This window comes from Nocardioides dubius (assembly GCF_039528155.1).
In the GTDB taxonomy this organism is placed as follows: Bacteria; Actinomycetota; Actinomycetes; order Propionibacteriales; family Nocardioidaceae; genus Nocardioides; species Nocardioides dubius.
On sequence record NZ_BAAALG010000012.1, the window covers coordinates 82781 to 138892 of the forward strand.

General features: G+C 69.9%; 52 protein-coding genes. 40 read left to right on the forward strand and 12 right to left on the reverse strand.

The window, feature by feature from the left end:
- Positions 1–47: 47 nt before the first annotated feature.
- The 3 genes from valS to ABD151_RS16605 are packed head-to-tail and all read right to left on the reverse strand — an operon-like array spanning position 48 to position 4287.
- Positions 48–2672 (reverse strand): valine--tRNA ligase, encoded by a 2625-nt coding sequence (valS, locus tag ABD151_RS16595; protein WP_343995902.1) that lies wholly within the window; start codon positions 2670–2672, stop codon positions 48–50.
- Positions 2673–2722: 50 nt separating this feature from the next.
- The gene (locus ABD151_RS16600; protein WP_343995903.1) at positions 2723–3820 is read right to left on the reverse strand and encodes an NAD(P)-dependent alcohol dehydrogenase; all 1098 of its coding nucleotides are present in this window, start codon (positions 3818–3820) and stop codon (positions 2723–2725) included.
- Entirely contained in the window at positions 3817–4287 is a 471-nt protein-coding gene (locus ABD151_RS16605) for a DUF4334 domain-containing protein (RefSeq protein ID WP_343995904.1), read from the reverse strand. The genes ABD151_RS16600 and ABD151_RS16605 overlap by 4 nt, the downstream gene beginning before the upstream one ends.
- A gap of 66 nt (positions 4288–4353) precedes the next feature.
- Here ABD151_RS16605 and ABD151_RS16610 point away from each other — a divergent pair, with 66 nt between their 5' ends.
- The 13 genes from ABD151_RS16610 (at position 4354) to rodA (ending at position 16674) form a co-directional block, all read left to right on the forward strand.
- On the forward strand, positions 4354–5760 hold the full coding sequence (locus ABD151_RS16610) for a bifunctional folylpolyglutamate synthase/dihydrofolate synthase (RefSeq protein ID WP_343995905.1): 1407 nt from the start codon (positions 4354–4356) through the stop codon (positions 5758–5760).
- Positions 5757–6158, forward strand: a complete 402-nt coding sequence (locus tag ABD151_RS16615; protein WP_343995906.1) for a DUF4233 domain-containing protein — start codon at positions 5757–5759, stop codon at positions 6156–6158. Before ABD151_RS16610 ends, ABD151_RS16615 begins: the two co-directional genes overlap by 4 nt.
- An 82-nt stretch (positions 6159–6240) precedes the next feature.
- Positions 6241–6735 (forward strand): hypothetical protein, encoded by a 495-nt coding sequence (locus ABD151_RS16620; protein WP_343995907.1) that lies wholly within the window; start codon positions 6241–6243, stop codon positions 6733–6735.
- Positions 6735–7052: a hypothetical protein gene (locus tag ABD151_RS16625; RefSeq protein WP_343995908.1), complete on the forward strand. Its 318-nt coding sequence runs from the start codon at positions 6735–6737 to the stop codon at positions 7050–7052. The genes ABD151_RS16620 and ABD151_RS16625 overlap by 1 nt, the downstream gene beginning before the upstream one ends.
- On the forward strand, positions 7049–8794 hold the full coding sequence (locus tag ABD151_RS16630; protein ID WP_343995909.1) for an alpha/beta hydrolase: 1746 nt from the start codon (positions 7049–7051) through the stop codon (positions 8792–8794). The genes ABD151_RS16625 and ABD151_RS16630 overlap by 4 nt, the downstream gene beginning before the upstream one ends.
- Positions 8791–9360, forward strand: coding sequence for a hypothetical protein (locus ABD151_RS16635; RefSeq protein WP_343995910.1), 570 nt, complete (start codon positions 8791–8793; stop codon positions 9358–9360). The genes ABD151_RS16630 and ABD151_RS16635 overlap by 4 nt, the downstream gene beginning before the upstream one ends.
- Before the next feature lie 55 nt (positions 9361–9415).
- Complete coding sequence (gene ndk, locus ABD151_RS16640; protein WP_343995911.1) at positions 9416–9823, forward strand: nucleoside-diphosphate kinase; 408 nt, start codon at positions 9416–9418, stop codon at positions 9821–9823.
- A 2-nt stretch (positions 9824–9825) separates the two neighbouring features.
- Positions 9826–10809, forward strand: a complete 984-nt coding sequence (locus tag ABD151_RS16645; RefSeq protein ID WP_343995912.1) for a putative periplasmic lipoprotein — start codon at positions 9826–9828, stop codon at positions 10807–10809.
- Positions 10810–10948: 139 nt separating this feature from the next.
- The gene (locus ABD151_RS16650) at positions 10949–11977 is read left to right on the forward strand and encodes a rod shape-determining protein (RefSeq protein WP_343995913.1); all 1029 of its coding nucleotides are present in this window, start codon (positions 10949–10951) and stop codon (positions 11975–11977) included.
- Positions 11977–12897, forward strand: coding sequence for a rod shape-determining protein MreC (mreC, locus tag ABD151_RS16655; protein WP_343995914.1), 921 nt, complete (start codon positions 11977–11979; stop codon positions 12895–12897). The genes ABD151_RS16650 and mreC overlap by 1 nt, the downstream gene beginning before the upstream one ends.
- Entirely contained in the window at positions 12894–13409 is a 516-nt protein-coding gene (gene mreD, locus ABD151_RS16660; RefSeq protein ID WP_343995915.1) for a rod shape-determining protein MreD, read from the forward strand. The genes mreC and mreD overlap by 4 nt, the downstream gene beginning before the upstream one ends.
- Positions 13403–15523: a penicillin-binding protein 2 gene (mrdA, locus tag ABD151_RS16665; RefSeq protein WP_343995916.1), complete on the forward strand. Its 2121-nt coding sequence runs from the start codon at positions 13403–13405 to the stop codon at positions 15521–15523. The genes mreD and mrdA overlap by 7 nt, the downstream gene beginning before the upstream one ends.
- Entirely contained in the window at positions 15520–16674 is a 1155-nt protein-coding gene (gene rodA / locus ABD151_RS16670) for a rod shape-determining protein RodA (protein ID WP_343995917.1), read from the forward strand. Before mrdA ends, rodA begins: the two co-directional genes overlap by 4 nt.
- A gap of 68 nt (positions 16675–16742) precedes the next feature.
- Here rodA and ABD151_RS16675 read toward each other — a convergent pair whose 3' ends face one another.
- Together ABD151_RS16675 and ABD151_RS16680 are read right to left on the reverse strand one after the other, a co-directional pair.
- Positions 16743–17810 carry an LLM class F420-dependent oxidoreductase gene (locus ABD151_RS16675; protein ID WP_343995918.1) on the reverse strand — a complete coding sequence of 356 codons (1068 nt, stop codon included), beginning with the start codon at positions 17808–17810 and terminating at the stop codon, positions 16743–16745.
- Positions 17811–17923: 113 nt separating this feature from the next.
- Positions 17924–19129: a LuxR C-terminal-related transcriptional regulator gene (locus ABD151_RS16680; RefSeq protein ID WP_343995919.1), complete on the reverse strand. Its 1206-nt coding sequence runs from the start codon at positions 19127–19129 to the stop codon at positions 17924–17926.
- A 237-nt stretch (positions 19130–19366) separates the two neighbouring features.
- Between ABD151_RS16680 and ABD151_RS16685 the strand changes: the two genes are divergently transcribed.
- The 22 genes from ABD151_RS16685 to ABD151_RS16790 all read left to right on the forward strand — a co-directional run bounded on the left by ABD151_RS16685 (position 19367) and on the right by ABD151_RS16790 (position 42797).
- Positions 19367–19804 (forward strand): hypothetical protein, encoded by a 438-nt coding sequence (locus ABD151_RS16685; RefSeq protein WP_343995920.1) that lies wholly within the window; start codon positions 19367–19369, stop codon positions 19802–19804.
- A complete protein-coding gene (locus ABD151_RS16690) occupies positions 19794–20183 on the forward strand; it encodes a hypothetical protein (protein WP_343995921.1) in 390 nt (129 codons plus the stop codon). Before ABD151_RS16685 ends, ABD151_RS16690 begins: the two co-directional genes overlap by 11 nt.
- A 99-nt stretch (positions 20184–20282) precedes the next feature.
- Positions 20283–21116 (forward strand): MlaE family ABC transporter permease, encoded by an 834-nt coding sequence (locus ABD151_RS16695; RefSeq protein ID WP_343995922.1) that lies wholly within the window; start codon positions 20283–20285, stop codon positions 21114–21116.
- A 108-nt stretch (positions 21117–21224) separates the two neighbouring features.
- Positions 21225–22016: an ABC transporter permease gene (locus ABD151_RS16700; RefSeq protein ID WP_343995923.1), complete on the forward strand. Its 792-nt coding sequence runs from the start codon at positions 21225–21227 to the stop codon at positions 22014–22016.
- 14 nt (positions 22017–22030) lie between these two features.
- Positions 22031–22885 carry an ABC transporter ATP-binding protein gene (locus ABD151_RS16705; RefSeq protein ID WP_343995925.1) on the forward strand — a complete coding sequence of 285 codons (855 nt, stop codon included), beginning with the start codon at positions 22031–22033 and terminating at the stop codon, positions 22883–22885.
- Between the two features lie 10 nt (positions 22886–22895).
- A complete protein-coding gene (locus tag ABD151_RS16710) occupies positions 22896–24128 on the forward strand; it encodes an MlaD family protein (RefSeq protein WP_343995926.1) in 1233 nt (410 codons plus the stop codon).
- Positions 24125–25537, forward strand: a complete 1413-nt coding sequence (locus ABD151_RS16715; RefSeq protein WP_343995927.1) for an MlaD family protein — start codon at positions 24125–24127, stop codon at positions 25535–25537. Before ABD151_RS16710 ends, ABD151_RS16715 begins: the two co-directional genes overlap by 4 nt.
- 1 nt (position 25538) lies before the next feature.
- Complete coding sequence (locus ABD151_RS16720) at positions 25539–26831, forward strand: MlaD family protein (protein WP_343995928.1); 1293 nt, start codon at positions 25539–25541, stop codon at positions 26829–26831.
- Complete coding sequence (locus ABD151_RS16725; protein WP_343995929.1) at positions 26828–28237, forward strand: MlaD family protein; 1410 nt, start codon at positions 26828–26830, stop codon at positions 28235–28237. Before ABD151_RS16720 ends, ABD151_RS16725 begins: the two co-directional genes overlap by 4 nt.
- Positions 28234–29499: an MlaD family protein gene (locus tag ABD151_RS16730; RefSeq protein ID WP_343995931.1), complete on the forward strand. Its 1266-nt coding sequence runs from the start codon at positions 28234–28236 to the stop codon at positions 29497–29499. Before ABD151_RS16725 ends, ABD151_RS16730 begins: the two co-directional genes overlap by 4 nt.
- Before the next feature lie 43 nt (positions 29500–29542).
- Entirely contained in the window at positions 29543–30850 is a 1308-nt protein-coding gene (locus tag ABD151_RS16735; protein ID WP_343995932.1) for an MlaD family protein, read from the forward strand.
- Positions 30851–30863: 13 nt separating this feature from the next.
- Positions 30864–33155: an RND transporter family protein gene (locus ABD151_RS16740; protein WP_343995933.1), complete on the forward strand. Its 2292-nt coding sequence runs from the start codon at positions 30864–30866 to the stop codon at positions 33153–33155.
- Positions 33143–34213: a peptidylprolyl isomerase gene (locus ABD151_RS16745; RefSeq protein WP_343995934.1), complete on the forward strand. Its 1071-nt coding sequence runs from the start codon at positions 33143–33145 to the stop codon at positions 34211–34213. Before ABD151_RS16740 ends, ABD151_RS16745 begins: the two co-directional genes overlap by 13 nt.
- Positions 34213–34446, forward strand: a complete 234-nt coding sequence (locus ABD151_RS16750; RefSeq protein ID WP_343995935.1) for a hypothetical protein — start codon at positions 34213–34215, stop codon at positions 34444–34446. Before ABD151_RS16745 ends, ABD151_RS16750 begins: the two co-directional genes overlap by 1 nt.
- 146 nt (positions 34447–34592) lie before the next feature.
- Positions 34593–36137, forward strand: a complete 1545-nt coding sequence (locus ABD151_RS16755; RefSeq protein WP_343995936.1) for an acyl-CoA synthetase — start codon at positions 34593–34595, stop codon at positions 36135–36137.
- Positions 36138–36179: 42 nt separating this feature from the next.
- Positions 36180–36584 carry an SCP2 sterol-binding domain-containing protein gene (locus ABD151_RS16760; protein ID WP_343995937.1) on the forward strand — a complete coding sequence of 135 codons (405 nt, stop codon included), beginning with the start codon at positions 36180–36182 and terminating at the stop codon, positions 36582–36584.
- 23 nt (positions 36585–36607) lie between these two features.
- Positions 36608–37663 carry an alcohol dehydrogenase catalytic domain-containing protein gene (locus ABD151_RS16765; protein WP_343995938.1) on the forward strand — a complete coding sequence of 352 codons (1056 nt, stop codon included), beginning with the start codon at positions 36608–36610 and terminating at the stop codon, positions 37661–37663.
- A gap of 5 nt (positions 37664–37668) precedes the next feature.
- Positions 37669–39180 (forward strand): aldehyde dehydrogenase family protein, encoded by a 1512-nt coding sequence (locus tag ABD151_RS16770; RefSeq protein ID WP_343995940.1) that lies wholly within the window; start codon positions 37669–37671, stop codon positions 39178–39180.
- Between the two features lie 16 nt (positions 39181–39196).
- The gene (locus ABD151_RS16775; RefSeq protein WP_343995941.1) at positions 39197–40510 is read left to right on the forward strand and encodes a cytochrome P450; all 1314 of its coding nucleotides are present in this window, start codon (positions 39197–39199) and stop codon (positions 40508–40510) included.
- Positions 40511–40542: 32 nt separating this feature from the next.
- Positions 40543–40737, forward strand: a complete 195-nt coding sequence (locus ABD151_RS16780) for a ferredoxin (RefSeq protein ID WP_343995942.1) — start codon at positions 40543–40545, stop codon at positions 40735–40737.
- A gap of 3 nt (positions 40738–40740) precedes the next feature.
- Complete coding sequence (locus tag ABD151_RS16785; RefSeq protein ID WP_343995944.1) at positions 40741–41973, forward strand: NAD(P)/FAD-dependent oxidoreductase; 1233 nt, start codon at positions 40741–40743, stop codon at positions 41971–41973.
- On the forward strand, positions 41970–42797 hold the full coding sequence (locus tag ABD151_RS16790) for an SDR family NAD(P)-dependent oxidoreductase (RefSeq protein ID WP_343995945.1): 828 nt from the start codon (positions 41970–41972) through the stop codon (positions 42795–42797). The genes ABD151_RS16785 and ABD151_RS16790 overlap by 4 nt, the downstream gene beginning before the upstream one ends.
- A gap of 64 nt (positions 42798–42861) precedes the next feature.
- Here ABD151_RS16790 and ABD151_RS16795 read toward each other — a convergent pair whose 3' ends face one another.
- Positions 42862–44580: a hydroxysqualene dehydroxylase gene (locus tag ABD151_RS16795; protein WP_343995946.1), complete on the reverse strand. Its 1719-nt coding sequence runs from the start codon at positions 44578–44580 to the stop codon at positions 42862–42864.
- Positions 44581–44729: 149 nt separating this feature from the next.
- On the reverse strand, positions 44730–46745 hold the full coding sequence (locus ABD151_RS16800) for an acyltransferase family protein (protein WP_343995947.1): 2016 nt from the start codon (positions 46743–46745) through the stop codon (positions 44730–44732).
- A 101-nt stretch (positions 46746–46846) separates the two neighbouring features.
- On the opposite strand from ABD151_RS16800, the gene ABD151_RS16805 reads away from it, so the two are divergent.
- Complete coding sequence (locus ABD151_RS16805; protein ID WP_343995948.1) at positions 46847–48871, forward strand: TIGR03960 family B12-binding radical SAM protein; 2025 nt, start codon at positions 46847–46849, stop codon at positions 48869–48871.
- 74 nt (positions 48872–48945) lie between these two features.
- On the opposite strand, the gene ABD151_RS16810 is transcribed toward ABD151_RS16805, so the two are convergent.
- Positions 48946–49164 (reverse strand): YlcI/YnfO family protein, encoded by a 219-nt coding sequence (locus ABD151_RS16810; protein ID WP_343995949.1) that lies wholly within the window; start codon positions 49162–49164, stop codon positions 48946–48948.
- 22 nt (positions 49165–49186) lie between these two features.
- Between ABD151_RS16810 and ABD151_RS16815 the strand changes: the two genes are divergently transcribed.
- Entirely contained in the window at positions 49187–49462 is a 276-nt protein-coding gene (locus tag ABD151_RS16815) for a hypothetical protein (RefSeq protein ID WP_343995950.1), read from the forward strand.
- Positions 49463–49628: 166 nt separating this feature from the next.
- Here ABD151_RS16815 and ABD151_RS16820 read toward each other — a convergent pair whose 3' ends face one another.
- The 4 genes from ABD151_RS16820 to ABD151_RS16835 are packed head-to-tail and all read right to left on the reverse strand — an operon-like array spanning position 49629 to position 52769.
- Positions 49629–49958: a GNAT family N-acetyltransferase gene (locus tag ABD151_RS16820; RefSeq protein WP_343995951.1), complete on the reverse strand. Its 330-nt coding sequence runs from the start codon at positions 49956–49958 to the stop codon at positions 49629–49631.
- Between the two features lie 39 nt (positions 49959–49997).
- Positions 49998–51212, reverse strand: coding sequence for a CynX/NimT family MFS transporter (locus tag ABD151_RS16825; protein ID WP_343995952.1), 1215 nt, complete (start codon positions 51210–51212; stop codon positions 49998–50000).
- 35 nt (positions 51213–51247) lie between these two features.
- The gene (locus tag ABD151_RS16830; protein WP_343995953.1) at positions 51248–52132 is read right to left on the reverse strand and encodes a hypothetical protein; all 885 of its coding nucleotides are present in this window, start codon (positions 52130–52132) and stop codon (positions 51248–51250) included.
- A gap of 1 nt (position 52133) precedes the next feature.
- Positions 52134–52769 carry a hypothetical protein gene (locus ABD151_RS16835; protein WP_343995954.1) on the reverse strand — a complete coding sequence of 212 codons (636 nt, stop codon included), beginning with the start codon at positions 52767–52769 and terminating at the stop codon, positions 52134–52136.
- Between the two features lie 139 nt (positions 52770–52908).
- On the opposite strand from ABD151_RS16835, the gene ABD151_RS16840 reads away from it, so the two are divergent.
- The 3 genes from ABD151_RS16840 to ABD151_RS16850 form a co-directional block, all read left to right on the forward strand.
- The gene (locus tag ABD151_RS16840) at positions 52909–54105 is read left to right on the forward strand and encodes a winged helix DNA-binding domain-containing protein (protein ID WP_343995955.1); all 1197 of its coding nucleotides are present in this window, start codon (positions 52909–52911) and stop codon (positions 54103–54105) included.
- Positions 54106–54131: 26 nt separating this feature from the next.
- Positions 54132–54851: a TIGR03936 family radical SAM-associated protein gene (locus tag ABD151_RS16845; RefSeq protein ID WP_343995956.1), complete on the forward strand. Its 720-nt coding sequence runs from the start codon at positions 54132–54134 to the stop codon at positions 54849–54851.
- 318 nt (positions 54852–55169) lie between these two features.
- On the forward strand, positions 55170–56112 hold a 943-nt coding region (locus tag ABD151_RS16850), incomplete at its 3' end, for a hypothetical protein (protein WP_425571941.1).

The window sequence follows — 56112 nt, forward strand, 5'->3', positions numbered from 1 at the left end:
GCCGCCCTGGTGGGCGGCGCCGCTTCGTCGTTCTCGAGCCTGCTGGCTCAGCTCTCCTCGGTGGGCACGAACTCCACCGTGACGCTGAGCTCTTCGGCGTCCTCGGCCGGGGTGAGCACGACCTCGCCGACGATCTTCCCGGCGTTGCGCAGGTCGGTCTCGGCCTGGCCGACCGCGGCGATCTGGGCCGGGCTGCCGACGAACTCGGCGCGGCTCAGCTCGGTCTTCATCGAGACCTTCGCCTGCGACTTGGCGCCGCGCACGCCGGCCAGGGCTGCGGCCACGGAGACCAGCATGGCCGGGTCGCTGGCGGCGGCCGAGCCCAGCTCGGTGGCCCGCGGCCACGGTGCCGTGTGGATCGAGCCCTCCTGCCACCACGACCACACCTCTTCGGTGACGTAGGGCAGGAACGGCGCCAGCAGGCGCAGCACGGTGTGCAGCGCGGTGGCGAGGGTGGCCCGGGCCGACTCGGTGGCCATCCCGCCCTCGGCGTCGTAGGCGCGCTCCTTGACCAGCTCCAGGTAGTCGTCGCAGAACTGCCAGAAGAAGCGCTCGGTGACCTCGAGCGCGGTGGTGTAGTCGTAGGCGTTGAACGCGTCGGTGGCCTCGGTGACCACCTGCGCCAGGCGACCCATCAGCGCGGTGTCGACGGGGTTGGCGATCAGCGCGGGGGAGACGGTGGTGGCACCGACGCTGCCGAGCACGAACTTGGAGGCGTTGAGCACCTTCATCGCCAGTCGGCGGCCGACCTTCATCTGGGTCTCGTCGAAGGGGGAGTCCAGGCCCGGGCGAGCCATCGCGGCGCGCCAGCGGACGGCGTCCGCCCCGAACTTGTCGAGGATCTCGGTCGGGACCACGACGTTGCCCTTGGACTTGCTCATCTTCTTGCGGTCGGGGTCGACCACGAAGCCGGAGATCAGCGCGTGGGTCCAGGGCACGACGCCGTTCTCGTGGTGCGCGCGGACCACGCGGGAGAAGAGCCAGGTCCGGATGATGTCGTGCGCCTGGGTGGCCAGGTCCATCGGGAAGACCCGCTCGAACAGGTCGTTGTCGCTCTCCCAGCCGCCGGCGATGTGCGGGGTCAGCGACGAGGTGGCCCAGGTGTCCATCACGTCCGGGTCGCCGATGAAGCCGCCGGGCTTGCCGCGCTGCGCCTCGGTGAAGCCCTCGGGGGCGTCGGTGGACGGGTCGATCGGCAGCTGCGCCTCGGTCGGCAGCAGCGGGGTGCCGTAGTCCGGCTCGCCCTCGGCGTCGAGGCGGTACCAGACCGGGAACGGGATGCCGAAGAAGCGCTGACGCGAGATCAGCCAGTCGCCGTTGAGGCCGCCGACCCAGTTGTCGTAGCGGTGCTTCATGTGCGCCGGCACCCAGGTGATCTGCTCGCCGTCGGCGACCAGGGCTGCGCGCAGGTCGGAGTCGCGGCCACCGTTGCGGATGTACCACTGCCGGGTGGCGACGATCTCGAGCGGCTTGTCGCCCTTCTCGAAGAAGTTCGTCATCCGGGTGGTGGCCTTGGGCTCGCCGTCGAGGTCGCCGCTCTCGCGGAGCTTGGCGACCATCGCCTCGCGGGCGCTGAAGGTGGTCTTGCCGGCCAGGTCGGCGTAGGCGCCCGCGGCCTGCTCGGCGCCCAGCCACTCCGGGGTCTCGCGCAGCAGACGGCCGTCGCGGCCGATCACGGTGCGCACCGGAAGCTGCAGCTCGCGCCACCACATCACGTCGGTGAGGTCGCCGAAGGTGCAGCACATCGCGATGCCGGCGCCCTTGTCGGGCTCGGCGGCGGGGTGCGCCAGCACCGGGATCTCGACGCCGAAGACCGGCGAGGTGACGGTGCTGCCGAACAGCTCGGCGTAGCGCTCGTCGTCGGGGTGGGCGATCAGCGCGACCACGGCCGGGATCAGCTCGGGGCGGGTGGTCTCGATGTGGATCGGGGTGCCGTCGGGCTTGTGGAAGGCGACCCGGTGGTAGGCGCCGGCGTACTCACGGGCCTCCAGCTCGGCCTGGGCCACCGCGCTCTGGAAGGTGACGTCCCACAGCGTGGGGGCCTCCTGCAGGTAGGCCTCGCCGCGCGCGAAGTTGCGCAGGAAGGCGCGCTGGCTGACGGTCTGCGCCTTCTCGCCGATGGTGGTGTAGTGCTCGGCCCAGTCGACGGAGAGGCCGACCGTGCGCCACAGCGACTCGAAGGCCTTCTCGTCCTCCTTCACCAACTCCTCGCAGAGCGCGACGAAGTTGGGACGGCTGATCGGGATCTGCTTCTTCGGGTCCGGCTTGGCCGGGGGCGTGAAGTCGGGGTCGTAGGGCAGCGACGGGTCGCAGCGCACGCCGTAGTAGTTCTGCACCCGGCGCTCGGTCGGCAGGCCGTTGTCGTCCCAGCCCATCGGGTAGAAGACGGTCTTGCCGGTCATCCGCTGGTAGCGGGCGATCACGTCGGTGTGGGTGTAGGAGAACACGTGACCCACGTGCAGCGAGCCGGAGACGGTGGGCGGCGGGGTGTCGATCGAGTAGACGTTCTCCCGCGGCTGGGTCCGGTCGAACCGGTAGGTCTGGTCGGCCTTCCACTGCTCGGCCCACTTGGTCTCCAGGCCCTCCAGAGCCGGCTTGTCCGGTACGACGACGGCGCGCGCGTCTGCGGGCGTCGTCGGGGACAGGTCGCTCTGGGCGGGGTTCTCAGTCATAGACCCGATTCTATTGGCGTCCTCGGGTGGTCAAGAAACCCGGTTCCTCGTTACCAGGTGAGGACCGGCTTGACGGCGGCGCCGGAGGCGGAGTCGGCGATCGCGGCACCGATCTCGGCGAACGGGTAGGTGCTGATCAGCCGGTCCACGTCGAAGCGGCCCGCCGCGGCGAGCGCGAGCAGCCGCGGCACCATCTCCTGGGGGTCGGAGTCGCCCTCCACCGAGCCGCGCAGCACCTTGCCGTTCATCATCACGTCGACGGCGTCGAGGGTGAGCTCGGGTGCGCCGAGCCCGAGCACCGCGAGCTCGCCGCGCGGCCGCAGCGCGGAGACGCCGTCGCGGATCACCGCGGCCACCCCGGTGGTGTCCAGGGCGTGGCTGGCGCCGCCGCCGGTCAGCTCCTTGACCTTCTCCACCACGGACGCCCCGTCCAGCTCGGCGGGGTTGACCACGGCGGCTCCGTAGCCGGCGGCGGCCTCCAGGCGGGAGTCCATCATGTCCACGGCGACCAGGGTGCCGACCCCGGCGCCGTGGGCCGCGGCCAGGGCGGCGAGCCCGACCGCACCGGCGCCGTAGACCACCAGCGCGTCGTCGCTGCCCGGCTGCAACACGTTGAGGACCGTCCCTGCTCCGGTCTGGAAGCCGCAGCCGAAGGGGCCGATCCGGCGCAGGTCGTGCGCCTTGTCGACGACCACCGCGTTGTCGGCGTAGGCGATCGCGTGCTGGGCGAAGCTGGACTGGCCGAAGAACGATCCGAAGAGGGGTGCGCCGTCGTGCTGGTAGGTGGTGGAGCCGTCCATCCGGGTGCCGAGGTAGTTCAGCAGCACGGTCGACTCGCAGTAGCCCACGCCCTGGCGGTGGCACTGGCCGCAGACGCGACAGGCCCGGAACGAGAGCACCACGTGGTCGCCCACGGAGATCCCCTCGACCTCGGCGCCCACCTGCTCGACGACGCCGGCACCCTCGTGCCCGAAGACCCGGGGGAACATCTCCGCGGGCAGGGTGTCGCGCACCGACAGGTCGGTATGGCACAGGCCGGTGGCGGCGATCTTGACCAGGATCTCGTCGGCACGCGGCTCGGTGAGCTCGACCTCGGTCAGCGCGAAGTCGGAGCCGGGCGCGGGGGAGAGGGCAACGGTGGTCTTCACTTCTCACGCTCCAGCCAGAAGTAGTACAGGTCGGTGATGCCGTAGGTGCTCTCCAGCTTGCCGTTCATGATCCCGACCAGGGTGTCCGCGTCGACCTGCTTGAAGTGGTCGAGGACCGGGACCTTGTCGTAGACCATGGTCGCGGTGACCTCGCCGCGGAACTCCACGTTCCACAGGCTCGCGGCGCCGCCGCCCGCGGCGCGCTCGTTCGCCTGCAGGGTGCCGTCCTCGCCACGGCAGACGATCGGGGTGACGTCGGTGGCGGAGTCGAACCACTTGCCGTGCCACCGGGCTCTGCTGAGCACCGTGGAGATCGGGTGGCCGGTCGCGAAGTCGCCGCCGGTCCAGTGGCCGAGGATCTCCGCCACGCCGACGGTGGGCAGGTCGGCCCACAGGGCGTCGAGGTCGTCGGTGCTCGGTGCGGGGGCGTCCCGGAGGCGCCGGAACCGATCGGTGAGCTGGGTCATGCCGGCAATCTATGACGATGACAGCGTTACTGTCATCGTATTCGGGCCAACTAGACTGACCGGGTCATGACTGAAAACTTCCCCCCGCTCTCCGAGCACGGTCGCGCCGCGGCCACCTTCGCCGAGGCCGAGGATGCGCTGCTCTCCCGTTGGCCCGAGACGCGCCTGGAGCCGTCGCTGGACCGGATCGCCGCTTTCGCCGAGCTGCTGGGCGACCCGCAGCGCAGCTACCGGGTGATCCACCTGACCGGCACCAACGGCAAGACCTCGACCTCGCGGATGATCGACTCCCTGCTGCGCGCCCAGGAGCTGCGCACCGGGCGCTTCACCAGCCCGCACGTGGAGAAGATGAGCGAGCGGATCAGCATCGACGGCGAGCCGCTCGACGACGAGGCCTTCGTCCGGGCGTTCAACGACGTCGCGCCGTACACGCACCTGGTCGACGCCGACCAGCCGCACCCGCTCTCCTTCTTCGAGACCATCGTCGGGATGGCGTTCGCGGCCTTCGCCGATGCGCCGGTCGACGTCGCGGTGATCGAGGTCGGCATGGGCGGCTCGTGGGACGCCACCAACATCGCGGACGGCGACGTCGCGGTGGTCCTCCCGGTCGGCCTCGACCACGCCCAGTACCTGGGCGACACCGTCGACGCGATCGCGACCGAGAAGGCCGGGATCATCAAGCCCGGCTCGCGTCTCGTCCTGGCCGAGCAGTCGCCGGAGGCGGCCGCGGTGCTGCTCGCCCGGGCCGCCGAGGTCGGCGCCACCGTGGCCCGCGAGGGCGTCGAGTTCGGCGTGGTCGGCCGCAGCCCCGCGGTCGGTGGCCAGACCGTCTCGCTGCAAGGACTGCACGGCCGCTACGACGACCTCTTCCTCCCGCTCTACGGCGCGCACCAGGCGCAGAACGCCGCCGTCGCGCTGGCCGCGGTCGAGGCCTTCGGCGGCGACGAGCCGCTGAGCGACGACCTGGTCCGCGAGGCGTTCGCCCGGGTCGACTCGCCGGGCCGGTTGGAGGTGGTCCGGCGCAGCCCGACCGTCGTCCTGGACGCCGCCCACAACCCGGCCGGTGCCGCGGCGACCGCCGCGAGCCTGGTCGAGTCCTTCGCCTTCTCCCCGCTGATCGGCGTGATCGGCGTGATGGGCGACAAGGACGTCGAAGGCGTGCTGGCCGCGTTCGAGCCGGAGATGACCCACCTGATCGCGACCCGGAACTCGACCCCGCGCTCGCTGCCCGCCGCCCAGCTGGGGGAGATGGCGCGCGAGATCTTCGGCGAGGACCGGGTCACCGTGGTGGAGTCGCTCGCCGACGCCATCGACCTGGCGGCCACCCTCGCCGAGGACGGTCAGGCCTACGGCGACTCGATCGGCTCCGGCGGCGTGCTGGTCACCGGCTCGGTGGTCACCGTCGGCGAGGCGCGGGAGATGTTGAAGGGCCGCGACGTGATGCGCACCGATCTGAAGGGCAACGACCGATGAGCACCGACCAGCCGACCGGCGTCGAGCTTCCCGCCGAGGCCAAGAAGTCCCCGCGCCGGGCGATGTGCGCGGCGATCCTCTCCCTCGAGGCGATCATGCTGGGCCTCAGCTCGGCGGTGATGATCACCCTCGCCGACGTCGAGCCCGCGGTGGCGCTGAGCATCGGGCTCGGGCTCGCGGTGGCCTGCTTCGTGGTCGCCGGCATGCTGCGCGCCGAGTGGGCCTACCACGCGGGAACCGCGATCCAGGTCGCGGCGATCCTGCTCGGCTTCGTGGTGCCGACGATGTTCTTCCTCGGTGCGCTGTTCGCCCTGCTGTGGGGCTCGGCCATCTTCCTGGGCCGCAAGATCGAGCGTGAGCGCGCCGAGGCCTGGGCGAAGTGGGCCGCCGAGCAGTGAGCTGACCGCCCGCTCGTGCGCCGGTCGTGCACAGGGCGGGCACCGGGGGTTTGCGCCCCATCCGCCGGGGTAGAGCCTGGTCATGGACTCTCGGACCCAGGTGCTCGACGACCCCTTCTGGTCGGTGGTCGCGGCCCGACACCCTGACCTCGACATCGTGCTGCTGCCCGCCGCGGCGGGCGATCCGGAGCCGGATCTGGCGACCCCGGTCTTCGACGCCACCGCCGAGCAGGTGGCCGAGATCGTCGAGCTGGTCGAGGGCTACCGCCCGGCGTTCGGGCTCGCCCCGGACCGGCATGCCGAGGTGGTGGCCGGGCCGACCCCCGACACCGTCGAGGTCCGCCTCAAGCACAGCGGCCCCGATCCCGCCGGGGCCGAGATCCTGGCCCTGATCCAGAGCGCGGCGGACCGGACCCGCCGCACCGAGGGCCCCGTCGTCCGGGTCTCGGCGACCTTCGACCTGGTCCGGGTGCAGGCCACCTGGGCGCAGGCCACCGAGGTGCTGGTGGTCCGGGTGACCTCCCCGGCGCTGCGGGTCGGCACCGACCTGGCAGCCCGCCTGCTGGGGAGGGCCTGATGCCCACCATCCCGGTCGAGGTCGGCGTCCGGGCCGGCGAGTGGGACCAGCAGAACGTCGACGTCACCTCGGCGGCGCAGGTCATCGCGGACGCCGACACGGCCGGCTTCAGCAGCCCGGTCACCGCCGCGGCGAGTGGCTTCGGCACGGCGTGGCGCGGCCACCTGACCACGCTGGCCACCGACGCCGAGGGGTTCGCCGACGGCCTGCGCGGCAGCATCCAGGCCTGGTTCGACTCCGACGTCACCGCCACCGACCAGCTGTTCTACGACCTCGACGCCCAGCAGCTGCACGCGGCCCTGGTGGAGCAGCGATGAGTGTGATCACGCTGCCGGCCGACCCGCGGACCATCCCGGCGCTGGTCTGCGACCCGGCCGCGATCGACGCCTTCGCCGCCGACCTGCTCACCGCCTCCACCCAGGTCGACGACCTCGGCACCTTCGTCGCCGGCACCGCGCCGATCGCGACCTGGAGCGGGGACGACGCCGTCGCCTACCACCAGCAGATCAAGCCGCTGGGGGAGCGGGCCGACGCGATGTCGCTGGCGCTGCGACAGGTCGCCCGGCGCTCGGCCAGCCATGCCGAGCGGATGCAGGAGCTGGTCACCGAGCGGGTCGACCTGGTCTCGCGCCGTGGGTCGCTGGTCGGACAGCTCAACGGCCTGCGGCTGAGCGCGCCGATGGTGCCGGCCGACCAGGTCGCCGACTTCCAGGCGGACTGTGACGCGCTGGCCACCCAGATCGGCGTCTTCGACGAGGACGTGGCCACCTGGGTCAGTGGCATCGCCACCGAGGAGAACGCGATGGTGGCCGCCTTCGACGGGATGCTGAGCTGGCAGCAGGTGAAGGCGCGCTACGAGGGGGTGCCCGATCCGGCCGACGCCGCGCTGGCCCGCAAGCCCGGCGCGGACGCCGGGCCGGACGTCGTCCGGGAGTGGTGGGAGAGCCTCTCGGAGAGCGAGCAGCAGGCGATCCTGGCGGCGTCGCCGGGCTCGGTCGGCAACCTGGACGGCATCCCCGCCTCGGTGCGCGACGAGGCGAACAGCACCGCGCTGGCACGCGACCTCGCGATGCTGGAGCTGCTGGAGTCGCGCGACCAGCTCACCGGGGCCGAGGAGGAGCACCTCACCAACGCCCGGGCCGCGCGCGACGCGCTGGAGCGGGTGGCCGACCGTGACGACCCGGTCACCGGTCAGCCGGTCACCAGCCAGCTCTACATCTACGACCCGACGGCCTTCGACGGCGATGGCCGCGTCGCGGTGGTGGCCGGCGACCTCGACACCGCGGACAACGTCGCGGTGATCACCCCCGGCCTCACCAACGACGGCACCAAGATCCCCGGCCAGACCTCGAGCGCGCTCAACCTCTACGAGGCGGCGCGTGCCGACGACCCGAGCCAGAGCACCGCGGTGGTGGCGTGGATGGGCTACGACGCCCCCGACGACGGCGACAGCCTGGGGGTCGGATTCGAGCACATGGCCGAGAACGGCGGGGAGCGGCTCGCGGACACCTTCGACGGGATCAACGCGATCCGTGACGACGACCCGCACCTGGTCGCCGTGGGCCACAGCTACGGCTCCACCACCACCGGCACCGCGGCGACCGATGAGGGCCTCGACGTCGGCGACATCGTGCTGCTGGGCAGTCCCGGGCCGGGCGACAGCGCCGGGCACGCCTCGGACCTCGGCGTCGGCGAGGAGCATGTCTGGGTGGGCAGCAACAGCCGCGACCCGGTGGCCGACCTGGGCGACAAGGGGTGGGTCAACAAGGGCAACGTGGAGCTGGGCCTCGGTCGCGATCCGGCCGAGGACGACTTCGGCGCGAACCGCTTCGAGGCCGAGGCGACCGACCGCGGCGACGGCCTCAACCCGCTCAACGACCACTCGAAGTACTTCGACCACGACAGCGAGTCGCTCGACAACCTCGCCCAGATCCTCAATGGTGACTACGACGACGTCGAGCAGGCCGAGCACAAGTACGACCCCTGGTACAGCGGTCCCGTCGATCCCGAGTGGGACCGAACCCCTGAAGTCGAGGACACCAGAGGAGACGAGTCGTGAGGCGAGCAGCCGGACTGGTGCTGGCGACGGTGGCGATGATGGGAGTGCTGGTGGCCTGCGGAGACGACGAAGGCGACGACGGCGGCACCGCCGCCCCGGACGCCGCCCGCACCCTGGAGGAGCAGCGCGAGGACGTGCGCAAGGTGGCCCTGCAGGTAGCCCCGGCGCTGGCCGACTCGGTGACCGGGTCGCTCACCTTCCTGCGCGGGAGCTGGGCCGGCTGCACCAGCGCGGACCAGTGGACCTACCGCGACTTCAAGTACCGGGTGGCCGGGCGGATCGACGCCACCGGGCTCTCCGTCGACTCGCTGACGGCGTTGACCACGGTGCTCACCGACGAGGGCTTCGAGGTGAGCGTCGCCGACGACTCCGACAAGCAGGGGGTGGACGGGGTGCGTGACGACCTCGCCACCGGGCTCAACCTCTATCCCGAGGACGGCTTCGTGCTGATCTCCTTCGCCGGGCAGTGCGTCGAGGTCCCCGAGGACGAGCGCGACGCCTGGGCGCAGCGTGGCGAGCCCGACAAGAACCTGGTGCCGCCCGCGGCCAGCTCACCGGCCGAGTGAGCCCGGGGCCGAGCCAGCGTGGGCGCCGATCGGGCGGGTCGGTAGGGTCGGGGCCATGACGCAGCGCACTTTGGTGATCCTCAAGCCCGACGCCGTTCGCCGGGGTCTGGTCGGCAACATCCTGGCCCGCTATGAGGCCAAGGGGCTCGCCATCGCGGCGCTGGAGCACCGCACCATCGACGGTGAGATGGCCGACCGGCACTACGCCGAGCACGTCGAGCGGGACTTCTACCCGCCGCTGCGCACCTTCGTGACCTCCGGTCCGCTGGTGGTCGCCGTGCTCGAGGGCGACGAGGCGATCGAGGTGGTCCGCGGCCTGAACGGCGCCACCGACGGCCGCAAGGCCGCCCCGGGCACGATCCGCGGCGACCTGTCGATGTCCAACCGCGAGAACCTGGTGCACGGCTCCGACTCGCCCGAGTCCGCCGAGCGCGAGATCGGGATCTGGTTCCCGAACCTCTGAGCATGAACCGGCGCCGGCTGGCCGCCCTGCTGGTCACCGTGGGGCTGGCCGGCTGCGCCGGCAGCGGCACGGGTGCCGATCCGATCGACCCGGCCGACCCGCCATCGGTGGCCGCCGGCCGCTGCGACGGCGTCACCCGGTCCGAGGTCAGGGGTCCCGAGCCCGGGTACGGGCCGCACACGATGCGCACCTACCCGGTGGCCGCAGCGGTCTGCGCCGGCTACTGGGTCGAGGGGATGGACGACTGGTTCATCCCGCAGTCGATCGAGCTGATCGGCTCGCGGGTCCTGGTCGGTGGCTACCAGCGCAGGAGCCCGCGGCTCGGCGACCACCCGTGCCAACTGCTGGAGCTCGACCCGAGGACCGGGCGCACGGTCGGCTTCCTGGCCCGCTGGGAGGCGCCGGTCTACAGCAGCGCGCCCACCTTCTGCCGCCACTCCGGCGGGATGGAGGCGAGCCCCGCCGGGCTCTGGCTGGTCGAGTCGAACCGGCTCTGGCTGCTCGACGCCGACCGGCTCTTCGACGGCGACCCGGTGCGCCGGGTCTGGACCCTGCCGCCGCAGGTGAAGGGCTCGACCCTGGTCGTGGACGGCGACCGGCTGGGCATCGGCCGGTTCCGGATCGACCGCTCGGCGCGGATGGCCTGGTTCTCGATCCCCGAGATCCTGGCGGCCGACGGCGCGGTGCCGGCGCCGGTGCGCTGGCGCGGCGTGCCGCGCCGGCTGCAGGGGATCGCCACCGGCCCGGGCGGGATCTGGTTCACCAGCACCGGCACCCACTGTGCCGAGCTGCACGCACCCGACGGTCGTCGGCTCGCCTTCGTGCCCGGCGCTGAGGACGTCGAGTTCGTGGGGCGCGACATCTGGACCGTCAGCGAGGCGGGCGCCCGGTACTTCCTGGACCCCGACGAGGAGACCGTTCCCGCCGTCCTGCGCCTGGACCGCGACGCCGTCCTGAACGGCCCGGAGCAGCACTGCTCCTGGTGAGGCGCGTCGCGTCGCCAGCCTGGGCGTGTCCTCCCCGATCCGGGGGGTTGGCGCTCCTAACCTCGGAGATGGCGACCTGTACCCCGGTGCAGCGCTGCGTGACCTTCCCCCACGACGTACGAGCAAGGGCAGTAATCCGATGGCGAACAGCATCATCGGTCGAGACATGGCCGTCGATCTCGGCACCGCAAACACGTTGGTCTACGTGCGCGGCAAGGGCGTGCTGGTGGACGAGCCCTCGGTCGTGGCGATGAACACCAGCACCGGCGAGATCCTGGCCGTCGGCCACGAGGCCAAGCGGATGCTCGGCCGGACCCCGGACAACATCACCGCGATCCGCCCGCTCAAGGACGGCGTGATCGCCGACTTCGACAGCTGCGAGGCGATGCTTCGCCACTTCATCCGCCAGGTCCACCGTCGTGGCTACCTCGCCAAGCCGCGCGTGGTGATCTGCGTGCCCAGCGGGATCACCCCGGTCGAGCAGCGCGCGGTCAAGGAGGCCGGCTACCAGGCCGGCGCCCGCCGGGTCTACATCGTCGAGGAGCCGATGGCGGCCGCCATCGGCGCCGGCCTGCCCGTGCACGAGGCGACCGGCAACATGGTCGTCGACGTCGGCGGCGGCACCACCGAGGTCGCGGTGATCTCGCTCGGCGGCATCGTCACCTCGCTCTCGATCCGCACCGCCGGCGACGACCTCGACCAGGCGATCATCGCGTGGATGAAGAAGGAGTACTCCCTGATGCTGGGGGAGCGCACCGCCGAGGAGATCAAGATGACCCTCGGCTCGGCCTTCCCGCTGCCCACCGAGCCCGAGGCCGAGGTCCGCGGGCGGGACATGGTCTCCGGCCTGCCGCGCACCGTCGTGGTCTCCAGCGCCGAGGTGCGCCAGGCGCTCGAGGAGCCGCTGCACAACATCGTCGACGCCGTGCGCACCACGCTCGACCAGACCCCGCCCGAGCTGGCCGGCGACATCATGGACCGTGGCATCGTGCTGACCGGTGGCGGCGCCCTGCTCCGTGGCCTGGACGAGCGGCTGCGCCACGAGACCGGGATGCCGGTGCACGTGGCCGACGAGCCGCTCAGCTCGGTGGCGCTCGGCGCCGGCCGCTGCGTCGAGGAGTTCGACGCCCTGCAGCAGGTGCTGGTCGCCGACCGACGGCGGTTCTGATGGCCGGTCCTTGGCGCGAGCGACGCTGGAAGCGCGAGGTCGCCGGCTCGGAGCAGGACCGCTCCGCCCGTGCCGTGCTGATCGCCCTGGTGCTGGCCAGCGTGACGCTGATCGTCCTCGACCACCAGGCCGATGGTCCCCTCGACGCCGCGCGCCGCGCGGTCGGCGAGGTCGTCGGCCCGGCCGAGTCGGTCGGCGACGCCGTCGTGGAGCCGTTCGCGGCGATCCCCGACTTCTTCCGCACCCGCTCCGACCTGCGTGACGACGTCCGTGAGCTGCAGGCCGAGAACGACCGGCTGCGCAGCGAGGCCAATACCGCCGACCTCGACCGCAACCGGCTCGCCGAGTACGACGGGCTGGCCAAGGCCGCCACCGACATCGGCTACTCGCTGCTGCCCGCCAAGGTGATCGGGGTGGGCCCGCGGCAGTCCTTCTCGCAGACGGTGACGATCGACGCCGGCAGCTCCTCGGGGCTGACCTCCGACCTGACCGTGGTCAACTCCCGCGGCCTGGTCGGGCGGGTGATCCGGGTGACCCGGACCACCGCCACCGTGCTGCTGGTCCTGGACACCGACTCGGTGGTCGGCGGCCGGCTCGCCTCCAGCATGGAGATCGGCTTCCTCAAGGGCCGCGGCGAGATCGGCGACGACGCCCTGCTCGACCTCGAGCTGATCGACGACACCGTGATCGCCACCAAGGGCGACGTGGTGACCACCTGGGGCAGCAAGGACGGCGCCCCCTACGTCGCCGGCGTCCCGATCGGCAAGGTGGTCTCGGTGATCAGCAGCCCCCGTGAGACCAGCCGGGTGGCGCGGATCGAGCCGTTCGTCGACTTCAGCTCGCTCGACCTGGTCGGCGTGGTGGTGCCGGGCGGCACCAGCAGCGACCGGGTGATCTTCGACGCGGAGGGGAGCCGATGAGCCTCGTTCGCGCCGGCGGTGCCGTCCTCGCCGTCATCGTCGCGGTGGTGCTGCAGGTGACCGTCTTCTCGCACCTGGCCTGGGACGGCGTCGTGCCCAACGTGGCGCTGCTGGTCGTGGTGGCCGCAGCCCTGGTGCGCGGGCCTCAGTTCGGTGCCCTGATCGGCTTCGCGGCCGGGGTGCTCATCGACCTCGCCCCGCCCGCCGACCACCTGGCCGGACGCTGGGCGCTCGCCCTGGTGCTGGTCGGCTTCGTGGCCGGCCTGGTGCGCCAGGACTCCCGGATCACCGTCCCGATGATGCTGGGCACGGTCGCTGCCGCCTCGTTCGTCGGCACCTCGATCTTCGCGATCACCGGCCTGCTCCTCGACGACGGCACCACCGGTGTGGTGGAGATGCTGCAGGTGATCGGGATCGGCATGGTCTTCGACGTCGCGCTGACCCTGCTGATCGTGCCGCCGACGATGGCGCTCTTCCGCCGCATCGAGCCGCCCCGGTACGTGGCATGGTGAGCGCGGGCGCGCAGCGCAGCCGGTTGCGACTGATCGTGATCCAGGCGCTGGTGGTGAGCCTCTTCGCGACCCTCCTGGTGCGGCTGTGGTACCTCCAGGTCGCCGGCGGCGAGGTCTACCAGGCCAAGGCGGAGTCACAGTCCATCCGCGAGGTGGTGCTGCAGCCGGACCGCGGCCTGATCGTCGACGCCCAGGGCCGCTCGCTGGTCGCGAACCGGAACATCTGGGTGGTCTCGATCGATCGCACCACGCTCGGCAAGCTCCCCGACGACCAGGACGAGCAGCTGCTCGCCAGCGTCGCCAAGGTGCTCAAGGTGAAGGTGGCCAAGCTCGAGGCGCGACTGCTCAACTGCGGCACCGACGGCGCGGTCGCCGGCACCTGCTGGAACGGCTCGCCCTATCAGCCGGTCCCGGTCGCCGAGGACGTCGACCAGAAGGTCGCGCTGCGGATCAAGGAGCAGCCCGAGGACTACCCGGGCGTCGTCGTCCAGCAGCAGTCGGTGCGCTCCTACCCCTCGCCGTACGGGATCAACGCCGCGCACCTGCTCGGCTACCTGAGCCCGATCACCGAGGACGAGATCGACCTGGCCACCGAGGAGGAGGACACCTCCGTCAACGGTGCCTCCCAGGTCGGTCGCGCCGGGATCGAGAAGCAGTACGACGCGTGGCTGCGCGGCATGCCCGGCTACCAGCGGGTGGAGGTGAACTCGGTCGGCGAGGTGATGCGCGAGAACGGCGTCGACGCGGGTCGTCCCGGCGACACCCTGGTCACCTCGATCGACGCCAAGGTGCAGTCGGTGGTCGAGGACCAGCTCGCCGAGACCATCGCCACCGCCCGCGCGACCCATGACACGGTGACCGGTCGCAACTACGTCGCCGACTCCGGCGCCGCGGTGGTGATGGAGGCCGACACCGGCCGGATCGTGGCGATGACCAGCGCGCCCACCTACGACCCCGGCGTCTGGGCCGGCGGGATCACCCAGAAGCAGCTGTCGCGGCTCTACTCGGAGAAGGCCGGCACCCCGCTGCTCTCCCGGGCCACCCAGGGGCAGTTCGCCCCCGGCTCGACCTGGAAGCCGATGATGACCGCAGGCGCGCTCACCAACGGCTACTCGCCGTCGACGCGGCTGGCCTGCTCCTCGTCGTTCCAGGTGGGCAACCGGGCGTTCAAGAACTACGAGTCGGGCGCCTACGGCTCGATCGGCTTCGACCGGGCCCTCGAGGTCTCCTGCAACACCTTCTTCTACCGGATCGGCTACGACTTCTGGCGCCGGCTGGGCAGCGACGTGGCCGACGTCAACGCCAAGGACCCGCTCGTCGCCGAGGCCAAGAAGTTCGGCTTCGGCAAGGAGACCGGGATCGACCTGCCCGGCGAGGCGTCGGGGCGGATCGCGGACCGCAAGTGGAAGCGCTCCTACTACGAGTCGCAGAAGGACTACTACTGCGGCATCAGCGAGAAGCCGCCGGCCGACGCCAGCGACTTCCTGCGTCGCTTCGCCCGCGAGTTCTGCATCGAGGGCTTCGCCTACCGGGCCGGTGACGCGGTGAACTTCGCGATCGGCCAGGGCGACACCATCGTCACTCCGCTCCAGCTGGCGCGGGCCTACGCCGCGTTCGCCAACGGCGGCACCCTGTGGGAGCCGCGGATCGGCAAGGCGATCGTGGACCCCGAGGGCAACGTGGTGAAGCGGATCAAGCCCAAGAAGCAGGGCAGCGTGAAGCTGCCGAAGTCGGTGCTCGACTACATCGACACCGCGCTGAGGGGCGTCACCACCCGGGGCACGATGTCGTGGCGGATGACCGGCTTCCCGCTCCAGGAGATCCCGATCCGCTCCAAGACCGGCTCGGCCGAGGTCTACGGCAAGCAGTCCACCTCGTGGGTGGCCTCCTACTCCGACGACTACGTCGTGGTGATGATGGTGACCCAGGGCGGCACCGGCTCCGGCACCGTGGGCCCGGCGATCCGCAAGATCTGGGAGGCGCTCTACGGCGTCACCGGCACCGAGGCCAAGCGCGGCAATGCCGCGATCCCCGGCGTGGTGGCCGGCGACGAGCTGCCGGTCTTCGCCCCGGACGGTGCGATCCTGCCGCCGAGCAAGGGAGCGAAGCGGTGAACCGCCGACACGGACTCGACTGGGTGCTGATGGGCGCCGTCGGACTGCTGGTGCTGATCGGCACCCTGCTGGTCTGGTCGGCGACCAGCAGCCGCGAGGCGCTGACCGGCGGCGACTCCACCGCCTACCTGGCCAAGCAGCTGGTGAACGTCGCGATCGGCGTCGTGCTGATGGTGATGGTGATGGCCACCGACCATCGCTGGCTGCGGATCATCGTGCCCGCGATCTATGCCGCCTCGGCGCTGGGCCTCGTCCTGGTGCTGGTGATGGGCACGACCATCAACGGCTCGCGCTCGTGGCTGATGATCGGCGGGATGTCGATCCAGCCGTCGGAGTTCGCGAAGCTGGCGGTGGTGGTCGGGATGGCGTTGCTGGTCTCGGAGCGGGCCGCCTGGTCGCGCCCGGTCGGCGTCGTCGACGTCGCCGCGATGCTGGCGGTGGCCGGCCTGCCGGCGGCGCTGATCCTGTTGCAGCCCGACCTCGGCACCATGCTGGTGCTGACCGCGACCGTCTTCGGGATGCTCGCCGTCGCCGGGGTTCCACGCCGCTGGGTGGGCGGCCTCCTCGCCGGCGGCATCGCCGTGGCGGCGCTGGCCATCTCGGCCGGGGTGCTCAAGCAGTACCAGATCGATCGGTTCATGGCGTTCACGAACCCGGCGCTCGATCCGCGAGGTGCGGGCTACAACACCGAGCAGGCGCGGATCGCGGTCGGCAACGGCGGGATCTTCGGCCAAGGCCTCTTCGACGGCTCGCAGACCAAGTCCGGCTTCGTGCCCGAGCAGCACACCGACTTCATCTTCACCGTCGCCGGTGAGGAGCTCGGCCTGCTCGGTGCCGGCCTGGTGATCGCGCTGCTCGGGGTCATCGTCTGGCGCGCGCTGGCCATCGCGGTCCGCGCCGAGGACATGTTCGGCCGGGTGGCCGCTGCCGGCATCGCCTGCTGGATCGGCTTCCAGGCCTTCCAGAACATCGGCATGTGCCTGGGCATCATGCCGGTCACCGGGGTGCCGCTGCCCTTCGTCTCCTACGGCGGCTCGTCGATGTTCGCCGCCATGCTCGCGGTCGGCGTGCTGCAGAACATCCACCTGCGCTCGTCGTCGGCGATCCCGACCGCCTTCACCACGCCGACCCGGCACCTGGTCCGCCGCTGAATTCCAGATAGTCCCTGACGAGTTGGCCCCTCACATCACACGTTGAGGGGCCAACTCGTTCGTCAGCGTTACGAAGTCGGCGCTGCCAGTCCGGCCTCGCGCTTGAGCCGCGCCAAGGTGGCCACATCGGCGACCCGCTGCTCCGGGGACGCGGCCAGCGGGTTCAACAGCAGCGTGGTGACGCCGGCGTCCGCGAATTCGCGGAGCTGCTCGGCGATCTCCTGCTCGGTACCCAGCAACGAGACGGCGCGGACCAGATCGGCCGGCACCGCATCGGCCGCCTCCTGCTTGCGCCCGGCCAGATAGAGATCCTGGATCTCGGCTGCCTCCTCGGTGTACCCGTAGCGGCAGGCGAGCTGGTTGTAGAAGTTCTTCTCCTTGGCGCCCATGCCCCCGATATAGAGCGCCATCTGCTTGCGGATCGCGGCGAGATGCGCGGGGTCGGGCTCGCCGACCGCGAAGTTGACCTGCAGCATGACGTCGAGCGGGCCGAGCTCCGGATCGCGCTTGGCGAAGCCCTTGTCCAGGGCGTCGCCCCATGCCTTGCGGTAGTGGCCGGGGTGGAAGAACAAGGGCTGCCAGGACTCCGCGAGCTCGGCGACCAGCGACACGTTGGCCGGGCCGAGCGCCGCTACCGAGATCGGGATCCTGTTACGCAGCGGGTGGTTGATCAGCTTCAGCGGCTTGCCGAGGCCGGTGCCCTGACCTTCGGGCAGCGGCACCCGGTAGTACTTGCCGTCGTACTCGAGCGGCTCGCGGAGCCAGACCTTGCGGCAGATCTCGATCACCTCACGGGTGCGGCCCAGCGGTGCGTCGTAGGGGAGCCCGTGGAACCCCTCCACGACCTGCGGACCGGATGCACCCAGGCCCAGGGTGAATCTGCCGTTCGAGACCTGATCGAGTCCGGCTGCGGTCATCGCCAGCAGCGCCGGCGTCCGCGAGTAGATCTGCAGGATCGCCGAGGCCAGCTCCAGCTTCTCGGTCCGCGCCGCCAGATATCCCAGCTGGCTGGCGGCGTCGAACGAGTAGGCCTCGGCGATGGCGGCCAGTTCCAAGCCGGCCTGTTCGTAGGCGACCACAAGGTCTGCTGTCTCGGCGAAGCCGCCGGCGTAGTCGATGATCATTCCCAGACGCACGTGGCGGCTCCTCTGCTCGGACAATGTAGCGAGATCGTCGCACCGCAGGCAGGGGAGCCGAATCCACCCACGGAGTGAATCTCACCCCTCGTCGGGAGGAGTCGGCGCGATGGCTACCGCGGTTGCGCGCCGTGCCAACGCGCTACGGCCTCGGCACGGTTCGCGGCACGTAGCTTGCGCAGGATGTGCTTGACGTGCGACTTCACGGTGCCCTCGGAGATGATCAGCCGGCTGGCGATCCGCTGGTTGGTCTCGCCTTCGGCCATCAGCTTCAACACCTCCTGCTCGCGCCGGGTCAGGCGGTCATCGGTGCCGTCGAAGGTCGGGCTCTGGGTCGGCACCCGGACGGGCGTCATCGCATGCCAGGCCTGCGGGGCGGTATCAGCAGGACGGGGCTGCAGATCGAGGCCGAACCCCTGGGGATCGGCGGCGATCGAGGTGAGGTCGGTGGCCAGCGCTCGGATCTGGGCCCGCATCGCCTCCATCTCGGTGGCCATCATCGCCCGTTCCAGGGCGAACCCGAAGCCCTGCGCGAAGAGGCCCAGCAGGTCGCAGTCGAACTGGGTGACTTCGCCGCGGTGGAAGTAGCGGTCCACGTGCAGGAAGCCGATCACCTTGGCGCGCGGCATGATCGGCGCCGCAGCGTAGGAGCGTGAACGCGAGGCGTCGGCGACCGGCTTGTGGACCTGGGTCCGCTCCTGGACGTGGGTGACCACGATCGGTCGGCGCCGGCGCACGATGTCCAGCTCGGGCAGCCCGGGGGCGAGCATCTGCGGCTGCTGCTTGCCAGCGGCCAGGATCTCGTCGGCCCACTCGCTGTCGCCGTCGACGTAGATCGATTCGGTCATCCAGGTGGACTCGTTGACCTGGGAGACGATCGCCCGGTCGAAGCCGAGGCGACAGACGGCCTCGGTGCCGAGCTTGATCAGATGCGGCACCGAGAGCACGTCCTGGAGCTCAGCCAGGGTCTCCCAGGCGATCCTGACGGCGGAGTTGCGAGACCGGGTCTCGGCGTCGCGGACCATCTGTTCGGCGTTGCCCATCTGGCCGATCAGGTCGAACATCGACGGCGTCTCAACGACCTGATGCAGGGCGTCGGAGTCACCTTGAAGCGCCTTCAGAACGCTGGTCCGGGTTGCGGAAAGGGCGGCGTTCGCGGCCGCGAAGTCGTCGATCTCGGTGAGGCTGGGAACGGTGTCGAGGAGCAGCGAACCAGCGTGGTCGAGGAGGTGCTCCAAGTCGTTGCGCTCGGTGTCGCTGAGTGCTCGGTCGAGGACGGAGCGTTGGCCGCCGCGGCGGTCCGGAAGGGTCTTGGTCATGCGGGGTCTCACAATCTTGCCGCTCGTCACGGTACTGCCACCACAACGGTTTTGACCCGGAAACGTCACTCCCGCGTGCCGAATCCGGTTCCTCTCCCTGTGATCGATTACACATGTCGAATGTGGTGAATGCAACGTCCGCCCCGGGTGTCGGGGCCAGAGTCGCCACCAGCGGGGGACTCTTCTCTCCCGTTGGGGGCACGACCCCGAGGGGCCGCTCGACCTAGCGTCGTTGCCATGGCACAAGGAGCGTCTTCGCGACCCATCGGCTGGCTGATGCTGGCAGGCTTCGGCTGGTACCTCACCGCGTGGGTGTTGGTCAGCGTCGCGATCGGCGCGAACCGGGTGGTGCAGCCCAGTGGCGGCTTCATCGGCGGTGACCTGCTGGCCAGTGGGGTGGGGGAGAACCCGGCCGTAGTGCCGATGGTGCTCGCGCTCGCAGTGGTGCTGCTCTCCGTTCTGGTCGGGCTGGGTCACGGGTGGGCGTTGACGCCGTTGGTCGGTGTCGGCGTGGTCGCCGTCCTGGGATTGGCGCTGACCGGGAGTTGGCTGACCTTGGTGGTGATGGCCGCGACCGTGTTGGGGGCGGCTCCGGTCCTGGTGCCGCGGGTGCAGGACTACCTCTGGGCAGATCGACTCGGTCGAGCTGGAACGGACGCCGGTCGTGTCTGCTGAGCTCGCCGCCTCGCGCCCGGAGCGGACCCCGATCGATTGGGTCTTCGTGGTCCGCGGCGCCTCGCGTGGGCTCACCGTGCTGCTCATCGGCGGTGCGGTCCAGCCCTGGGTCGGCGTGCTGAGCCGCCCGCTGGGATTCATCTGGTTGGCGTTGGTGGCGGTGCTCGCGTTCGCGTTGGCGGCTCGGCCGCACCGGGGCAGTGCCGGGTCTGTCCGCGACTGCATGACGGCGGCCGTGGCGAGTTACCTGTTGGTGCTTCCGTTGGTGGTCTCGGCTGCGGGAACTCTCGCCGTCGACCAGGCCTTCTTCACCTCGTTGACCGCGGTCGTCGTCGGCGCCTTCATGGGTGCCTTCCACCGCCGTCGCCAGTCGGAGTAGCCCCGAAAGGGGTAGGCAAATACCCCCCTGGCTGGATGCTCCGTCCCTCCCGCTCGCGGCACGATCACTGTGTTCCAGATCACCAACGATGGGCGGACTATGACCACCACTCCCACCGAGAAGCCGGCCGCTGTTCCGGCACCGAGCGGCGCCACCCGGCGCGCTCTGGGGCCGCTTCAGGAAGTGGGCGAGATGATCCAACTCCTGGGCCAGGTGATCAGCTCGGCCGTGCGCGAACCCCGTGGTTACTGGGGTGACGTCCGCGACCAGATGTTCGACACCGTCAAGCTCTGCTGGGTTCCGATGATGTTCGCCTGTGTCGCCTTCGGGTTCGGCGCACCCGGTCTGCAGGCCGGCAACATCTACCTGCTGTTCGGCATCCCCGAGCGGCTCGGCTCCTTCTTCGTGATGGCCTCGGTGCGTGAGTTCGCGCCGTGGATCAACGCGATGGTGGTGGCCGGCGTGATGGGCACCGCGATCACCGCAGACCTGGGCGCGCGCCGGATCCGTGAGGAGATCGACGCGATGGAGGTGCTTGGCATCGACCCGGTCCGCGCGCTGATCCTGCCGCGGGTCATTGCGGTGACGCTGATGACCGGACTGATGGACCTCTTCGCGCTGGCCTTCGGCGTGCTGGGCGGCTATCTCGCTGCCTTGCAGTTGGGCGCATCCAGTGCCGCGTTCCAGGCGAACTTCTTCGCCAACGCGACCACCACCGACATCTGGGCCAGCGTCTTGAAGACGACGTTGTTCGGTCTGATCATCAGCGTCGTCTGTTGCTACAAGGGCTTCCGGGCCAGCGGTGGTCCGGCTGGGGTGGGGCGCGCGGTGAACCAGGCGGTGGTGATCGCCTTCGCCGCGATCTGGAGCTTCAACTTCGTGTTCACGACGATCCTGCTCGGCCTTGCCCCCGAGATCCAGGTCTACCGCTAAGGGGCATTGATGACTTCGACACGTGATGGGGCGAGCCCCGAAGTGGCCGCCGAGGATGACTACCCGCGGCCTGGAACCGTTGTGCCGACAGGGCCGAAGCTCTCACCGGTGGAGAAGGTGCAGGCCCAGATCCGTGACGGTTTCGCTGTTGCCGGCGACATCGTCAAGTTCTCCGGCGAGACGATCCGCTCCTTCAAGGACGTCCGGCTCTACAGCAGCGAGGTGCTGCATCAGGCCGGCATCCTGATCATCTCCTCGGGCTTGATCATCTGGGTGATGCAGGGCGTGATGGGCACGGTCTGTGGTCTGGAGGCCAGCTACACCCTCAAGCAGATCGGTGCTCCGCTCTACTCCGGCATCTTCAACGCGTTCTGCTCGATCCGCGAGATGTCGCCGTACATGTGGGGCTACATCTTCGCCGCGAAGGTGGGCTGTGGCCTGGTCGCCGAACTCGGCTCGATGCGGATCTCGGACGAGATCGACGCCCTCGAGGTGATGGGAATCAAGTCGAAGGCCTACCTCGTCGGCACCCGGGTGCTGGCGGCGTGGATCGCGATCCCGTTCCTGTACACGGTGGGCCTGGCCGTGATGTACGTGACGATGTACCTGGTCACCGTGGTTCAACTGGGCGGTGTCTCCCCAGGTGGCTATCTCTACATCTTCTGGCTCTACCAGAACCCGCTGGACTTCCTCTACTCGCAGATCAAGGTGCTCTCCTACGGCACCACGATCGTCTTCGTCGGCTGCTACTACGGCTTCAACGCCAGCGGCGGTCCGGTCGGAGTCGGTCGAGCGACCGCCAAATCGATGATGATCAACATGGTTCTGATCCATGTCCTTGGCGTACTCACCACCCAACTCTTCTGGGGCCTCAGCCCTAACGCCCCGATCGCCAACTGACAACGGAGCCGACCATGACCAGCATTCTCGACAAGTTCAGCGGCAACCGCATCGAGGTCAACGAGCCCGCGCCGCGGCACCTCGACCCGTCGGACACCGGCGAGGCAACGCCGGCCAGCTACAGCATGGAGGTCAAGGAGGTCCACAAGACCTTCGGCAGCTTCAAGGTGTTGCAAGGCCTGAACCTCAACTTCCAGGACAACGCGATCACCACCGTGCTCGGCCCCTCGGGCACCGGCAAGTCGGTGCTGATCAAGCACCTGGTCGGCCTGCTCGAACCGGACGCCGGCGAAGTTGCCATCTTCGGTCAGGACCTGTGGTCGATGACCGAGCAGGAACGCTACGACGTTCGTAAGAAGATGGGGGTGCTCTTCCAGGACGGCGCCCTGTTCGGGTCGATGAACCTCTTCGACAACACGGCGTTCCCGCTGCGCAAGCACACCGACAAGCACGAGGACGAGATCCAGGACATCGTCACCCGTCGGCTCACCGAGGTGGGTCTGGAGCGTTCCTGGCACAAGTACCCCAACGAGGTCTCCGGCGGTATGCGCAAGCGCGCCGGCTTTGCTCGGGCGATGGTGATGGAGCCGAGGATCGTCTTCTTCGATGAGCCCGACTCCGGCCTCGATCCGGTGCGTACCTCCTTGCTCAACGACGTGATCCTGGAGATGCACGCCGAACATGGCGGCACCTATCTGCTGGTCACCCACGACATCCGCACCGCCCGCAAGGTCTCCGACTATGTCGGTCTGATCTGGAAGGGCAAAACCGTCCACTACGGGCCGGCCGAGGAGGCCTTCGAGCACGACGACCCGTTCGTCCGGCAGTTCCTCAGCGGCGAGTCCGCTGGTCCGCTGGGCATGGACTGAGGGCGGCGACGTGGCAGGCAAGGCACTGAAGGTCGGAGTTCCGATCGCGGCGCTCGCGTTGGTGGGCGGTCTCTGGTCGCTCGGCGACGACGACTACCAGGCGACGGTCACCCTGGATTCGGCCACCAACGTGGTCGAGGGCGGACCGGTCCTGGTCAACGGGTTCGAGGCCGGCAAGGTGACCGGTATCGAGGTGGTGGACGGCCGTGCGAAGGTCTCCTTCGCGCTTGATCCCGAGCACGCACCGTTGCACGCCGGCGCGCAGATCGACGTCGACTGGAAGGCAGCACTCAGCGAGCGGGTGCTGTCCATCACCGACGGCGCCGAGAAGAACGCCGAGGTACCGGACGGCGGCACGGTGCCCGGGCGGCAACCGAAGCCGACTGAGCTCGACCAGGTGCTCAACGCGCTGGACGCACCGACCCGTAAAACCCTGCAGTCGTTGACGAAACGGCTCTCGACCACCCTCGACGGCAACGAGAAGGACCTGGCAAAGACGGTCGGGGGTGCGGGTCCGACGCTGGAGGCACTGGGGGAGATCCTGCGTGCGCTCGGCACCGATGGTCCGGCGATCCGGCACCTGATCCAGCGGGTCAACACGACGCTGGATGTGGTCGCGGACCGGGACGGCGAGGTGGCGCAGATCGTGACCCAGCTCGCCACCCTCAGCGACCGTCTCGCGGAGCGCCGCGGCGAAGTCCGCGAGACGCTGCGGGCGCTGCCGGCGACCCTCGACCAGGCCCGCAGCACGCTCGACCTGGTGCCGGCGACGACCGACGAAGCCGTGCCGCTGCTGGACGATCTGGCTCCGGCGACCGCGAAGCTGAAGCCGGTCGCCAAGAACCTGGCTCCGGTGCTGCGCGACCTGCGCCCGTTGACCGCAGACCTCAAGCCCGCGCTGGCGTCGCTCGACACGTTGCTGCAGATCACTCCGGGTCTGGTCGGCGTCACCAACCAGACGCTGCCGTCACTCACCACCGCGGTGAAGAACCTGCGTGAGCCGATCGAGTTCGCGCGTCCCTACACCCCGGAGATCGTGGCGTACCCGAGCCTGTGGGCCTCGGCGTTCGCGAACTACGACTCCTATGGCAACTACGCGCGACTGTCCCTCGGCGCGAGTGCCACCAGCCTCAACGAGAACCCGGGCATCGTGCCGCCGGGTATCACCTACGACCCTTACCCGGCCCCGGGCGCGATCGTCGATCAGCCCTGGACCGACGCTGCTGGAGATGAGATGCGATGAGTCAGCTCAGATGGCGCGATCACCGCGCCCGGATCATCGGCACGATGGCGATCGTGCTGATCGCCGGCGGCGCGTTCGCCTCCGGTGTCTTCGCCGACGGTAACGACGACAAGCTGATCGTGGTCGCAGACTTCGAGGACGCGAGCCCTTTGCTGGAAGGCAATGAGGTGCGGATCAAGGGCGTGCTGGTGGGCAAGATCGCCACCATCAAGCAGAGCCGGCGCGGCGCGCGGGTGACCATGGAGCTGGACCGCAACGCCCTTCCGGTACACCGGGATGCCAGCGCCACGATCCGTCCGGTCTCGCTGCTCGGCGAGCGCTACATCGAGCTAGACCAGGGTTCGCCGGACCAGCCTGTGTTGAGCGACGGCGCGGAGTTGGCCACCGAGAAGGTGACGGCGGCTACCGACCTCGACGAGGTCCTCAACGTCCTCGACGAGGACACCAGTTCCGCACTGGCCGCCTTGGTCGCGACCCTGGGTCAGTCCTTGGACGGCAACGGCGCCGCGGTGAACGACGTCGTCAAGGCACTGCTGCCGGCGATGAAGGACACCAAGGGACTGACCGAGGTGCTGGAGGGGCAGAACGCCACGATCAACAGCCTGGTCACGTCGTTGGAGAAGGTCGCCGGCGGGTTGGCGGTCGACGAGGGCCAGTCGCTGGAGGAGCTGGTGGCCTCGACCCAGTCACTGCTGCACACCACCGCCGCCAATGAGACCGCCTTCAAGGCGATGGTCGCCGAGCTGCCGAGCACATTGACGGCGGCTCGCAAGGCGGTCGGCAACCTGGAGGTCGCGGCAGGGGAGGCGACGCCGACGCTGCGCAAGTTGCGGCCGCTCACCGATGACCTGGCCGAGGTCAGTGGCGAACTCGAGGAGTTCGCTGCGGCCGCCGACCCGGCGTTGCGTGCGGCGAATCCGGTGCTGAGCAAGGCACAGAAGCTGCTCGACGAGGCGCAGCCGGTCGCCGCGCTGCTGCGCCAGCTCGGCCCGGACCTGGCCTCGGACCTCGACGACGTGGATGCGATCACGGCACGGGTCGCGCCGGAGATGACGATGATCATGGAGTTCGTCCGTGGTTGGGCGCTGACCACCAACGGACGCGACGGTCTCGGCCACTACTTCCGGGCCGGCGTCGTGCTCGATGACGGTGCCGCCCTCGGCCTGCTGCCAGCCGAGCTGGGTACCCCGCGTCCGCACGTCACGGAGTCCACCAAGGACTCGAAGCCGCCGAAGGACCTGCTTACCGGGTTGTTGGGTGACGACGGGCTGACCGACCAGTTGCTGGGCGGCCTGCTGGGCCTGCCGGGCTCCCTGCTCGCACCGAAGACCGACGCCCGTGGTGGTGTCACCGGACTGTCCGACAAGCAGGAGCGCGACGCCCTGCAGTACCTGCTGGGAGGCCAGTGAGATGGGTGCCGTTGCCCGCCGCCAAGCGGCGCAGAAGGTCTCGGTCCGCGTCGGCGCGCTGACGGTGATCGCGTTGATCGCGATGCTCGTCTTCGCCGTCACCGCCAAGAACGGGGTGCCGGGTTATGTCCCCGGGGCCAGCCGTAACGAGATCAAGGCCAGCTTCGCCGACACCGGGCCGCTGCGGGCCGGTGACGAGGTCCGGATCGCCGGGGTCCGCGCCGGGTTCGTCGAGGACATCGCCTTGGAGAACGGTTCGCCGGTGGTGGACATGCGCCTCGACGGCAATCGGCCGGTTTACAAGGACGCGACGGTCAGCCTGGGTGCGCGCTCGGCGCTGGGTCAGAAGTACGTGGAGCTGATCCCCGGTACCGAGAAGGCGGGGGAGCTGAGCAAGGGCGCCACCATCCCGCGGGCCCAGACCCGGTCGTCTACGGAGCTCGACCAGGTACTCGACACCTTCGACGCCAAGACCCGCGAGGCGACCGGCACCACGTTGCGTGAGGTCGGTGGCGGCCTGGCCGGTCGCGGCCGTGACGGTCAGGACGGTCTTCGTGCCGCGCCCGCGATCCTGGACGACGTCGCCGAGGTCTCCCGCGCGCTCTCCGCCGACGACGGTGCCGACCTGAGCCGGATGCTCGACGCCGCCGACACTCTGGCAGGAACGCTCGACGGTCAGTCCGCCGAGCTGGCGGCGCTGACCCGCGACCTCTCCACCACGCTTTCCGCCGTCAACGCCGACGGCGGAAAGCCGCTGGCTGAGGTGTTGCAGCAGGCGCCGGAGACGTTGTCCGAGGCCCGGACCGCGTTGCAGACCTTGGAGAAGCCGTTGGCACTGACCGCCTCGGCCACCCGCAGGTTGCGGCCGGCCGCGGAGCGCTTGGGGGAGTCGACCCCGAGTCTGCGTGGGCTGTTGCGTGAGGCGGTCGTTCCGCTGCGGACGCTGCCGAAGGTGAGCGAGAGCCTCGAGACTGCGGTCGTCGACCTGACGCCGATGCTGCGCGATACACACGGACTGGTCGGCCAGGCCGGTACTGCCCTGGACCGGGCGAGGAACCCCTTGCAGTCTCTGGTGCCCTACCTCGACGAGGTCATCAACTTCTTCTACCGAGCCGGCAACGGGATGAGCATCGGCGACAAGAACGGACGTTGGCTGCGGGTCTCGCCCGTGGTCACGCCCGAGATCGTCACCGGCGTCGTCCCGGTCCGGACGCCGACCACGCACCGTGAGGCCTACCCGGCCCCGGGCACGGTCGACTCCCACGCGACCAATCCCCTGGAGGTGCTGCGATGAGCGCGACGAGAGACAAGCGGCGGCTCAGCTCCGCGCAGATCGGCATCGTGATGCTGGTCGGAACCCTGGTGATCGGCTGGGCGCTGTTCAACAAGGACCGGATCTCCAGCGCGATGATGTCGGGCGACGAGGTCACCGTGCACTTCGATCGGCAGTACAAACTGCGTCCGCACGTCAGCGAGGTCAAGGTCGGCTTCGTTCCGGTCGGCAAGGTGGTCGGCGTCGAGGAGGAGAGCGACAGCACCGCCAAGGTGACCTTGAAGGTCGACGAGGACGTGCTGCGCACGTTGGGCTCCGAACCCTCCGCGACGATCCGGGCGACCACGCTGCTGGGCGGCTCCTACTTCGTCGACCTGGCTGCCGGGGGTGATCCCGGATCGTTCGCCTCGCGTGAGATTCCGGTTGCCCGCACCGAGGTCGCCGTCGAGCTGGACAAGGTCGCGCGCACCCTGCAGCCCGAGGCGCTGGACGGCCTGACCGGCACCCTGGATCGGGTCAACGCGACCCTGGATGAGGACGGTCGCGCCGCGGTCGACCGGCTGCTCAGCGACGCTGACGACACGCTGGTTCCGGCCGCGAGCGTACTCAAGGCGGCCCGCGGCGAGAAGCCGGAGACCGACCTGACCAAGGTGGTCCAAGGCCTGGAGTCCACCGCCCGGGTGCTCAACCGCAAGCCCGGACAGCTCGCTGCGATCGTCGAGGACCTCGACACCACCACGGCAGTCCTGGCCCGACGCAGTCCTGAGCTCGCCAGCACGGTGGCCCGACTGCCGGGCACCCTGGACCAGACCCGGACCGCGCTGGCCCGGCTGGACTCCTCCCTGGGACTGCTCCAGGACACCGCCGCCGAGGCTCGTCCGGTGGCCCAGGAACTCACCCGCACCTTGCAGGAGGTCGATCCGGTGCTGGTCAAGGCCCGCCCGGTGGTCACCGACCTGCGCAGCGTGGTGGCCGATGCGTTGCCGGTGGTGCGCAACCTGGTGCCGAGCGCCCAGGGCCTCGACAGTGTGGTGCGCGACGTGAAGGGCCCGGTGATCGATCGCGTCAACGGCCCGATCAACACCTGGCTGTACGACGACTACGTCGGGAACCGTAACTACGCGCTGAGCAAGAGCGATCGGCCGATGTATGAGGAGATCGCGCTGACCATCACGAACCTGTCGCGGGCCAGCAACATGTTCGACGCGAACGGCCACATCGTCGGCGTCCAGCCGGGCGTCGGGGTGGGCAGCCTCGGCGGCCTGCCACTGAGCACCGAGCAGCTCTTCAAGGTGCTCACCGCCTGGTACTACCCGGACGTCCCGTTGGAGACGTTGGCCCCGCTCAACAACGCGGGCAGTGAGGCGCAGCCCAACAGCGGCGCCGTCGACAAGCTGATCTCGCGGATCCAGGAGTCCAAGCGATGAACCTTCGTGACCGCATGCGGCGCAACCTGGAGCGGGTGCGCTCCGAGCCGGGGCTGAAGAAGAACGTCAGCGTGATCGGGGCGCTGATCGCGCTTGCCCTGGTGGCCGGTGGCTTCATCCTCGGCAACCAGCGCTTCGACGCCCCCTGGCAGGACAAGTTCCTGCTCTCGGCCGAGTTCGAAGCCGCCCCCGGCGTCTCGCCCGGCAATGGCCAGGAGGTCCGGATGGCCGGCGTGATCGTCGGCCAGATCTCCGGGGGAGAGGTGAACAAGAACGGCCGCGCCGAGCTCACCATGAGCCTCGAACCGGACGTCGAGATCTACGACAACGCCCGGCTGGTGCTGCGTCCCAAGAGCCCGCTCAACGAGATGTACGTGACCATCGCTCCGGGAGGTCCGCCCGGAAAGCGTCTGGCATCGGGCCACACGCTGCCGGTCACCAACACGGTGCGCCCGGTGCAGGTGGACGAGGTCCTTGCCGAACTGGACGACGGCTCGCGGGCTGCGCTGACCACCTTGCTGAGCGAGGCGGACGACGCCCTGGCGAGTGCGCCGGCGAAGCTTCCGGCCGGTCTCGACGCGACCACCGAGGTACTCGGCGACCTGCAGCCGGTGGTGGAGCAGTTGGCCACCCGGCGCGATGCGTTGCGCAGGTTGGTGAGCTCGCTGGGCCAGGTCTCGACCGCAGTGGGTGACAACGACAAGCGTCTGACCGACCTTGCCGACTCCTTGCAGTCGACGCTCGGGGTGGTGGCCGATGGCCAGTCTGAGCTCGACTCGTCGCTGGCCCAGTTGCCCGACCTGGTCGCCAAGCTGGACGGCGCCACCAGCGAGGTCGCCGCGTTGACCGAGCAGCTCGACCCGACGCTGCGCAGCGTCAAGGAGAGCAGCGAGGCACTGCCGGGCGCTTTGCGGGACCTGACCTCCACCGTCGACGAACTGGACACCACGGTGGACCTCGCCGAACCGGTGATGGCCAAGGCCCGCCCGGTGATCGCGGACCTGCGCCCGTTCACCACCCAGCTGCGGACGGCAACCCCCGGGCTGGTTCGGATCGGCGCGCGGCTCGACCCGATCACCAAGGTGCTCACCAAGTACCTGCCCGACCTCGGCGCCTTCATGGTCAACACCCGATCGGTGACCAGCATGCGTGACGCCAACGGCGGCATCCTGCGCGCGATGGCCGTGGTCACTCCGACCACGTTCCCGACCAACCTGCTCGCCGGCCTCGGCACCTCCGACGTGGACGGACCGCTCGGATGAGCGCGGCGATCAACACCCCAACTCTCAGGACGGACGTGGCGCGATGAGCGACGACGGTAAGGAAGCGCTGAACCCGCGCACCCGCCTCGGTGTGGTGGTGGCCTTCAGCACCCTGTGTGCGTTGGTCTTCGGGTTCCTTTGGATCAACTCCGGTGGTCGGATCCCGGTGGTGAGCCAGGACGGCTACACGATCGCGATGGACGTTCCCGAGGTCGCGAACGTCGTCTACTTCTCCGACGTGATGGTGGCCGGCGTGAAGGTCGGCAAGGTCACCGAGGTCGAGGAGCGCGGCGACCACGCCCGAGTCGTGGTGGAGCTGGACGACGAGGTGGCACCGCTGCACGAAGGCGCGACCATGCAGGTCCGGGCCAAGAGCCTGGTGGAGGAGTCGTTCCTGGAGATCACCGACGGTGAGGGCGCGGTGTTGGCCAGCGGCTCGACCCTGCCGGAGGGAGCGGCGAAGCCGGCCACGCAGTTGAACGACGTGCTGGAGTCGTTGGATGCGCCGACCCGGGCTGCGGTGCGCAAGAGCGTGCAGTCGTTGAGCAAAGCGACCGACGGCCGCAGCAGTGACTACGAGGCAGCGTTCGCCGGCCTCGGAGATCTCGGGCGGGAAGGCGCGACGGTGCTCGACGCGATCTCGGACCAGAGCAAGGACCTCACCGAGCTGACCCGAAGCTCCTCGCGGGTGCTCGCCGCGCTGAGTACCCGCCGGGGGCAGATCGCAGCGTTGGTGGGCGATGCCCAGGCGCTCAGCGAGGCGACGGCCGGGCAGGAGCAGGAGATCGGCGCGGTGCTGCGTGCGCTTCCGCCGGTGATGAGCAGTGCCCGCAGCAGTAGCGACGACCTGACCGAGCTCGGCGACGCGCTGCTGCCGGTGGTTGCCGATCTCGACGCCGCGGCACCCGCGCTGGCGCAGGCGGTCGAGGAGCTCCCGGCCACCACCCGCGACCTCCGGGCCACGCTGCCGGCGCTGACCAGCGTGCTCAAGCAGGCACCGGCCACCACCGACCAGGTTCCGACCTTCAGCACCGGCGTCCGGAACATCGTCCCGCCGGCCACCACGTTGATGAGTGACCTGAACCCGATGCTCGGCTACCTCGAGCCGTACGGGAAGGACCTGGCCGCGTTCTTCGCGAACTTCAGTGGCACGTTGAGCCAGAAGGACGCCAACGGGCACTGGTTCCGGATCACCGTGATCGCGAATGAGAAGAGCTTGAAGAACTCGCCGATCAACACCCACATCGGACCGCTCAACCGGAACAACCCATTGCCGCGGCCAGGGTCGCTGGATTCGCTGGCGCCGTACAGCGGCACCTATCCGCGCGTCGAGCGGGAACCGGTTCAGTGAGTCGGCCGCGATGATGGGCAAGCGTCCAACCACCAGGTCGATCGGGGTCATCCTGTTCGGCCTGGTGGCCTTGCCGCTGCTGGTGATCGGGCTGTCCCGAACCCACCTGGAGACCGGCCTGGAGAGCTTCCTGCCGGCCGACGATCACCAGGTGGCCGCCTACGACCAGGTCACCCGGCAGTTCGGCGGCGACCCGATCGTGGTTCTCGTCGAGAGCACCGAGGGCGAGGGGCTGGACGCCGACCGGGTCGAGGAACTCTTCCGGCTCGAGGGCGAGTTGGCGGCGCTCGGCGACGTCGCCGCGGTCTACGGGCCGGCCACCCTGCTCAACCAGGTGGCGGGCCGGGCCCAGGACCTGCTCACCCAGCTGGTCGGTCGCCGCGACCTGGAGATCAACAAGGCGAAGGCCGAGGCGAAGGCGGCGGGAGGCAGCCGGGCTGATCTCGAACGGGCCGCCGCCAAGGCGCGATCCTCCTTCGACCTCCGTTACGGACCGCTGCTGGTGCAGGCGATGCCCGGCGGACTACCGACCCTCTCGAACCCCGACTTCATCAACCAGGTGGTGCGCACCGAGGCCGGGAACATCCGGGCGCAGTGGCACTTCCTGGTGCCGAACCGGCGCAGTGTGGCGATCCTGGTCCGCCCCGCGGAGGGCACGTCGGCCGCGCAGGCCTCAGCCCTGGTGGAGCAGGTGCGTGCCGACGTCGAGCGGGCCGAGCTCCCCGACACGGAGGTCACCGTTACTGGGGTGCCGGTGTTGATCTCCGCGATCTCCGACACCGCGATCGGCGAAGGTCCACGGCTGGCGTTGCTCGCGGTGGCGGGCGTCGGTCTCTGCCTCTTCGCCGCGACCTGGCTGCGCCGTAGTCGCAGGCTGGCGCCGCTTGCGGTCACTCTGCTGGCCGTCGCCGGCGCCGTCGCATTCCTCGGTTGGACCGGACGCCCGGTCTCGTTGGGGGTGGTCGCGTTCTGTTCGGTGCTGCTCGGGATGGGTTGCTACTACCCGACCTACTTCGCGATGGGCGCTCGGCGGCGCACGGTGCTGGTGGTGGCCGCGGCGTCGGCGGCAAGCCTTGCCACGCTTGGGCTCTCGCCGTTACCGCTGGTCCACGACCTCGGCCTGACCCTGGCTGTTGGCATCGTGCTCGCCGCCGGGCTGGGCGTGCTGCTACGGCCGTGGTTGGCCGACGGCGCCGCGACGCCGAACGCACCCGAACCTGACAACACCGTGGTCGAGGTGCCGTGCCGGAAGACGGCGGTTCGCGTGCTCGCGGGTGCGTTGACCGTCGTTGCTGTCGGCGGCTGGTGGGCACTCCCGGCGCTGGGCCTGGAGACCGACGTCGAACAGTTCGCCGGTGGCCTGAGCGTCTACCGCGATGCCGAGCACGTGCAGCAGGTGATCGGTAGTTCCGGTGAGGTGGACGTGGTGCTGCGCGGACCCGACGTGCTCAGCCCCGAGGCGCTGACCTGGTTGCGAGATGCCAACGAGGCGATCGTCCTCGAACATGGCGATGTGTTGGCGCCGGTCACCTCGCCGGTGAGCCTCTTCTCCTTCCTGGGGCGGAACCCGACGGTGGACGAGATCGAGGCCGCGGCGCGGCTCTTGCCCGCCTACCTGCTCGACTCCGCGGTCACCCGCGACCGGCGGACCGCGGTGCTCAGCTTCGGTACCGATGTCGGCGACCTCGATGCGCTCCGGGCGGTGACCCGCGACCTGGACCGGACGCTGGCCCTGCCGCCGCCCGGCTACGACCTGGAGATCACCGGACTACCGATCGTCGCCCTGCACGCACAGGACCTGATCTCCTCGGATCGGCTGCTGGCGAACGTGGCCGGCATCGCCGTTGCCGGGCTGGTCCTAGCGCTGGGTCTGACCCGACGTGGCGATGCTGCGCGGGCGGTCTGGTCGGCGGTGCTGGCGACCGGCTGGGGCTTCGCCCTGCTGTACCTGTTCGGCATCCCGCTCAATCCGGTCACCGTCGGGTTGGGTGCACTCACCGTCGCGGTGGGCTGTGAGTTCACCGTGGTCCAGGCCGAGGCGATCCGCACCGGGAGCCGCACGCTGCGACGCGCGGTCGGCGTGGTCGCGGCCACCAGCGCTGTGGGCTATCTGGTGCTGCTCAGCTCCGGCCTTGCCGCGGTACGGGGCTTCGGTGCGCTGCTTGCCGGGGCGGTCGCCCTGGCCGCGTTGGCGTCCTGGGTAGTGGTGCGCGCCAGCGTGGCGCCCGAGCTGCCCGACCATCACTCCGGCTCGGACGAGACTGCCGAGCCCCTCGACAAGGGAGAGCTGTTGTGCGTGAACTGATCCGAACCAAGCTGTCGAGCCTGCCCCGCAAGCAGGTGGGCGCGATCGTGATCGTCGTGGCCGTGCTCGTCGCGGGGTCGGGATGGTGGTTCTGGCAGCGTGACCAGTTGCCTGAGGACGCCGCGTACCGGATCGACGGCGAGGTGGTCACGATCAAGGACGTCGAGGCGCGGGCCTCGTTGCTGCGTGCGCTCTACGGGGTCGAGGTCCCTACCGACGACGACAAGGCGGCGGCGTTCTGGCGAGACACCGCCCAGGCGATGGCGTTGAGCCAGGTGATCGACGAAGCCGCCGACGAGATGGATCTGTCCATCCCGGAGCGCAACGCCCAACAAGCGACCGCGCAGTACGTGCAGACCTACTTCGGTGAAGGCACCAAGGGGCGCGACGCCTTCGTCGCCGCGCTGGCCGCGCAGGGCACGTCCGAGGCTCAGGTGCGTGACGAGGTGGGCCGTCATCTGTTGCTCACCAAGCTCTTCGCCGAGGTGACGGCCGATGTGGTGGCCCCTGGCGCGGACGCCGTCCGGGCCGCCTACGACGAACGTCGCTGCCAACTGCGCTCACCCGAGCAACGCCGGATCAGCAACATCGTCGTCACCTCCGAGGACGAGGCGAAGTCGGTGCTGCGCGCGCTGAAGGGTGGCAGTGGCTTCGCCGAGGTCGCCCGGACCCGCAGCGCGGACACCAGTACCGCGGCCAATGGCGGAGACCTGGGCCTGGTCACCAGCGCCGACCTGGAGGGGGACTACGCGACGGCGGCCTTCGAGGCCAAGCCGAACACGGTGTTCGGGCCGTTGCGCTCGAGCCACGGCTGGAACATCGGGATGGTCCGGAAGGTGGTCGCCTCCACCGATCCGGCCTTCGAGGCGGTCCAGGGCGAACTGGCACAGCTGCTGCTCTATGAGGCCCAGTCGACGAACTGGCGCGACTGGCTGGCGAAGCGGCTGGAAGAGGCCGACGTGACCTACGCCGACGATTATCGGCCCAAGGACCCGCTGGCGTTGCCGGCCTCGATGTCCGACCCCCAGGGCGGCTCGGACGTCTGCAAGGGCGACTGATGGACCCCTCGTTGCTCGTCTCGGCGGTGCTTTCCTGCAGCTTGGGCAGTGTCCTGCTCGCGTTGGGGCGTTGGGCGCTACGCGCAGGCGGCGATCTGGTGCCGCAGTGGCGCACGCCCGAGGACCGCGAACATGGCGCGAGGGTGTATCGACGTGGAGCCTTCGCCTGTCTCGGCGCCGGCACGCTGTTGTTGGCCGTCGGCCTTGCTGCATTGGGCTCCGCTGCCTTCTGAGTCTGCGCCGCGTCGCTCCGATGGGGGTACGCAATCGCCCCCCAGGGGAGATGTTCGGGGTGGGTGACCCGGGACACAGTTAGGGACGTCGGCCGGGCCCTCTGCCCTCACTCAGGGCCCGGCCGCCTCTACCCCGAGGAGGAACGATGTACCCCGGCACTCACGCCGCAACGAACCCCGACAAGTTGGCCATCGTGATGGCCGACACCGGCGAGACGCGCAGCTACGCGGAGTTGGAGCAGCGGTCGGCACGGCTGGCGCGGTTCTGTCACGAAGCAGGCCTGCGCCGTGGCGACCACATCGCGTTCATCGCCCCGAACAGCCCCGAGGTCTTCGAGATCTACTGGGCGGCTCTGCGCTCCGGACTACTGGTCACCGGCGTCAACCACCACCTGTCCGCGGAGGAGGCGGCCTACATCGTCGCCGACTGCGGCGCGCGGGTGCTGATCACCTCCGCCGAGTTCACCGAGATCGCCGCGTACCTGACCGATTCGCCTTCTGACGTTGAGGTTCGGCTCGCCGTCGGCGGTGACCTCGACGGATACCAGGACTACGAGGCGGCGCTGGCGAGCGTCAGTGCCCAGCCGCTGGCCGTGCAGCCGCGTGGCGCCGACATGCTCTACTCCTCAGGCACCACCGGTCGTCCCAAGGGGATCAAGCCGGCGCTGCCGGACCGCGAGGTGCACGAGCCGGGCGACCCGTTCGCCACCGTCTTCGGCGGTATGTACGGCTTCGACGCCGACACCGTCTACTACTCGCCGGCACCGACCTACCACGCTGCCCCCTTGCGCTTCGGCGGCATCGTGCACATGTTCAACGGCACGGTGGTGATGACCCGCAAGTTCGACGCCGAGGGTACCCTCGCCGCGATCGAGAAGTACGGCGTCACGCACGCCCAGTTCGTGCCGACGATGTTCGTCCGGATGCTCAAGCTCCCCGAGAGCGTGCGCACCGGCTATCGCCACGAGACGCTGAGCACCGTCATCCACGCGGCGGCCCCCTGCCCGGTCGAGGTCAAGCAGCAGATGATGGCCTGGTGGGGACCGGTGCTCCACGAGTACTACTCCTCGACCGAGGCCAACGGCATCACCCTGATCAATCCCCAGCAGTGGTTGGAGAAGCCGGGATCGGTCGGCAAGGCCGGCCTCGGGGTGATCCGGATCTGCGACGAGGAGTCCGGCGCCGAGATGCCTACCGGCGAGGTGGGCACGGTCTACTTCGAACGTGACATCCCGCCGTTCGAATATCACCGGGCCCCGGAGAAGAGCCGGGAGGCGCGGCACCCGCAGCACGAGAACTGGACCACCACCGGAGACCTCGGCTACGTCGATGCCGACGGCTACTTGTTCCTGACCGACCGCAAGGCGTTCATGATCATCTCCGGCGGAGTGAACATCTATCCGCGCGAGGTCGAGGACGTCTTGACCCTGCACCCGAAGGTGACCGACGTCGCCGTGATCGGGATCCCCGACGACGAGATGGGCGAGCAGGTCAAGGCCGTCGTCCAACCGGCTCCCGGCGTCGTCGCCGATGAAGCCTTGGCCGCCGAGCTGATCGAGTTCGTGCGCGGCCGGATCGCCCGCTACAAGTGCCCGCGCAGCCTCGACTTCGTCGACGAACTGCCGCGCACCCCGACCGGCAAGTTGCTCAAGCGCAAGGTCCTGGAGACCTACCTCCAGCCCACGTCCTGACCTTCCACGACCTACCCGACACCTAACCCCAGGAGAAGAACCATGGCTTACTTCCACGACGCTGCCGAGGTCGACCAGTACATCGGCGGTGTGTTCCGCGCCGCTGCTGCGCACGACGAGATCGGCCCTAAGTTCAAGGCCACCGACATGGTGCTGCGCGTCTACTACTCGGACCCCGACGTGGTGATGAACGTCGTCATGAAGGAGCCGGAGATGACCGTCACCGTCGGCGACGAGTCCGAGCCGGCCACGGTCACCCTGCTGATGAAGTCCGACACCGGCGACAAGTTCTGGCGCGGTGAGTACAACCTCGCCGTCGGCCTGGCCAAGGGCGAGGTCAAGGCGAAGGGACCGGTCAACAAGATCCTCAAGCTCGTCCCGCTGGCCAAGTCGCTGTTCCCGATCTACCGGGCTCTCGTCGCTGACAAGGACGCCGCCAACGCCTGAGGCGTGGCGCAAGGGAGACGACGATGGAACTGATGAAGGCTGCGATCCTGCGTTCGCCGCATGTGGTCGAGTACGCGGAGGTCCCGCGTCCGCAGATGACGGACCCGGGTGATGTGATCCTCAAGGTCGAGAAGACCGCGATCTGCGGTACCGACCTGCACCCCTACGAGGGCCGGATCGAGATCGAGGACGACGTGATCTTGGGTCACGAGTTCCTCGGCACCGTGGTGGAGGTCGGCTCGGCCGTCGGCCAGTTCACCGTGGGTGACCGCGCCGTCGCCTCCTGCGTGGTGAACTGCGGACACTGCTTCTCGTGTCGCAAGGGCGACCCGGCCCGCTGTATCGGGTCGCGGATCTTCGGCCTCGGCATCGCCCTGGGCGGCCTCGACGGCGGCCAGGCCGAGTACGTGGTGGTGCCCAACGCCGACCTGTCGATGCGCAAGATCCCCACCATCGGTGCCGGCACCGACGACGACCACCTCTTCACCGGCGACATCATGACCACCGGGTACGAGGCCGTCCGCCGGGTCTTCACGCCGGGCGACACCGTTGCCGTGGTCGGCGCCGGACCGGTCGGCCTCTGTGCCGCGATGAGCGCGGTCGCCCTGGGCGCTGCGCAGGTGGTCGTCGTCGACAAGGTCGCCGCACGTCTCAAGGAGGCCGAAGCGATCGGTGCGATCGGCGTCAACGCCGACGAGGGCGACCCGCAGGACGCCGTGTACGACCTCACCGACTGGCGCGGCGCGGACATCGTGATCGACGCGGTGGGTCACGAGTCCGCCCTGCTCTCGGCGTGCCGGCTGGCCCGTGCCGGTGGCCACATCTCGATTCCGGGCGTCTACCTGGAGGAGTCGATCAACCTGCCGTTCGGCGAACTGTGGCTCAAGGGCATCTCGATCACCGGTGGCGTTGCCAACATCGTCAACTACATGGACGAGGTGACCGCGCTGGTCAACGTCGGCAAGCTCAACCCGTCGCGGCTGATCAGCCACCGGATGGGGCTCAGCGAGGTCACCCAGGCCTACAAGATGTTCCACAACCACGAGGCGACCAAGATCGTCCTCGACCCGGGGAAGTGACGGCGATGAGCGAGCTTCCGCACTTTCCGCTGATCATCGGCGGCGAAGAGGTCAACACCTCGGCAACGTTGGAGATCATCGATCCGTCGACCGGCCAGGTCACCGCCACCGCCGCCAAGGCAGGGGCAGCCGAGGTCGACCTCGCCGTGGAGTCGGCGCAGAAGTCCTTCGACGCGGGGGACTGGTCGCGTGCGACCGCCGGCGAGCGGACCGAGGTCCTGCTCAAGATCGCCGACAAGGTCGGCGAGCGGCTCGAAGAGATCGCCGAGCTGGAGCTGATGGCGAACGGCGCGACCGTGCGTCAGGCGACCGGCTTCCACATCGGTTACGTGGCACCGCACCTGACCCACTTCGCCGAGCTGGGTGCCAACTACCAGTTCGAGCAGCCGATGCCGCGGGCCAGCTTCCCGAGCCTCGGGCAGAGCACCGTGCGACGTGAGCCGATCGGTGTGGTCGGTGCCATCGCGCCGTGGAACTTCCCGCTGCTACTGGGCCTATGGAAGATGGGGCCGGCCCTCGCGGTGGGCAACAGCGTGGTGATCAAGCCCGACGAGCGGACCCCGCTGAGCACGCTGGAGTTCGCCCGGATCGCCTTGGAGTGTGGGCTTCCGGCCGGTGTCCTCAACGTCGTCCCCGGTCTCGGCGCGGAGGCCGGGCAGCGGTTGGCCGAGCACCCCGGCGTCGGCAAGATCGGGTTCACCGGCTCCACTGCGGTGGGCCAGCAGATCATGCGTAGCGCGGCCGACAACGTGAAGGGCGTGACCCTCGAACTGGGCGGCAAGTCACCGGCGATCGTGCTCGACGACGCCGACCTCGACCTCACCGTCGACGGCCTGCTCTACGGCTCGATGCTCTACTCCGGTCAGGTCTGCATGTCGATGACCCGGGCGCTGGTCCCGGCCTCGCGCCATGACGAGTTCGTGGAGCGGTTGATCGAGCGCGCCCGCACCATCCAGGTCGGCGACACCCGCGACTGGGAGACCGACATGGGGCCGCTGGTCTCGCGCCGGCAACAGGAACGGGTCCTCGGCTACATCGAGTCCGGCAAGGAGCAGGGCGCCAACCTGGTGCTCGGCGGCGGCGTGCCGCAGGTCGACGGCTTCGAGGGTGGTTTCTGGATCGAGCCGACGATCTTCACCGGCGTCGACAACAGCATGCGGATCGCCCGCGAGGAGATCTTCGGCCCGGTGCTCTCGGTGATCAGCTACCAGAACGAGGCCGAGGCCCTGCAGATCGCCAACGACTCCGACTACGGCCTGGCCTCCTCGGTGTGGAGCTCGGACAACGAGCGTGCGTTGGAGATGGCGCCCAAGATCCAGGCCGGCACGGTGTGGATCAACGACGCGCATCAGATCAACGTCAAGGTGCCGTTCGGCGGTTACAAGACCAGCGGTCTGGGCCGCGAACTCGGCCCCAACGCCCTCGACCCGTTCACCGAGGTCAAGGACGTCTACCTCGACCTCTCCGGTCGCCGCGAGCGTCGTCCCTACGACGCCCTTCTTAGCCACGCTGACTGACACTGAGGAGTACCCGATGAGCATTGACATTTTCGAGGATGAGGACGAAGTCACCTTCCTCGCCGCCACCAACGTCGACAAGCCGGAGCACAGCGCCGTCGACATCTCGACCAAGGCGTTCTGGGCCAAGCCCTCCGAAGAGCGCGAGCAGATCTTCAAGGTGCTGCGCGAGACGGACCCGGTCTCCTGGCAGCGACCCGTCGAGGACGCCGTCACCCCCGACCCGGACGATCCCGGCTACTGGGCGCTGACCAAGCACGCCGACATCGCCCAGGTCAGCCGGGACCACGAGACCTTCATCTCGGGCCAGGGCGTGCTGTTCGACATGCTGCCGCCGATCTTCTTGGAGATGTCCCAGTCGTTCCTGGCGATGGACCCGCCGCGTCACGACAAGCTGCGGGCGCTGGTCAGTGCGGCCTTCACCCCCAAGCAGATCAAGCGGATCGAGGACAAGGTCCTGGTCGCCGCCAAGGAGACGGTCGACGCGATCGCCGCCAAGGGTTCGGTGGAGTTCGTCTCGGAGTGCGCCGAGGTGCTTCCGGTGCGGATGTTCTGCGAGCTCTTCGGGGTGCCCGATCACCTGCGTGCGCAGACCGCAGCCGCTGCGGCCGACGTGGTGGCCTGGGCCGATCCGGAGATCCTGGGCGAGCGGTCCGCCGACGAGGTCCAGGTCGAGGCCTGCTCGATCCTGCATGAGATCGCCGAGGAGATGATCGAGGCCCGTCGCGCCAACCCCACCGACGATCTGTTCACCAGCCTGATGAACGCCGAGGTCGACGGCCAGCGGCTCGACGACTTCGAGATCGGTGCCTTCTTCATCCTGATGGCGGTGGCCGGCACCGACACCACCAAGCACACCACCAGCTTGACGGTGAAGGCGATGACCGAGTTCCCCGAGCAGCGCGCCTGGCTGATGGAGGACTTCGAGGGCCGGATCGGTCCGGCGATCGACGAGTTCATCCGCTTCGCGTCGCCGGTGATGACCTTCCGCCGCACCGCCGTCAAGGAGACCGAGCTCGGCGGCCGCAAGATCCTGCCCGGAGACAAGGTGGTGATGTTCTACCCCTCCGCCAACCAGGACGCCGACGTCTTCGAGGCGCCGGAGACGTTCGACCTCAGCCGGCAGGTCAACCCGCACATGGGCTTCGGTGGCGGCGGTATCCACTTCTGCCTGGGCAACCAGCTCGCCAAGTCGATGCTGCGGGCGATGTTCCGTGAGTTGCTCACCCGGATCCCGGACTTCGCCGCCGGCGAGCCCGAACTGCTGGGCACGAACTTCATGCGCGGTGTGAAGCGGATGCCTGTCACGTTCACGCCGGAAACCAGCTGACCACCAGTACGAGAAGGAAGGAACGATCTCAGATGCGTTTGGAGATCGACTACAGCAGGTGCACCGGTCTGGGCATCTGCGAGGCGGAGGCGCCGGATCTCTTCGAGATTCAGGAGGACGGCTCGTTGTCGCTGCTCGTGGAGCGGCCTACCGCAGACAGCCGTGCAGCCGCGCAAGCAGCGGTGGCGGGTTGCCCCACCGAGGCGATCCGGATTGTCGAGGACTGAGCGATGGTGCGACGCCTGGTGGTCGTAGGCGCTTCGCTGGCCGGGCTTCGGGCGGTTGAGGCGGCCCGTCGCGCGGGGTTCGACGGGGAGGTGGTGCTGGTGGGCGACGAGGCCCACCTGCCCTACGACCGACCTCCGTTGTCCAAGGCCTACCTGGCCGACGAGACGCCGAGCGAGCCTTGGTTCCGCACCGCGGACCATCTGCGGGACGAGCTCGGGGTCACCCTGATGCTCGGGACTCCGGCGTCCGGCCTCGACGCCGAGCGCCAGGTACTTCGGGTCGGTGACGCCGAGGTGCGCTACGACGCGCTGGTCATCGCGACCGGCGCCACCGCCCGGCGCTGGCCCGGCACGGAGGAGTTGGGCGGCGTGCACCCACTACGCACGCTTGACGACGCCCGCTCCGTCCGTGCCGCGTTGGACGCCGGCGCCCGCACTGTGGTGGTGGGCGCCGGCTTCATCGGCTCCGAGGTCGCGGCCGGCGCACGTAAACGTGGCCTCGACGTCACCATCGTCGAGGCGCTCGACGTACCGCTGTCGCGGTCGGTGGGCACCGAGATCGGCGAGGCCTGCACTCAGTTGCATCGGGAGCAGGGTACCGACCTGCGTTGCGGCGTCACGGTCACCGGTTTCGAGGAACGCGACGGTGCCGTCACCGCGGTCCGGCTCTCGGACGGGTCGACGGTCGCTGCCGATCTGGTCGTGGTCGGCATAGGCGTCATCCCGAACACCGGTTGGCTGGCCGGCTCCGGCGTCCGGCTGCACGAACGTGATGGCGGGATTGTCTGCGACGAGTCGTTGTGGACGGGAGTCCCCGGTGTCTATGCGGCCGGCGACGTCATGCACTGGCCGAACCCGTTGTTCGACGGTGAGGTGATGCGGTTGGAGCATTGGACCACCGCTGCGGAGCAGGGGGCGTGTGCGGCGCGCAACGCGATCGAGCCGGGCCGCGACGAAGCGCTCTCGACGGTGCCGTACTTCTGGTCGGACTGGTACGACCACCGGATCCAGTTCGTCGGCATCCCGCGTGCCGACGAGGTGCGGGTGGTCAGCGCCGAGCAGGACGACGACCGCTTCCTGGCTCTCTACCGTCGCGGCGACCGTCTGGTCGGCGTACTGAGCGTCGACCGGCCGACCCAGATCATGAAGTACCGACGGCTGATCGTGAATCGGGCCAGCTGGACCGAGGCGCTCGAGTTCGCCGGCGTCAGCACCCAGCAGGCTGTAACGCGTTGACGTCGGCACCGCTGCGGGGCATGGTCCTGCTCGCCTCGGGCAGTACCCGCGGTGTGGGGGAGGCCATTGTCTGTGCGGCGGCCCGCGCTGGTGCCGATGTGGTGCTGCTGGCGCGGGAACTCCCTGCGGGGGAGTCGGACCGGCATGAGCAGGAACTGCGTGCCCGGATCGAGGGATGGGGGCGCGAGTTCCTGCTGGTACGGGGGGATGTGCGGGACGGGGCGGGAGCGGACCGGGCGGTGGCAGCGGCCATCGCCCGGTTCGACCGTCTCGATCTGGTGCTCAACAATGCGAGCGTGATGTGTCTTGACGGCACCACTGACACTCCGTTGGCGGCCTTCGAACTGATGGTGGAGGTCAACATCCGGGGGACGTTCCTGCTCACCCGGGCCGGGCTGCCCTACCTGCGTCGGGCAGCGCATGGCCAGATCCTGACCATCTCGCCGCCGATCGAGCTTGAGGAGGGCGGTCTCGGCTCCAGCGTGCCGTACCTGGCCACCAAGTACGCGGCAACCGCGTTGACCCTCGGCTGGGCCGCCGAGCATGCCGATGCCGGCGTCTCGGCCAACTGCCTGTGGCCGCACGCGCCGCTACGGGACCCCGGGGGAGTCTTCCTTCCGGCCCGGCGGCAGAAGGTGTATCTCCCCGAGATCATGGGAGACGCCGCCGTCGAGGTCTTCGCCCGCCCGCCCGGTCAGGTGACCGGCCGGATGCTCCTCGACGCCGAGGTGCTCGGCGCCGCCGGGGTCACCGACCTGGCGCCCTACGTCTGGCACCGCCCCCGACACCTCACCGGAGCGTTTCCCCCGACCGATAGTCCCTGACGAGTTGGCCCCTCAAATCACGGTTTGAGGGGCCAACTCGTTCGTCAGCGTTGCGACGTCGCGGCTACAGCGGCAGGTCGAGGGCGTTCGGCAAACCTGCCTTGTAGAGCTGTTCGTCGACCATCTTCAACGCCTCGAACTCCTGCGGGCGATAGAGCTGGAACATCTGCACCCGCTCGGCGCGGGAGCCGCGCTCGTCGAGGATGGCGTTGACGGCGGCGCGGGCGGACTCGTTGGCCCCCTCCATGGTGGCCAGGTCGATGTTGGTGCGCACGTAGTCGCCGCTGAGCAGCAGGTTGGCGATCCCGCTCCGCGCCTCGGGGCGGTCGTCCCAGGAGCCGACCGTGTTGATCAGCAGGGGAGTGGCGTTGGTGTTGCGCCCCCGCTTGGCGTTCCAGGCGATGCCCGGGTCGAGGAACCAGGAGTGGATGATGCTGTCCGGCAGCTGGGCCCCGGCGGTCTCGTGAGCGCGGATCTGGGCCAGCACCTCACGGGCGATCTGGGCCGGGGTGCACTGCTTGGCCGGCTTCTTGTAGAGGATGCCGGGCTCGCTCCAGTTGGAGATGTCGACCGAGAGGATGTCGCGGACCTTGCCGTCGCCGTAGTCCCGGCTGATCCGGCGCCCCTTCCAGAACTGGCCCTGGGTGAGCGCGGTGATCGCCCACGGCGAGTCGATGAAGCTGATGTGGCCGTGGGTGAGATCGATCGGCTGGCGCAGGAAGTACTGGATGCCGACCATCCAGTCCGGCTTGAGGGCGTCGAGCCGGCGCAGGTGCGGTGCCCGGCGCAGCACGGCCGGCGTCAGCGTCTCGCGGGCCCGCTCGACCGGCATCGCGCTGACGAACCAGTCGGCCTCGAAGCGGTGCCGCCGGCCCTTGGCGTCGCGCAGGACGGCCGCCTCGATGCGGCCCTTCTCGACCTCGTAGCGGACCAGGCGCTGGCCCTTGACGAAGCGCACCCCGAGGCTGCGCAGATGCCGCATCCACGGGTTGATCCAGGCCTCGTTGGTGGGCAGGTCGAGCACGCGGTCGAGCGCGCCGTCGTTGCCGCGGCCCATCATGTTCATGATGAACGCCTCGCCCATGTTGCCGATGGTGCGGGTGCTGGCGATGTCGGCGCGGGCGGCGACCAGGCTGCGGGTCAGGCCGGAGGCCAGCACCGTCTGGTACTCGCCGGAGCGGGAGTCGGCGCCGACGAAGTCCCACCAGCTGCGGTGCTCCCACTGCTTGAAGCGGCGCTCCTCGCAGCTGGTCAGGAAGACCAGCAGCCGGGTCACGAACCAGGCCAGCTCGTGGGGCGGAACGGTGCTGCCGCCGAGGGTGTCGGTGAGGTACTTGCGCAGACCGTCCACGGTCAGCAGCTGCTCCGGGTCGGGGCCGAGCCCGAAGATGAAGCCGTCCGCGCGGCCTCCTGCCCGGTAGAACTTGCCCTCGGTCGCGTCGACCAGGTGATCGCCGACGGTGCCGCGGCCGAAGGGGATGCGGCGCATCGTGTTCGGCACGTGGTGGTAGAAGCCGGGGAAGAACCGGAAGCCGTGCTCGCCGGGGAGGTCGCGCCGTCCGCCGCGCCCGGTGTTCGGCACCGGGATGCTGCGGGCCTTGCCGCCCCACGCGCTGGGCTCGAAGACGGTCACCTTGAAGCCGCGCTCGGCCAGCTCGTGGGCGGCGGTCAGGCCGGCCATCCCGCCGCCCAGGACGGCGACCTTGCGGCCGGGCCGGACGGCGAGCGCCGGCGTCTGGGCCAGGGCCAGGGTGCCGGCTGCGACGCCGGTTCCGGCGATCATGCCGCGACGGGTGACGGGCGGGAGGGACGAGTCGAGCGGAGCCATGGCGCGAGACCTCATGAGAACGACGACAGGATTACTGTTACAACGTCGCTGTCACAAAGGGGTTACGTGGGCCGTCCTGGCGGCTCCGGACGGCTTCGGGGCTGCTAGGAGGCGAAGGCGCCGGTGGCCTCGAGGAGGTCCCAGATCTCGGCACTGCGCTTGCTGAGCGCGCTGGGCAGGAAGTGCAGCGCGTCGCGCCAGATCGGGTGGCCGTCGGCGTCGAGGGCGTCGCAGACCGGCCAGTGCGTGCACATCACCGGGTTGATGTCGACCACGGTGACGGCGTCCGAGCGGACGTCGGCGGTGCGATAGAAGGAGTCGATCAACGGGGCAGAGGTGGGAGCGGGCACCCGGCACTGGCTGATCAGGGTGGAGGTGGCCAGGCACTCCAGGGGGTCGCCGATCGAGGCCTTCGGCACCAGCGCGGAGGCCAGCACCACGACCCGGACGCCCTCGGCGGCGAAGTAGTCCAGGCTCTCGCGCACGGTGCGCTCGACCAGCGCGTCGCCGATCAGCTCCTCGTCGGTGAGGTCGGCCAGGTCGTTGCCCCGGGGGAGCTGGGTGAGCAGCACGGTGTCGATGTCGAGCTCGTCGATCAGGCCGCCGTAGAGCGCTGCCCGGGCCTCGCCGCACTGCTCGCGCTTGGCCTCGGCGTGCACCGGCTTGGTGACGCCGCGCTGCCACGAGCACCCGCCGACCGAGCTGCGGAAGAGGCTGAACCCGTGCTCCTCGGCGAGCGCCTTCAGGGTCGGGGTGAGCATCAGCGAGTGCGAGTCGCCGGCCAGCATCACCCGGGGCCCGGTGGGCTCCTCGTGCTCGGTGCAGACGTCGGTCTCCTCGAGCGTGCAGTAGGCGTTCGCGGCACCCACCTCGGCGCTGTACGCCGCCCAGTCGAGGTCGGTGGGGATCGGCTCGTCGCCGGCGCCCGCCAGCTCCAGCGAGGGCCGCTCGGTGGTGCTCGCCGTCGCCGGGGCGCGGTGCGAGTCCAGCAGCGCGGGGACCGCCGTGACGGCGAGCACCGCAGACGCTGCGACGCCGACCACCACGGTGCGCCAGCCGAAGCGGCGCAGCCAGCGGCCGGTGCGCAGCGGGTGCTCGAAGATCTCGAAGCTCAGCGCGGCCAGGCCGCTGGCCACCGCGAAGGTCAGCAGCGCCATGCCCCAGGCCGGGAGGTCGAGCCAGTAGGGGATCAGCAGCAGCACCGGCCAGTGCCACAGGTAGGTGCCGTAGGAGATCCGGCCCAGGTAGACGACGGTCGGGCGGCCCAGCAGCCAGGCCAGGCTGCGGTCCTTCTGCTCGGCCAGGGTGAGCACCAGGCCGGTGGTGGCGAGGGTGGCCAGGATGCCGCGGGTGCTCGGGGTGAAGTCGACCAGGTCGGTCGCGGCGACCAGCAGGATGGCGAGGAAGACCCAGCCGACGCCCGGGCGCAGCCGGTTGCCGGCGTCCTGGGCCCGGTTGCGGCGCACGGCGCGCAGGCTGAGCGCCGCCAACGCGCCGGCCAGCAGCTGGTACAGCCGCGCGTCGGTGCCGTAATAGGCGTGCGACGGGTCGTGCTCGGCCCAGTAGAGCTGGGCGGCGAAGGAGGCGAGGAACAGCACCGAGAGGCCGACCGCGAGGGCCGGGCGCCAGCGCTTGCGCAGCCAGACCAGGGCGATCACCACCAGCGGGAAGATCAGGTAGAACTGCTCCTCGACCGCCAGCGACCAGAAGTGCAGGAACGGGGACTTGTCGACGTCGGCGCCGAAGTAGTCGCCCTCCTGGTGGATGAAGCGCCAGTTGGCGAAGTAGAGCAGGGCGCTCTGGGCGTCGCCGGTCCACGGCAGCCGCTGGACCGCGGAGGCGACCAGCATGAAGATCGCCGAGGTGGCGACGATGACGACCAGCGCCGCCGGCAGCAGGCGACGCACCCGGCGCGCGTAGAAGTGGCCGAGCCGCAGCCCGCCGCGCTCCTCGACCTCGGCCAGGATCAGGCCGGTGACCAGGAAGCCGGAGAGGACGAAGAAGAGGTCCACGCCGACGAAGCCGCCGTCGAAGCTGGACACCCCCGCGTGGAACACCAGGACCAGGTAGACCGCGATGGTTCTCAGGCCGTCCAGGGCAGGGATGTGAGGCTGGGACACGACGTCCACCGTAGGCCACGCGTCCTTGGATTCTTGAGGGCCCTTCGGTGCGACGTAGGCTTGGTAGTCGTCTTGCACTCCCAGCCTTGAGGTGTATCTCCGTGACCACCACCGGTAACGATCCCCGTCTTGCTCCGGCGTCGCTGTTCGCCCGCTTGGAGCCGAAGCTGGCGACCGTGCAGAAGCCGATCCAGTACGTCGGCGGCGAGCTCAACTCGACCGTCAAGGACTGGAACTGCGCCGAGACCACCGGTGACGGCGGTCCCACCGTGCGCTGGGCGCTGATGTACCCCGACGCCTACGAGGTCGGCCTGCCCAACCAGGGCGTGCAGATCCTCTACGAAGTGCTCAACGAGCGCGACTGGATCGTCGCCGAGCGCACCTACTCGGTGTGGCCGGACATGGAGAAGGTGCTGCGCGAGGGCGACGAGCACGGCCCGATCCCGCAGTTCACCGTCGACGCGCACCGCTCGGTGCGTGACTTCGACTTCTTCGGGCTGAGCTTCTCCACCGAGCTCGGCTACACGAACATGCTCAACGCGCTCGACCTGGCCGGCATCCCGCTGCACGCCGTCGATCGCACCGAGGCCGACCCGATCGTGCTCTCCGGCGGCCACGCCTCCTTCAACCCGGAGCCGATCGCGGACTTCATCGACGCCGCCGTGCTGGGCGACGGCGAGGAGATCGTGCTGCGGATCTCCGAGGTCGCACGGGAGTGGAAGGGCGAGATCGCGGCCGGTGCCGACTTCGGCGAGCGCACCCCGCGCGACGAGCTGCTCTTCCGCCTCGCCTCCAGCGGCGCGGTCTACGTGCCCAAGTTCTACGACGTCTCCTACGACGAGGCCACCGGCCAGATCGCCTCGGTCGAGCCGAACCGTCCGGGCGTACCGGCCCGGATCCGCAAGCACACGCTGATGGACCTCGACGCGTGGCCGTACCCGGCGAAGCCGCTGGTGCCGCTGGCCGAGACCGTCCACGAGCGCTTCTCGGTGGAGATCTTCCGGGGCTGCACCCGGGGCTGCCGGTTCTGCCAGGCCGGGATGATCACCCGGCCGGTGCGCGAGCGCTCGATCAACACGATCGGCGACATGGTCGAGAACGGCATCCGCAAGTCCGGCTTCGACGAGGTCGGCCTGCTCTCGCTCTCCAGCGCCGACCACACCGAGATCGGCGACGTCGCCAAGGGCCTGGCCGACCGCTACGAGGGCACCAGCGTCTCGCTCTCGCTGCCCTCGACCCGGGTCGACGCCTTCAACATCTCGCTGGCCAACGAGTTCTCCCGCAACGGGCGTCGCTCGGGTCTGACCTTCGCTCCCGAGGGCGGCTCGGAGCGGATGCGCAAGGTGATCAACAAGATGGTCACCGAGGAGGACCTGATCCGCACGGTGGCCACCGCCTACTCGCACGGCTGGCGCCAGGTGAAGCTCTACTTCATGTGCGGTCTGCCGACCGAGACCGACGACGACGTCATGCAGATCGCCGAGCTGGCCAAGAAGGTGATCGCAAAGGGGCGCGAGGTCTCGGGCCACAACGACATCCGCTGCACGGTCTCGATCGGTGGCTTCGTGCCGAAGCCGCACACGCCGTTCCAGTGGGCCGCCCAGCTCGACCACGAGACCACCGACGCGCGGCTGAAGAAGCTGCGCGACGCCGTCCGCGCGGACAAGCGGTTCGGTCGCGCGATCGGCTTCCGCTACCACGACGGCAAGCCCGGCATGGTCGAGGGCCTGCTCTCGCGCGGCGATCGCCGGGTGGGGCGGATCATCGAGGAGGTCTGGCGCGACGGCGGCCGCTTCGACGGCTGGAGCGAGCACTTCTCCTACGACCGCTGGGTCACCTCGAGCGAGCGGGCCCTGGCCGGCACCGGCGTCGACCTGGAGTGGTTCACCACGCGTGACCGCGAGTACGACGAGGTCCTGCCCTGGGACCACCTCGACTCCGGCCTCGACAAGGACTGGCTCTGGGGCGACTGGGAGGACGCGCTGGCCGCGGCCGAGGGCGAGGACATCGAGGTCGAGGACTGCCGCTGGACCCCGTGCTACGACTGTGGCGTCTGCCCGGAGATGCAGACCGAGATCCAGATCGGCCCCACCGGCCAGAAGTTGCTCCCACTCTCCGTCGTCTGACCACTCAATGTGACCTCAGCGCTGGATTTCCTGGGAATTTCGGACGCTCAGGTCACATTGAGTGGCTTCTCCAGTCAGGTGGTTCGTTGGAGCTCACGCTCGACGGCGCGCCGGATCCACGAGGAGACGCTGCGATCGTCGGCCTCGGCGCGACGCTTCACCTCTGCAAGGAGCTCCTCGGGAAACCTGATCGGCACCGGTGCGCCCATGCGGGCCTTGCGGCGGATCGGCGCGCCAGTAGGGCGCTGGTGCTCCGGGTCGGCGTAGTAGGCGTTCTCTTCGTCGGGGGTCATGCGGGGCATCGGATCAGAGCTCATGGCGATCACCTCGGTAGGTCTGGGCGAGCCGTTTGCTGGCGAGGTAGCAACCGATCGGGCGGCATCGCGTCGGATCGCCGCGCCGGCTAGGTGCGAGCGGCACGACGAGAACCACTCCGTGCACTTCAGCGACCATGAGCCAGTGAGCGGGTGGTTGGGCTGGATAGAAGAGTGGATCGCTGATCCACACGTCGCTTACGTCGTGGAGGCCGAGGTGCGGGTGCTTGAAGAGATGAGCCGCCTGCGTATCGATCTCGAACGGCTGTGGTGCTAGCAGGTCGACATCGAATCTCGTTCCGTATAGCAATGTAATACACATCCGTGACGTCGTCTAGAGCCCAGGCGACTCCCGGGCTTCGCCGCCCAGGCAAGCAGGGTCGGTCGGTGGACGTCGGCGCTCGGGACGCGGCTGTGGAGAGCCGCCTGGGCAAGGCGCGGAGTCAGGTGAGTGGCTTCTCCAGGAGGGTGAACTCGAGGTCGTCGCGCTGGGGGATGCCGAACCGCTCGTCGCCGTAGGGGAACGGGGAGAGCTGCCGGGTGTCGCGGTAGCCGCGTCGCTCGTAGTAGGCGATCAGGTCGGTGCGCTGCCGGATCACCGTCATCTCCAGGTGGGTGGCGGCCCAGCCGGCGCGTGCGTGCTCCTCGGCGTGGGCCAGCACCTGGCGCCCGACGCCGTCGCCCTGGCGGGTGGGGGAGACGGCGAACATCCCGAAGTACGCGCGCTCGGCCCGCTGCTGCAGGCTGGCCCCGCCATGGTAAGCCGCCCTCAATGTGACCTCAGCGCGGGGAATTGCCCTGAATTGCAGCGCTCAGGTCACATTGAGCTGGTCTTCGATGTACTGGGGCCGGGCGGCGTACATGCCGAAGGCGAACTGCGGGACGGCGATCGCCAGCAGGAACCACAGCGGCACCGTCCAGCCGCCGGTCGCGTCGTAGAGCGCACCGACGGCGAACGGGCCGACGGCGGCGAGCAGGTAGCCGACCGACTGGGTGAAGCCGGAGAGTGCGGCGGTGCCGGCCGGGGTCCGGCTGCGCAGCCCGATCATGGTCAGGATCAGCGGGAAGGTGCAGGCGCCGATCCCGACGATCACCGCCCAGAGCACGGCCAACGAGTGCGGCGCCAGCATCAGCCCGACGTAGCCGACCGGGTAGCAGACCATGATCGCGGCGAAGATGCCCTGTTGGCTGGTGCGCCTGGCGGCAGCGGCCGGGATCCACAGCGAGAGCGGGATGCTGACCGCGGCCAGCAGTCCGACCAGCGCCCCTGCGGTCGCTGCCGAGTAGCCGGAGTCGCGCCACAGCTGCGCGAACCAGCCGAAGATGGCGTAGGCCTGCAGCGACTGGAACCCGAAGAAGAAGGCCATCGCCCAACCCAGCCGGGTGCGGGCCACGTCGGCCAGCCGTACCCCGCGGTGTGCGGTGCCCGGAGCCGCGTCGTGGCGCAGCAGGAAGAGCCAAGGCAGCGCGCAGACGGCGGCCAACCCGGCCCAGACGCCGATCCCGACCCGCCAGCCGCCGAACGTCTCGGCGATCGGCACGGTCAGGGTGAGGGCGCCGGTCAGTCCGATCGCCATCGCGGTGGTGTAGGCCGCCGTCAGCAGGCCGACCCGGTCGGGGAAGTGCAGCTTGACCAGCGAGGGCAGCAGCACGTTCGCGGCGGCCATCCCGGCCAGGGCGAGCATCGACAGGGCCAGGAAGGGGAGCGAGGAGTCCACCAATGCCCGCCCGGCCAGACCGAGGATCACGCCGACCAGGGCGAGCAGGGTCACCCGGTGCACGCCCCAGCGGCTGGCCGCGGCCGGGGCGAGGGCGCCGAAGCCGGCGAAGGCGATCACCGGCAGCGAGGTCAGCAGACCGGCCACGGTGTGGGACATCGCGAGCCCCTCGGTGACCTCCTCGAGCACCGGGCCGACCGAGACGGCGGCCGGGCGCAGGTTGAGGGAGACGGTGAGGATCCCGATCAGGATCAGGATCGACTCGGTGCGGGACGTGCGAAGGGGCGGGGAGACGGACACACGGTCCATGCTCTCCCCGCCCCTCATCGGGCGCGTGACCGGGGTCAGCCGATCTTGCCGGTGATGTCGTCGCCGTTGGTCTTCTCGATGTAGCAGACCAGGCGGTCGTCGAGCTCCGGGTCCGACGGGTCCTCGGTGACGGTCTTCCAGGTGAAGGAGTCGTCGACAGCCGCGACCAGAGCCGGATCGGCCATCGCTCGGCACAGGCTCTCCTCGCCCGGGGCCTGAACCTCCTGGATGGTGCTGGCGCCCACCTTGTCGGCCGCATCCTGGAAGGTGCCCACCCAGACGATCTGAGCGTCGTGGTCGTCGTCGCAGTCGCTCTTCATCATCGAGACGGTGGTCTCGTCGCCGTCGGTCTCCTCGTCGGTCTCGATGCACTGGCCGACCTCGGCGTTGTCGAGGGTGACGACCTGGTTCCAGCCCCAGAAGCCGAGGGCGACCACGCCGACGAGCAGCGCCGTGCACAGCACGCTGATCGGGATCGCGGCGATCGCCGCCCACCGCGCCCGGCGCTTGCCGTCCTTGGTCCGCGACAGGCCGAAGAAGGCGAGGATGAAGCCGATCGGGGACAGACAGCAGGTCAGGCTCAGCACGAATGCGGTGATCGAGACGCCGTCGTTCGGGGCCTGGGCGTCGTTGCCGCCCTGCCAGCCCTGGTACTGCGCGCCGCCCGGGTACTGCTGGCCGTAGGCCGGCTGCCCGTACTGACCGGGCTGCCCGTACTGGCCCGGCTGGCCGTACTGACCGGGCTGCTCCGGCTGGCCGTACTGGCCCGGCTGCGCAGGCGGCTGGTTCCAGGGCTGGTCGCCCGAGGCCGGCTGCTCGCCCGCGGGCTGGTCGCCGGACGGCTGCGGGTTGCCCCACTCGTTGGGCTGGCCGTTCCCGGCGTCGTCACCCGAGCCCGGGTAGGAGGGAGGTTGGGTCATGTCATTCCTCGGTGCTGGTCGGGTTGGTGCTGGACGGGGTGGTGCTGGAGTCGGTGTCGCGCGCGGGGGAGCCGGTCAGCGGGCTGCCGTCGCTGTTGCGCAGGAAGCAGACCACGGCGGTGCCGGCGCGCAGGTCGTCGTCGGCGGCCAGTGGCCTGAGCTCCTGGCCGGCGGCGGTGACCTCGGCCAGGGAGCGACCGGAGGCGGTGAGCTCGGTGCTGCACAGGCGGCCCGCCGCATCCAGGTCGAGGGCGTCGTCGGAGGCGTCGAAGGTCGCGTAGACCTCGCCGTGGTGCGCGGCGGAGCAGGAGACCACGGAGAGGTCGTCGACGGCGAGGTCGCCTTGGGCGATCGCCTCCGAGGCGATGCAGTCGCCCACCTCCAGATCGGCCACCCGCAACGGCTCCGGGGCGTCGTCGCGGGTCAGCACGACCGCGAGCACCACGCCCAGGGCCACCAGCAGCAGCACGCCCAGGGCGACGGCGGGCAGGAACCAGGGACGCCGGCGTCGCGGCGCCACCGGTGGCTGGCTCGGCCACGGCTGCCCCTCGATCGGTGCCTGCTGCCCCTGCCACAACGGCTGCTGCACCGGCGGGAGCGGGACGTAGGGCGCCTGTCCCGGCTGCTGGGGAGGCACAGGATCGCCGTACGGGTTGGATCCGGGCGGAGGCAGGGGAGGCTGATGCGACATCGCGAGACCCCCTTCTCCGTAGCGCCGGCCATTGCCTGGGCTGCGCCGACTGCGCGTGGGCAGCAGGCTACCGGGGTGCTGAGGCATGCTGTGGGATGTGGTGCACATCGATGATCAGCAGAGGCGCGCGCGCCTGGCGCTCCGTCACGCGTTGGCCCGGGACGCGCAGGCCGGCTCCGTGGAGGAGGCGACGCGTGCGCTCACCGTGCTGCACGCCACCGACAGCTCGACGATCTACCTGGCCCTGGCGGCGCGGGTGCCCGGCCTGAGCCCGGCCGACGTCGACCGGGCGCTCTACGAGAAGCGCTCGGTGATCCGGCAGATGGCCATGCGCCGCACGCTGTTCGGGGTGCCGGTCGAGCTGATGCCGGCAGTGGTCGGCAGTGCCGGGCACCGCCTGGTCGGTCAACAGCGCCGAGCGATCGCACGCGACGTGGAGAAGGCGGGCCTCAGTGCGGACGGCGACGCCTGGGTGCAGACCGCCGAGGCGGCGGTCAGCCGGTTGCTCGCCGACGGGGGCGAGTTCACCGCGCCCCAGATCCGCGAGCTGCTGCCCGAGGTCGCCGGCACCATCGACTACGCGCCCGGCAAGAGCTACGGCGGCGCTCAGCCGATCGCCCCGCGGGTGCTCACCGCGATGAGCGCTCACGGCAGCATCGTCCGGGCCCGGCAACACCACCACTGGCGCCTGAACCGGCCGACCTGGCAGTCGATGGAGTCCTGGATCGGTGCTCCGCTCGAGCCGGTCACCGAGCAGCAGGGCTACGCCGAGCTGGTCGGGGCCTGGCTGCGCAGCTTCGGCCCCGGCACCGAGGAGGACCTGGTCTGGTGGCTCGGCTCGACCAAGGCCGCGGTGCGCCGCGCCCTCGCCGACGTCGAGGCCCTCACCGTCACCCTGGACGGCGGCGCCACCGGCTGGGTGCTGCCCGACGACCTCGCGCCGACGCCCGAGGTCGAGCCCTGGGTGGCGCTGTTGCCGTCGCTGGATCCGACCACGATGGGGTGGAAGGGCCGCGGCTTCTACCTGGACGAGCGCCAGCCGCGCTACTTCGACCGGGTCGGGAACGCGGGCGCCACCGCCTGGCTCGACGGCCGGGTGGTCGGCACCTGGATCCAGGACGCCGACGGCGTGGTCCGGGTGCACCTCGACGAGGCGGTGCCGGCCTGGGCGCAGCGCGCCTTCCGCGCCGAGGCCGAGCGGCTGAGCGCCTGGTGCGAGGGGGTGCGGATCTCCTCGATCTGGGTCTCGCCGGCGATGGCGGAGGCGGCGAAGGCGCTGTAGCGACCCGGGCTCGGTATCGTTCACGGGTGCGTGAACAACCCGAGCAGCAGGCCCCGCCCGTCCAGCGTCTGAGGATCCGCTACGCCAAGCGCGGACGCCTGAGGTTCACCAGCCACCGTGACTTCAGCCGGGCCTTCGAGCGGGCGGTCTTCCGGGCCCGGATCCCGATGGCCTACTCCTCGGGCTTCAACCCGCACCCGCGGATCTCCTATGCCGGCGCTGCGCCCACCGGATCGGCCAGCGAGGCGGAGTACCTGGAGATCGCGCTCGCCCAGGTCGTCGTGCCGGCCGACGTCGCGGCCCAGCTGGCCGAGGCGCTGCCGCCCGGTCTGGACGTGCTGGAGGTGGTCGAGTCGGCCGGGGGCTCGCTGAGCGAGCGGCTCGAGGCGAGCCACTGGAGCCTGGACATCGTCGTCGACCCGACGGCCGCCCGGGACGCGGTCGCGGCCTTCCTGGCCGCGGAGAGCGTCGAGGTCGAGCGGATGACCAAGAAGGGGCTGCGCACCTTCGACTGCCGCGCCGCGGTGGTCAGCCTGGCGGTCACCGAGCCGGCCGACCGGGCCGGCGTCCGGCTCGAGCTGGTGCTGCGCCACGGCACGCCGAGCGTGCGTCCCGACGACGTGCTCTCCGGTCTGCGGGCGATCGCCGGGCTGGACGCAGGCACCCAGGTGCTGCTCACCCGGGCAGCGCAGGGGCCGCTCGCCGAGGACGGTACGGTCGGCGACCCGCTGACTTCGGGAGAATGAACCAGTTCGCTGGCCGGTGTGCGATACTCCCCATCAGGTCAATGTGACGCGGCTTGCCGCACACAGACCCGACGACGTTCCCGCCGGACCAGCCAGGTTCCGGCACGCACGCCGAGCAGAGGTAGCTGACCGCGACGCGGCCCGGTGCTGGTGACAGCAGCACCATCAGGCCCAGCGACCGCGGTTGTGCCCCCGGCCCGGCAGGCGACGCATGGCGGGGGAGGTCGCCGCCACCCGAAGGCTTGAGTCCGGTGTGCTGAGGCACTCCGGCAATGACCAGGTGTCGCGATCGTGAGGTCGCGGCGCCGAGGAGAGCAGATGCTCGACGACGACAACACCCCCGCAACCACCGGCACGGACGAGGTGGCGCAGGAGCCGAAGGCTCCGGCGAAGAAGGCAGCCAAGAAGGCTCCTGCCAAGCGGACCACCAAGAAGGCCGCCGCCAAGACGGCGGAGGCTCCTGCCGCCGAGCAGGCCCCCGTTGCCGACGACGCGGCCGCCGAGGCCGCTGCCGAGGCTCCGGCCGCGAAGAAGACCGCCAAGAAGGCTGCTGCCAAGACCGCCAAGAAGGCGCCGGCGAAGAAGGCCGCCGCCAAGAAGACCACGGCCAAGAAGGCCGTCGCCGCCGATGACGCGCAGGCTGCGCTGATCGCCGACGCCGCCCCGGCGGACGCAGCGCCCGCCGACGTCGTCGCCGAGGTGTCGGCCGACGAGGCCAAGCCGGCCAAGAAGGCCGCCGCGAAGAAGACCGCCAAGAAGGCGCCGGCGAAGAAGGCCGCCGCCAAGAAGGCCGCGCCGGTCGCCGAGCCCGCAGCCGAGCCCGCTCCGGTAGAGGCCGCTGCCGAGCCCGGTGCTGAGGCAGGAGCGGAGGTCCCGCTCTTCCTCGCTCCCGAGGCTGCCCCGGCCCGTCGCACCCGCAGCCGCAAGAAGGCTGTCGCCGAGCCTGTCGAGCCCGCTGCTGAGGTGGCTCCCGCCGAGGCCGAGGCTGTCGCTGCTCCCGAGGCCGCACCGGCCGCCGAGGACGAGACCCCCGCCAAGAAGCCCGCCCGCAAGCGTGCCGCCCGCAAGCCGAAGTCGGCCCCGGTCGAGCCGGTTGTCGAGGACGAGGCTGCCGAGGACGAGGCCGGCGAGGAGACCGCCGAGGTCGCCGAGGCGCCTGCCGACGCCGAGCAGCCCGCCGAGGCCACCGATGCTGACTCCACCGAGGCAGCCGAAGCAGAGACCACCGAGGGCGACGCCGACGAGGAGGACGCCGAGGAGG

Excerpts from the sequence above, each read along its gene's own strand:
- valS (WP_343995902.1), bottom strand. The coding sequence starts at position 2,672 with ATGACTGAGAACCCCGCCCAGAGCGACCTGTCCCCGACGACGCCCGCA.
- ABD151_RS16605 (WP_343995904.1), bottom strand. The coding sequence starts at position 4,287 with ATGACCCAGCTCACCGATCGGTTCCGGCGCCTCCGGGACGCCCCCGCA.
- ABD151_RS16610 (WP_343995905.1), top strand. The coding sequence starts at position 4,354 with ATGACTGAAAACTTCCCCCCGCTCTCCGAGCACGGTCGCGCCGCGGCC.
- ABD151_RS16615 (WP_343995906.1), top strand. The coding sequence starts at position 5,757 with ATGAGCACCGACCAGCCGACCGGCGTCGAGCTTCCCGCCGAGGCCAAG.
- ABD151_RS16620 (WP_343995907.1), top strand. The coding sequence starts at position 6,241 with ATGGACTCTCGGACCCAGGTGCTCGACGACCCCTTCTGGTCGGTGGTC.
- ABD151_RS16625 (WP_343995908.1), top strand. The coding sequence starts at position 6,735 with ATGCCCACCATCCCGGTCGAGGTCGGCGTCCGGGCCGGCGAGTGGGAC.
- ABD151_RS16630 (WP_343995909.1), top strand. The coding sequence starts at position 7,049 with ATGAGTGTGATCACGCTGCCGGCCGACCCGCGGACCATCCCGGCGCTG.
- ndk (WP_343995911.1), top strand. The coding sequence starts at position 9,416 with ATGACGCAGCGCACTTTGGTGATCCTCAAGCCCGACGCCGTTCGCCGG.
- ABD151_RS16645 (WP_343995912.1), top strand. The coding sequence starts at position 9,826 with ATGAACCGGCGCCGGCTGGCCGCCCTGCTGGTCACCGTGGGGCTGGCC.
- ABD151_RS16650 (WP_343995913.1), top strand. The coding sequence starts at position 10,949 with ATGGCGAACAGCATCATCGGTCGAGACATGGCCGTCGATCTCGGCACC.
- mreC (WP_343995914.1), top strand. The coding sequence starts at position 11,977 with ATGGCCGGTCCTTGGCGCGAGCGACGCTGGAAGCGCGAGGTCGCCGGC.
- mreD (WP_343995915.1), top strand. The coding sequence starts at position 12,894 with ATGAGCCTCGTTCGCGCCGGCGGTGCCGTCCTCGCCGTCATCGTCGCG.
- mrdA (WP_343995916.1), top strand. The coding sequence starts at position 13,403 with ATGGTGAGCGCGGGCGCGCAGCGCAGCCGGTTGCGACTGATCGTGATC.
- ABD151_RS16680 (WP_343995919.1), bottom strand. The coding sequence starts at position 19,129 with ATGACCAAGACCCTTCCGGACCGCCGCGGCGGCCAACGCTCCGTCCTC.
- ABD151_RS16685 (WP_343995920.1), top strand. The coding sequence starts at position 19,367 with ATGGCACAAGGAGCGTCTTCGCGACCCATCGGCTGGCTGATGCTGGCA.
- ABD151_RS16695 (WP_343995922.1), top strand. The coding sequence starts at position 20,283 with ATGACCACCACTCCCACCGAGAAGCCGGCCGCTGTTCCGGCACCGAGC.
- ABD151_RS16705 (WP_343995925.1), top strand. The coding sequence starts at position 22,031 with ATGACCAGCATTCTCGACAAGTTCAGCGGCAACCGCATCGAGGTCAAC.
- ABD151_RS16715 (WP_343995927.1), top strand. The coding sequence starts at position 24,125 with ATGAGTCAGCTCAGATGGCGCGATCACCGCGCCCGGATCATCGGCACG.
- ABD151_RS16720 (WP_343995928.1), top strand. The coding sequence starts at position 25,539 with ATGGGTGCCGTTGCCCGCCGCCAAGCGGCGCAGAAGGTCTCGGTCCGC.
- ABD151_RS16725 (WP_343995929.1), top strand. The coding sequence starts at position 26,828 with ATGAGCGCGACGAGAGACAAGCGGCGGCTCAGCTCCGCGCAGATCGGC.
- ABD151_RS16730 (WP_343995931.1), top strand. The coding sequence starts at position 28,234 with ATGAACCTTCGTGACCGCATGCGGCGCAACCTGGAGCGGGTGCGCTCC.
- ABD151_RS16735 (WP_343995932.1), top strand. The coding sequence starts at position 29,543 with ATGAGCGACGACGGTAAGGAAGCGCTGAACCCGCGCACCCGCCTCGGT.
- ABD151_RS16740 (WP_343995933.1), top strand. The coding sequence starts at position 30,864 with ATGGGCAAGCGTCCAACCACCAGGTCGATCGGGGTCATCCTGTTCGGC.
- ABD151_RS16750 (WP_343995935.1), top strand. The coding sequence starts at position 34,213 with ATGGACCCCTCGTTGCTCGTCTCGGCGGTGCTTTCCTGCAGCTTGGGC.
- ABD151_RS16755 (WP_343995936.1), top strand. The coding sequence starts at position 34,593 with ATGTACCCCGGCACTCACGCCGCAACGAACCCCGACAAGTTGGCCATC.
- ABD151_RS16760 (WP_343995937.1), top strand. The coding sequence starts at position 36,180 with ATGGCTTACTTCCACGACGCTGCCGAGGTCGACCAGTACATCGGCGGT.
- ABD151_RS16765 (WP_343995938.1), top strand. The coding sequence starts at position 36,608 with ATGGAACTGATGAAGGCTGCGATCCTGCGTTCGCCGCATGTGGTCGAG.
- ABD151_RS16770 (WP_343995940.1), top strand. The coding sequence starts at position 37,669 with ATGAGCGAGCTTCCGCACTTTCCGCTGATCATCGGCGGCGAAGAGGTC.
- ABD151_RS16775 (WP_343995941.1), top strand. The coding sequence starts at position 39,197 with ATGAGCATTGACATTTTCGAGGATGAGGACGAAGTCACCTTCCTCGCC.
- ABD151_RS16780 (WP_343995942.1), top strand. The coding sequence starts at position 40,543 with ATGCGTTTGGAGATCGACTACAGCAGGTGCACCGGTCTGGGCATCTGC.
- ABD151_RS16785 (WP_343995944.1), top strand. The coding sequence starts at position 40,741 with ATGGTGCGACGCCTGGTGGTCGTAGGCGCTTCGCTGGCCGGGCTTCGG.
- ABD151_RS16795 (WP_343995946.1), bottom strand. The coding sequence starts at position 44,580 with ATGATCGCCGGAACCGGCGTCGCAGCCGGCACCCTGGCCCTGGCCCAG.
- ABD151_RS16810 (WP_343995949.1), bottom strand. The coding sequence starts at position 49,164 with ATGACCCCCGACGAAGAGAACGCCTACTACGCCGACCCGGAGCACCAG.
- ABD151_RS16815 (WP_343995950.1), top strand. The coding sequence starts at position 49,187 with ATGGCGATCACCTCGGTAGGTCTGGGCGAGCCGTTTGCTGGCGAGGTA.
- ABD151_RS16825 (WP_343995952.1), bottom strand. The coding sequence starts at position 51,212 with ATGGACCGTGTGTCCGTCTCCCCGCCCCTTCGCACGTCCCGCACCGAG.
- ABD151_RS16830 (WP_343995953.1), bottom strand. The coding sequence starts at position 52,132 with ATGACCCAACCTCCCTCCTACCCGGGCTCGGGTGACGACGCCGGGAAC.
- ABD151_RS16840 (WP_343995955.1), top strand. The coding sequence starts at position 52,909 with ATGCTGTGGGATGTGGTGCACATCGATGATCAGCAGAGGCGCGCGCGC.